This window comes from Pseudomonas sp. B7(2017), from assembly GCF_002112745.1.
Classification (GTDB): domain Bacteria; phylum Pseudomonadota; class Gammaproteobacteria; order Pseudomonadales; family Pseudomonadaceae; genus Aquipseudomonas; species Aquipseudomonas ekonensis.
This window is the reverse complement of sequence record NZ_NEIP01000008.1, coordinates 113,811-171,155: the sequence shown is the minus strand read 5'-3', so window position 1 is coordinate 171,155 and position 57,345 is coordinate 113,811. Positions and strand designations below refer to the sequence as shown.

At 63.6% G+C, this 57,345-nt stretch carries 53 protein-coding genes (2 of these 53 running past the window's edge); 32 read left to right on the top strand and 21 right to left on the bottom strand.

Annotated features, from left to right (window positions below; translation table 11 throughout):
• The 6 genes from cysG to CAG29_RS16905 all read right to left on the bottom strand — a co-directional run.
• Positions 1 to 223, bottom strand: partial view of a siroheme synthase CysG gene (cysG, locus tag CAG29_RS16930; protein WP_085579844.1) — the beginning only. It extends 1,172 nt beyond the left edge of the window; the window shows 223 of its 1,395 coding nt (coding positions 1-223); its start codon is at positions 221 to 223; the stop codon falls past the left edge of the window.
• A 1-nt stretch (position 224) separates the two neighbouring features.
• A complete protein-coding gene (gene serS, locus CAG29_RS16925; RefSeq protein WP_085579842.1) occupies positions 225 to 1,505 on the bottom strand; it encodes a serine--tRNA ligase in 1,281 nt (426 codons plus the stop codon).
• Positions 1,506 to 1,520: 15 nt separating this feature from the next.
• A complete protein-coding gene (crcB, locus tag CAG29_RS16920; RefSeq protein ID WP_085637648.1) occupies positions 1,521 to 1,895 on the bottom strand; it encodes a fluoride efflux transporter CrcB in 375 nt (124 codons plus the stop codon).
• The gene (locus tag CAG29_RS16915; RefSeq protein ID WP_085694837.1) at positions 1,892 to 3,217 is read right to left on the bottom strand and encodes a replication-associated recombination protein A; all 1,326 of its coding nucleotides are present in this window, start codon (positions 3,215 to 3,217) and stop codon (positions 1,892 to 1,894) included. The genes crcB and CAG29_RS16915 overlap by 4 nt, the downstream gene beginning before the upstream one ends.
• A gap of 61 nt (positions 3,218 to 3,278) precedes the next feature.
• Complete coding sequence (gene lolA, locus CAG29_RS16910; RefSeq protein ID WP_085630532.1) at positions 3,279 to 3,899, bottom strand: outer membrane lipoprotein chaperone LolA; 621 nt, start codon at positions 3,897 to 3,899, stop codon at positions 3,279 to 3,281.
• 79 nt (positions 3,900 to 3,978) lie between these two features.
• Positions 3,979 to 6,390: a DNA translocase FtsK gene (locus CAG29_RS16905; protein ID WP_085579833.1), complete on the bottom strand. Its 2,412-nt coding sequence runs from the start codon at positions 6,388 to 6,390 to the stop codon at positions 3,979 to 3,981.
• A gap of 496 nt (positions 6,391 to 6,886) precedes the next feature.
• Here CAG29_RS16905 and aat point away from each other — a divergent pair, with 496 nt between their 5' ends.
• From aat to infA, 3 genes are all read left to right on the top strand, one after another.
• Entirely contained in the window at positions 6,887 to 7,567 is a 681-nt protein-coding gene (aat, locus tag CAG29_RS16900; RefSeq protein ID WP_085579831.1) for a leucyl/phenylalanyl-tRNA--protein transferase, read from the top strand.
• A gap of 57 nt (positions 7,568 to 7,624) precedes the next feature.
• Complete coding sequence (locus CAG29_RS16895) at positions 7,625 to 8,332, top strand: arginyltransferase (RefSeq protein WP_085579829.1); 708 nt, start codon at positions 7,625 to 7,627, stop codon at positions 8,330 to 8,332.
• Between the two features lie 113 nt (positions 8,333 to 8,445).
• The gene (gene infA, locus CAG29_RS16890) at positions 8,446 to 8,664 is read left to right on the top strand and encodes a translation initiation factor IF-1 (RefSeq protein WP_002553999.1); all 219 of its coding nucleotides are present in this window, start codon (positions 8,446 to 8,448) and stop codon (positions 8,662 to 8,664) included.
• A gap of 261 nt (positions 8,665 to 8,925) precedes the next feature.
• Here infA and clpA read toward each other — a convergent pair whose 3' ends face one another.
• Positions 8,926 to 11,196, bottom strand: coding sequence for an ATP-dependent Clp protease ATP-binding subunit ClpA (clpA, locus tag CAG29_RS16885; protein WP_085579827.1), 2,271 nt, complete (start codon positions 11,194 to 11,196; stop codon positions 8,926 to 8,928).
• Positions 11,197 to 11,226: 30 nt separating this feature from the next.
• Entirely contained in the window at positions 11,227 to 11,589 is a 363-nt protein-coding gene (gene clpS / locus CAG29_RS16880; protein WP_015094394.1) for an ATP-dependent Clp protease adapter ClpS, read from the bottom strand.
• Between the two features lie 224 nt (positions 11,590 to 11,813).
• On the opposite strand from clpS, the gene CAG29_RS16875 reads away from it, so the two are divergent.
• Entirely contained in the window at positions 11,814 to 12,095 is a 282-nt protein-coding gene (locus tag CAG29_RS16875; RefSeq protein ID WP_085579826.1) for a cold shock domain-containing protein, read from the top strand.
• Positions 12,096 to 12,175: 80 nt separating this feature from the next.
• Here the strand turns inward: CAG29_RS16875 and icd are convergent, their stop codons facing one another.
• Positions 12,176 to 13,432 carry an NADP-dependent isocitrate dehydrogenase gene (gene icd, locus CAG29_RS16870; RefSeq protein ID WP_085579824.1) on the bottom strand — a complete coding sequence of 419 codons (1,257 nt, stop codon included), beginning with the start codon at positions 13,430 to 13,432 and terminating at the stop codon, positions 12,176 to 12,178.
• Positions 13,433 to 13,915: 483 nt separating this feature from the next.
• Between icd and CAG29_RS16860 the strand changes: the two genes are divergently transcribed.
• The 24 genes from CAG29_RS16860 to CAG29_RS16745 all read left to right on the top strand — a co-directional run bounded on the left by CAG29_RS16860 (position 13,916) and on the right by CAG29_RS16745 (position 42,149).
• Entirely contained in the window at positions 13,916 to 16,141 is a 2,226-nt protein-coding gene (locus CAG29_RS16860; RefSeq protein WP_085579822.1) for an NADP-dependent isocitrate dehydrogenase, read from the top strand.
• A 199-nt stretch (positions 16,142 to 16,340) separates the two neighbouring features.
• Complete coding sequence (locus CAG29_RS16855) at positions 16,341 to 16,787, top strand: NUDIX hydrolase (RefSeq protein ID WP_085630536.1); 447 nt, start codon at positions 16,341 to 16,343, stop codon at positions 16,785 to 16,787.
• Between the two features lie 59 nt (positions 16,788 to 16,846).
• Positions 16,847 to 17,971, top strand: a complete 1,125-nt coding sequence (mnmA, locus tag CAG29_RS16850; protein ID WP_085630538.1) for a tRNA 2-thiouridine(34) synthase MnmA — start codon at positions 16,847 to 16,849, stop codon at positions 17,969 to 17,971.
• Complete coding sequence (hflD, locus tag CAG29_RS16845) at positions 17,968 to 18,591, top strand: high frequency lysogenization protein HflD (protein WP_085579815.1); 624 nt, start codon at positions 17,968 to 17,970, stop codon at positions 18,589 to 18,591. The genes mnmA and hflD overlap by 4 nt, the downstream gene beginning before the upstream one ends.
• A 127-nt stretch (positions 18,592 to 18,718) precedes the next feature.
• Positions 18,719 to 20,089: an adenylosuccinate lyase gene (gene purB, locus CAG29_RS16840; protein WP_085579813.1), complete on the top strand. Its 1,371-nt coding sequence runs from the start codon at positions 18,719 to 18,721 to the stop codon at positions 20,087 to 20,089.
• 86 nt (positions 20,090 to 20,175) lie between these two features.
• The gene (locus CAG29_RS16835) at positions 20,176 to 21,348 is read left to right on the top strand and encodes a cupin domain-containing protein (RefSeq protein ID WP_085579811.1); all 1,173 of its coding nucleotides are present in this window, start codon (positions 20,176 to 20,178) and stop codon (positions 21,346 to 21,348) included.
• Positions 21,341 to 21,766, top strand: coding sequence for a GNAT family N-acetyltransferase (locus CAG29_RS16830; RefSeq protein WP_085579809.1), 426 nt, complete (start codon positions 21,341 to 21,343; stop codon positions 21,764 to 21,766). The genes CAG29_RS16835 and CAG29_RS16830 overlap by 8 nt, the downstream gene beginning before the upstream one ends.
• 183 nt (positions 21,767 to 21,949) lie before the next feature.
• Positions 21,950 to 22,711, top strand: a complete 762-nt coding sequence (locus CAG29_RS16825) for a secretin N-terminal domain-containing protein (protein WP_085694836.1) — start codon at positions 21,950 to 21,952, stop codon at positions 22,709 to 22,711.
• A gap of 475 nt (positions 22,712 to 23,186) precedes the next feature.
• Positions 23,187 to 24,512, top strand: a complete 1,326-nt coding sequence (gene aceA, locus CAG29_RS16820) for an isocitrate lyase (RefSeq protein ID WP_085579805.1) — start codon at positions 23,187 to 23,189, stop codon at positions 24,510 to 24,512.
• Positions 24,513 to 25,124: 612 nt separating this feature from the next.
• Positions 25,125 to 25,538, top strand: a complete 414-nt coding sequence (locus tag CAG29_RS16815; RefSeq protein ID WP_003223812.1) for an NADH-quinone oxidoreductase subunit A — start codon at positions 25,125 to 25,127, stop codon at positions 25,536 to 25,538.
• 10 nt (positions 25,539 to 25,548) lie between these two features.
• Positions 25,549 to 26,223 carry an NADH-quinone oxidoreductase subunit B family protein gene (locus CAG29_RS16810; RefSeq protein WP_085579803.1) on the top strand — a complete coding sequence of 225 codons (675 nt, stop codon included), beginning with the start codon at positions 25,549 to 25,551 and terminating at the stop codon, positions 26,221 to 26,223.
• Positions 26,224 to 26,296: 73 nt separating this feature from the next.
• Positions 26,297 to 28,081: an NADH-quinone oxidoreductase subunit C/D gene (nuoC, locus tag CAG29_RS16805; protein WP_085579801.1), complete on the top strand. Its 1,785-nt coding sequence runs from the start codon at positions 26,297 to 26,299 to the stop codon at positions 28,079 to 28,081.
• A 2-nt stretch (positions 28,082 to 28,083) separates the two neighbouring features.
• Positions 28,084 to 28,581 (top strand): NADH-quinone oxidoreductase subunit NuoE, encoded by a 498-nt coding sequence (gene nuoE, locus CAG29_RS16800; protein WP_085579799.1) that lies wholly within the window; start codon positions 28,084 to 28,086, stop codon positions 28,579 to 28,581.
• A complete protein-coding gene (nuoF, locus tag CAG29_RS16795; RefSeq protein ID WP_085579797.1) occupies positions 28,578 to 29,933 on the top strand; it encodes an NADH-quinone oxidoreductase subunit NuoF in 1,356 nt (451 codons plus the stop codon). Before nuoE ends, nuoF begins: the two co-directional genes overlap by 4 nt.
• A gap of 138 nt (positions 29,934 to 30,071) precedes the next feature.
• A complete protein-coding gene (nuoG, locus tag CAG29_RS16790; protein WP_085694835.1) occupies positions 30,072 to 32,786 on the top strand; it encodes an NADH-quinone oxidoreductase subunit NuoG in 2,715 nt (904 codons plus the stop codon).
• Complete coding sequence (gene nuoH, locus CAG29_RS16785) at positions 32,783 to 33,790, top strand: NADH-quinone oxidoreductase subunit NuoH (RefSeq protein WP_085694834.1); 1,008 nt, start codon at positions 32,783 to 32,785, stop codon at positions 33,788 to 33,790. The genes nuoG and nuoH overlap by 4 nt, the downstream gene beginning before the upstream one ends.
• Positions 33,791 to 33,801: 11 nt before the next feature.
• On the top strand, positions 33,802 to 34,350 hold the full coding sequence (gene nuoI / locus CAG29_RS16780) for an NADH-quinone oxidoreductase subunit NuoI (protein ID WP_085579791.1): 549 nt from the start codon (positions 33,802 to 33,804) through the stop codon (positions 34,348 to 34,350).
• Between the two features lie 9 nt (positions 34,351 to 34,359).
• Positions 34,360 to 34,860 (top strand): NADH-quinone oxidoreductase subunit J, encoded by a 501-nt coding sequence (gene nuoJ, locus CAG29_RS16775; RefSeq protein ID WP_085579789.1) that lies wholly within the window; start codon positions 34,360 to 34,362, stop codon positions 34,858 to 34,860.
• Between the two features lie 3 nt (positions 34,861 to 34,863).
• Entirely contained in the window at positions 34,864 to 35,172 is a 309-nt protein-coding gene (gene nuoK / locus CAG29_RS16770) for an NADH-quinone oxidoreductase subunit NuoK (RefSeq protein WP_003180046.1), read from the top strand.
• Positions 35,169 to 37,022, top strand: a complete 1,854-nt coding sequence (nuoL, locus tag CAG29_RS16765) for an NADH-quinone oxidoreductase subunit L (protein WP_085579787.1) — start codon at positions 35,169 to 35,171, stop codon at positions 37,020 to 37,022. Before nuoK ends, nuoL begins: the two co-directional genes overlap by 4 nt.
• Positions 37,023 to 37,061: 39 nt before the next feature.
• Positions 37,062 to 38,594, top strand: a complete 1,533-nt coding sequence (nuoM, locus tag CAG29_RS16760; protein WP_085579785.1) for an NADH-quinone oxidoreductase subunit M — start codon at positions 37,062 to 37,064, stop codon at positions 38,592 to 38,594.
• A gap of 7 nt (positions 38,595 to 38,601) precedes the next feature.
• Entirely contained in the window at positions 38,602 to 40,065 is a 1,464-nt protein-coding gene (gene nuoN, locus CAG29_RS16755; protein WP_085579783.1) for an NADH-quinone oxidoreductase subunit NuoN, read from the top strand.
• Between the two features lie 269 nt (positions 40,066 to 40,334).
• Positions 40,335 to 40,649 (top strand): DNA-binding transcriptional regulator, encoded by a 315-nt coding sequence (locus tag CAG29_RS16750; protein WP_085694833.1) that lies wholly within the window; start codon positions 40,335 to 40,337, stop codon positions 40,647 to 40,649.
• Between the two features lie 174 nt (positions 40,650 to 40,823).
• Entirely contained in the window at positions 40,824 to 42,149 is a 1,326-nt protein-coding gene (locus tag CAG29_RS16745; protein ID WP_085694832.1) for an OprD family porin, read from the top strand.
• 125 nt (positions 42,150 to 42,274) lie between these two features.
• Here the strand turns inward: CAG29_RS16745 and CAG29_RS16740 are convergent, their stop codons facing one another.
• From CAG29_RS16740 to CAG29_RS16710, 7 genes are all read right to left on the bottom strand, one after another.
• Positions 42,275 to 42,760 carry an RES family NAD+ phosphorylase gene (locus tag CAG29_RS16740; protein ID WP_085579777.1) on the bottom strand — a complete coding sequence of 162 codons (486 nt, stop codon included), beginning with the start codon at positions 42,758 to 42,760 and terminating at the stop codon, positions 42,275 to 42,277.
• On the bottom strand, positions 42,757 to 43,230 hold the full coding sequence (locus tag CAG29_RS16735) for an antitoxin Xre/MbcA/ParS toxin-binding domain-containing protein (protein ID WP_139831330.1): 474 nt from the start codon (positions 43,228 to 43,230) through the stop codon (positions 42,757 to 42,759). The genes CAG29_RS16740 and CAG29_RS16735 overlap by 4 nt, the downstream gene beginning before the upstream one ends.
• Before the next feature lie 213 nt (positions 43,231 to 43,443).
• Positions 43,444 to 43,776: a DUF2790 domain-containing protein gene (locus CAG29_RS16730; RefSeq protein WP_085579773.1), complete on the bottom strand. Its 333-nt coding sequence runs from the start codon at positions 43,774 to 43,776 to the stop codon at positions 43,444 to 43,446.
• Positions 43,777 to 43,856: 80 nt separating this feature from the next.
• A complete protein-coding gene (locus CAG29_RS16725) occupies positions 43,857 to 44,057 on the bottom strand; it encodes a co-regulatory protein PtrA N-terminal domain-containing protein (protein ID WP_085579771.1) in 201 nt (66 codons plus the stop codon).
• A 223-nt stretch (positions 44,058 to 44,280) separates the two neighbouring features.
• Complete coding sequence (locus CAG29_RS16720) at positions 44,281 to 47,430, bottom strand: CusA/CzcA family heavy metal efflux RND transporter (RefSeq protein WP_085694831.1); 3,150 nt, start codon at positions 47,428 to 47,430, stop codon at positions 44,281 to 44,283.
• 24 nt (positions 47,431 to 47,454) lie between these two features.
• A complete protein-coding gene (locus tag CAG29_RS16715) occupies positions 47,455 to 48,654 on the bottom strand; it encodes an efflux RND transporter periplasmic adaptor subunit (protein WP_085694830.1) in 1,200 nt (399 codons plus the stop codon).
• A gap of 58 nt (positions 48,655 to 48,712) precedes the next feature.
• The gene (locus tag CAG29_RS16710; protein ID WP_085579765.1) at positions 48,713 to 49,993 is read right to left on the bottom strand and encodes a TolC family protein; all 1,281 of its coding nucleotides are present in this window, start codon (positions 49,991 to 49,993) and stop codon (positions 48,713 to 48,715) included.
• 467 nt (positions 49,994 to 50,460) lie between these two features.
• On the opposite strand from CAG29_RS16710, the gene CAG29_RS16705 reads away from it, so the two are divergent.
• The 4 genes from CAG29_RS16705 to CAG29_RS16690 all read left to right on the top strand — a co-directional run bounded on the left by CAG29_RS16705 (position 50,461) and on the right by CAG29_RS16690 (position 53,515).
• On the top strand, positions 50,461 to 51,135 hold the full coding sequence (locus CAG29_RS16705; RefSeq protein ID WP_085580099.1) for a heavy metal response regulator transcription factor: 675 nt from the start codon (positions 50,461 to 50,463) through the stop codon (positions 51,133 to 51,135).
• Complete coding sequence (locus tag CAG29_RS16700; RefSeq protein ID WP_085579763.1) at positions 51,132 to 52,532, top strand: heavy metal sensor histidine kinase; 1,401 nt, start codon at positions 51,132 to 51,134, stop codon at positions 52,530 to 52,532. The genes CAG29_RS16705 and CAG29_RS16700 overlap by 4 nt, the downstream gene beginning before the upstream one ends.
• 177 nt (positions 52,533 to 52,709) lie before the next feature.
• The gene (locus CAG29_RS28795; protein ID WP_256575478.1) at positions 52,710 to 53,141 is read left to right on the top strand and encodes a type II toxin-antitoxin system Phd/YefM family antitoxin; all 432 of its coding nucleotides are present in this window, start codon (positions 52,710 to 52,712) and stop codon (positions 53,139 to 53,141) included.
• A complete protein-coding gene (locus CAG29_RS16690) occupies positions 53,138 to 53,515 on the top strand; it encodes a type II toxin-antitoxin system VapC family toxin (RefSeq protein ID WP_085630556.1) in 378 nt (125 codons plus the stop codon). Before CAG29_RS28795 ends, CAG29_RS16690 begins: the two co-directional genes overlap by 4 nt.
• A 59-nt stretch (positions 53,516 to 53,574) precedes the next feature.
• On the opposite strand, the gene CAG29_RS16685 is transcribed toward CAG29_RS16690, so the two are convergent.
• The 5 genes in view from CAG29_RS16685 to CAG29_RS16665 are tightly spaced (at most 47 nt apart) and all read right to left on the bottom strand, a layout consistent with a single transcriptional unit that may run on beyond the window.
• Positions 53,575 to 55,317 carry an ABC transporter substrate-binding protein gene (locus CAG29_RS16685; protein ID WP_085694829.1) on the bottom strand — a complete coding sequence of 581 codons (1,743 nt, stop codon included), beginning with the start codon at positions 55,315 to 55,317 and terminating at the stop codon, positions 53,575 to 53,577.
• A 47-nt stretch (positions 55,318 to 55,364) separates the two neighbouring features.
• Positions 55,365 to 55,637: a DUF2160 domain-containing protein gene (locus tag CAG29_RS16680; protein WP_085580095.1), complete on the bottom strand. Its 273-nt coding sequence runs from the start codon at positions 55,635 to 55,637 to the stop codon at positions 55,365 to 55,367.
• 10 nt (positions 55,638 to 55,647) lie between these two features.
• Positions 55,648 to 56,448, bottom strand: a complete 801-nt coding sequence (locus CAG29_RS16675; protein WP_085579757.1) for a carbohydrate ABC transporter permease — start codon at positions 56,446 to 56,448, stop codon at positions 55,648 to 55,650.
• Positions 56,449 to 56,457: 9 nt separating this feature from the next.
• The gene (locus CAG29_RS16670) at positions 56,458 to 57,324 is read right to left on the bottom strand and encodes a carbohydrate ABC transporter permease (protein WP_085656379.1); all 867 of its coding nucleotides are present in this window, start codon (positions 57,322 to 57,324) and stop codon (positions 56,458 to 56,460) included.
• Positions 57,321 to 57,345, bottom strand: the 3' portion of a protein-coding gene (locus CAG29_RS16665) for an ABC transporter ATP-binding protein (protein ID WP_085579753.1). 1,091 nt of this gene lie beyond the right edge of the window; 25 of the gene's 1,116 nt are visible here — the last part of the coding sequence; the start codon falls outside the window, past its right edge; it ends in the stop codon at positions 57,321 to 57,323. The genes CAG29_RS16670 and CAG29_RS16665 overlap by 4 nt, the downstream gene beginning before the upstream one ends.

Genomic DNA, 57,345 nt, shown 5'->3' with positions numbered 1-57,345 from the left:
GCCCGCAGCCGTCCAGATCCGTGTCGAGATAACCGCGCAACAGGCACTCACCGCCGCTGGCGGTCACCAGATCACGCAGTTGGGCTTCGATTTCAGGTGCGACCACCCGCAGCAGCGCACCGGCGTCGGCCAGCAGGCGGGACTTGCGCAAGGCAATCTCCCCCCCGCCGACGACCAACACACGACTGCCGCGCAGGTTGTGAAACAGCGGCAGATAGTCCATGTCAGCCGATGACCTCAAGGCCACCCATGTACGGCTTCAGCACGTCCGGCACGCGGATCGAACCGTCGGCCTGCTGGTAGTTCTCCAGCACCGCCACCAGGGTGCGGCCGACCGCCAGGCCGGAACCGTTGAGGGTGTGCACCAGCTCAGGCTTGCCGGTTTCCGGGTTGCGGAAGCGCGCCTGCATGCGGCGGGCCTGGAAGTCGCCGCAGTTGGAGCACGACGAGATCTCGCGGTACTTGTCCTGGCTCGGGATCCACACTTCCAGGTCGTAGGTCTTGACCGCGCTGAAGCCCATGTCACCGGTGCACAGCGCCAGGGTGCGGTACGGCAGCTGCAGCAGCTGCAGCACCTTCTCGGCGTTGGCGGTCAGGCTCTCCAGGGCTTCCATGGATTTGGACGGCTCGACGATCTGCACCATCTCGACCTTGTCGAACTGATGCTGGCGGATCATGCCGCGGGTGTCGCGGCCCGACGCGCCGGCTTCGCTGCGGAAGCACGGGGTGTGGGCGACGAACTTGATCGGCAGCTGCTTGGCGTCGACGATTTCGCCGGCCACGATGTTGGTCAGCGACACTTCGGCGGTCGGGATCAGGTACAGGTCGGCCTCACCGTCGCGGCCGATCTTGAACAGGTCTTCCTCGAACTTCGGCAACTGGCCGGTGCCTTGCAGCGCCGGCGCCTGCACCAGGTACGGGGTGTAGGCCTCTTCGTAGCCGTGCTCGGTGACGTGCAGGTTGATCATGAACTGCGCCAGGGCGCGGTGCAGACGGGCGATCGGGCCGCGCAGCAGGGCAAAACGCGCGCCGGACAGCTTGGCGGCGGTCTCGAAATCCAGCCAGCCGAACTTCTCGCCCAGAGCGACGTGGTCCTGCACCGGGAAGTCGAAGGCGGTCGGCGTGCCCCAGCGGCGCACTTCCACGTTGCCGTCTTCGTCTTCGCCGACCGGCACCGATTCGTGCGGCAGGTTGGGGATGCCCAACAGGATCGCGTCCAGCTCGGTCTGAATCTTGTCCAGCGCAGCCTTGCCTTCGTTCAGTTGGCTGCCCATGTTCTCGACATTGGCCATCAGCGGGGCGATGTCTTCGCCGCGTTGCTTGGCCTGACCGATGCTCTTGGAGATCGCGTTGCGTTCAGCCTGAAGCTTTTCGGTTTCGGTCTGGACTTCCTTGCGCTGCTCTTCCAGCGCTTCGATGCGCGCGACGTCCAGGGCAAAGCCACGGGAAGCCAGGCGGTCCGCTACGTCCTGAAGGTTGCTACGTAACAGTTTGGAATCGAGCATGTCGGTCTCTCGTTGTCAAAGTTTGGTCAGGGACAGGCCGGCCCAGGTGGCGAGCAGCCCGCCGAATACGCTGAGCGCCGCATAGCCCAAGGCCAGCGGCACCTGCCCGCTTTCCAGCAGGCGCACCGTATCCAGTGAAAAGGATGAAAAGGTCGTCAGCCCTCCGAGGAAGCCGACGATCAACCCGGCACGCACCTCGAAAGGCACCTCCGGGCGTATCAAAAACAGGCCGTACAGCACGCCGATCAAAAGACAGCCCACGATATTAACGGCCAGCGTCGCGGTATAGAAGTGCCGCGGCCAGTTGGCGTTGACCCAATTGCCGGCGGCGAAGCGCAGCAGCGTGCCGGCGACGCCACCGATGGAGACTGCAATGATCGCTGGAATCACGGTTTTCTCCGCTGGCGGGGGCTCAGCCGGTCGAGTTGGGCAAGGTGATTGAGCTTTTCGCCGATCTTCAGCTCCAGGCCACGGGGCACCGGCTGGTACAACGGAATCGGCTCGAGCGCTTCCGGGAAATAGTCTTCGCCGGCGGCATAGGCGTCCGGCTCGTCGTGGGCGTAGCGGTATTCGTCGCCGTAGCCCAACTGCTTCATCAGCTTGGTCGGGGCGTTGCGCAGGTGCAGCGGCACTTCCAGCGAACCGTGCTCGGCGGCGGCGCGCATCGCAGCCTTGAAGCCCATGTACACCGCGTTGCTTTTCGGCGCGCAGGCCAGGTAGGTGATGGCCTGGGCCACCGCCAGTTCGCCTTCGGGGCTGCCGAGGCGCTCCTGCACGTCCCACGCCGCCAGGCACAGGCTGAGGGCCCGGGGGTCGGCATTGCCGATGTCCTCGCTGGCCATGCGCACCACACGCCGGGCCAGGTACAGCGGATCGCAACCGCCGTCGATCATCCGCGCGAACCAGTACAGCGCACCGTCCGGGTTGGAGCCGCGCACCGACTTGTGCAGCGCGGATATCTGGTCGTAGAACGCTTCGCCGCCCTTGTCGAAACGCCGGCGGGTGTCGCCGAGCAGGCTCTGCAGCAGGTCGGTGCCGATCTCACTGTCGTCGTCGGCCAGGTCCGAGGCGTTCTCCAGCAGGTTGAGCAGGCGCCGGCCGTCGCCGTCGGCGGCCGACAGCAGCATCTGGAAGCCTTCGTCGCTGAGGGTGAGGTGGCGTTTGCCCAGGCCCCGCTCTTCGGTCAGCGCCCGGTGCACCAGCTTGCGCAGCGCAGCTTCGTCCAGGCTCTTGAGCACATACACACGGGCCCGCGACAGCAGCGCGTTGTTCAGTTCAAATGACGGGTTTTCGGTGGTGGCGCCGATGAAGATCAGCGTGCCGTCCTCGACGTACGGCAGGAACGCGTCCTGCTGGGACTTGTTGAAGCGGTGCACCTCGTCGACGAACAGGATCGTGCGCCGGCCGTACTGCGCGGCCTGCTGCTTGGCGATTTCCACCGCCTGACGGATCTCCTTGACCCCGGCCAGCACCGCCGACACCGTTTCGAAGTGCGCATCCGACACTTCCGCCAGCAGCCGCGCCAGGGTGGTCTTGCCCACGCCCGGCGGGCCCCAGAAGATCATCGAATGCAGCGCGCCCTGCTCCAGCGCCTCGCGCAGCGGCTTGCCGCGGGCGAGCACGTGCTCCTGGCCGACGTATTCGTCCAGGTTGGTGGCGCGCAACCGGGCCGCCAAAGGCTGGGCCAGGGGCTCTCTGCGAAACAGATCCATCACGTACCGTTGAAACCTCTAGGCGTTGATCCTGCGGGCTCTCGCCCACAGGGTTCAGGGGTTATTCCTGGATCACGTCGGCACCCTTGGGGATGTCGAACTTGAACTTGGACGCCGGAATCGCTTCGTTGGCCTTCACCCCGGTGAACAGGATGTTGGTGCGCTGGCCGACGCTGTCGATCAGTTGCATGTCATTGACCAGGCCGTTGCGGAACGACAGGCGCAGGCTGTCGAACAGGGTGTCCTTGGTCTTCGGCTTGAGGGTGAAGTCGATCACGCCGCCGGCTTCCTTGGCGGTGATGTCGAAGCTCTGGCTGATCTTCGACACATCGCCCGACAGCAACAGGGCCGGGGTCTGGGTCAGGCGCTCGTCCAGCTTCTTGATCGTCGCCTGCTCAAGGTCCGGGTCCCACAGGGTGACCTTCTTGCCGTCGGAGACCATGGTCTGCTCGGCCGGCGCGTCGGTGTGCCAGTAGAACAGGCCCGGGCGCTGCAGCGACATCTCGCCGGCGGTTTCCTGCAATTGGGTGCCGCTGCCGTCGAGGGTCAGCTGGGAAAAGCGTGCGGTGAGGGTCTTGGATGTTTCCAGCAGTTGGGTCAGGCGCGCCACGTCCTTTTCGTCGGCGTGGGCCGAAAGCGTGGTCAGGGCCAGTACCGGCAGCAGCATGCGGATCAGACGCATGGGAGTCCTCTTGAATACTCGTGGGAGAGCGGACGGCGCCTCATTGCGCCGTCCCGGCTGTTGAATCCGGGGGTTTGACTCAGTCGCGCACCGGCCCCGGGGCCAGCACCTCACGCGAACCGTTGGTGTTCATCGCCGTGACGACCCCGGCCATTTCCATGGCTTCGATCATCCGGGCGGCGCGGTTGTAGCCGATCTTCAGCTTGCGCTGCACCGCAGAGATGGAAGCCCGGCGGCTTTCGAGCACGAACTGCACGGCTTCGTCGTACAGCGCGTCGGCTTCCGGATCGTCGCCTTCGCCACCGCCGCTGCTGCCTTCGAAACCGCTGCCCGCCTCTTCGACACCGTTGAGGATGTCGTCGTTGTATTCCGGCGCGCCGCGCAGTTTCCACGCCTCCACCACCCGGTGCACTTCGTCGTCGGAGACGAACGCGCCGTGCACCCGGATCGGCAGGCTGGTGCCCGGCGGCATGTAAAGCATGTCACCGTGGCCGAGCAACTGTTCGGCGCCGCCCTGGTCGATGATGGTGCGCGAGTCGATCTTGCTCGACACCTGGAACGCCATCCGCGTCGGGATGTTGGCCTTGATCAGGCCGGTGATCACGTCCACCGACGGCCGCTGGGTCGCGAGGATCAAGTGGATGCCGGCGGCCCGCGCCTTCTGGGCGATGCGGGCGATCAGCTCTTCCACCTTCTTGCCGACGATCATCATCATGTCGGCGAACTCGTCCACGACCACGACGATGGTCGGCAGCTTCTGCAGCAGCGGCGCCTCGTCGTGGATGCTTTCGCGCTTGTACAAAGGATCGCTCAACGGCTCGCCGGCGTCCTGGGCTTCCTTGACCTTGGCGTTGAAGCCGGCCAGGTTGCGCACGCCCATCTTCGCCATCAGCTTGTAGCGCCGCTCCATCTCGGCGACGCTCCAGCGCAGGGCGTTGGCCGCGTCCTTCATGTCGGTGACCACCGGGCACAGCAGGTGCGGAATGCCTTCGTAGATCGACAGTTCGAGCATCTTCGGGTCGATCATGATCAGCTTGGCGTCTTCGGGGCCCGACTTGAACAGGATCGACAGGATCATCGCGTTCACGCCCACCGACTTACCGGAACCGGTCGTACCGGCCACCAGCAGGTGCGGCATCTTGGCGAGGTCGGTGATGACCGGCTTGCCGCCGATGTCGTGGCCGAGGGCCAGGGTGACCGGCGACTTGAAGTTGTCGTACTCAGGCGTCGACAGCACCTCGGAGAACCGCACGATCTGCCGGTCTTCGTTGGGGATCTCGATGCCGACGGTGGTCTTGCCCGGAATCACCTCGACCACCCGCACGCTGGTCACGGCCAGGGAACGCGCCAGGTCTTTGGCCAGGTTGGCGATGCGGCTGACCTTCACGCCGGCGGCCGGCTGGATTTCGTAGCGGGTGATGACCGGGCCCGGATGGATCGAGTCCACCGTGACCTCGACGCCGAATTCCTTGAGCTTGATCTCCAGCAGGTGACCGATCGCCGCCAGGGACTCGGGGGAATGGTTGAGCTGTTTCTTTTCCGCCACATCGAGGATCGAGATCGGCGGCAAGGTGCCTTCCACGGCGCTGTCGACGAACAGCGGCACCTGCTTTTCCTTCTGCACGCGCTTGCTCGGCTCCGGCGCCTTGACCGGGGCCGGCATGATGACCGGCGGCACCTGTTTCTCCCGCTCGGACATGTGCTTGCTCAGGGCCTGTTCGCGTTCGATCAGGCGTTCCTTGACCTTGGCCTGCTCGCGCTTGTCCGGCACCGCCGGGGCGACGACCTCGTCCACACGGTCATCGACTTCGCGCAGCTGGGCAACCAGTTGCCGGCGCTCGGTGCGCGCCGCCCACCAGCGGTTGAGCGCGCCCTGGAACAGTTCGAACAGGTCGAGGGTGATCTTGCCGGTGACGTCCATCACCTTGAACCACGACAGGTCGGTGAATACCGTCAGGCCGAACAGGAACAAGGCGATGAACAGCAAGGTGCTGCCCTGGATGTTCAGAGCGTTCCTGGCCAGGTCGCCGAGGCTTTCGCCCAGCGCCCCGCCGGCGCCGGCCGGCAGGCTGGAGGCCGCGGCATGAAAATGGATGTGGGCCAGCGCGGCGCCCGACAGCACCAGGAACACCAGGCCGATCAGGCGCCAGGAGAACAGCCAGCCGCTCCACTGCCAGGGCTCGTGGCGCTGACGGAAGATCTGGTAGGCCTTGATCGCCAGCAGCAGCGGGAAGATGTACGCGAAGTAACCCAGCACCATGAACAGGATGTCGGCGCTGTAGGAGCCGGCCGGACCGCCGAAGTTCTGCACGTCGTCGATCTTGCTGTTGTGGCTCCAGCCCGGATCGTCCTTGCCGTAGGTCAGCAAGGCCATCATCAGGAACAGGCACAAGGCACCGATGGCGATCAGCGCACCTTCCTTGAGCCGGTAGTGCAACTGCTGACGCCAGAGCGGAACGACTGCTTTTGGTGCTTCCGTGGATTTCTTCAAAACGCTTCTTTTCCTGCGCCTGAGGCGCGTCCATCTATTGAATTGACGATAAAGAACTGCCCGATCCCAGGCAGGCAAAAAATTGACGGGCACAACCGAAACCCGTTTTAACACTGCATCGGTGCCTTAATAAACTCGGCACACGGAGAATATTCTGCAACAGCCCGGCATTGTACGGGTTTGCACGCGTGTTGCCATGCCCGCGCCCGTGCAACAAGCATAGCCAAGCGCACGGATCCTGCGGCTCAATTTGAGCATGCATTACCTTTTGTGACAAAGGCTTATGAGGTGTATTTGATGAACGTCACGAAGCGCCCGGCGCCGATCGCCGCACAATGCCCGACGCCTGCCGCGCCACCCGTCTGCGCGACGCCCGATTACGACCGCGCCCGCCCGGCCAAGTTGCAGCCGCGCAGGATCGGGAGGACATTCCCGTCATTTAGCGGCACACTCTAGCGCAGCCACCGCCCTCCCCTCTTCCGCAAGCCCGAATGCCATGCTGACCTGGTTACAACGCAACACCCTGACATTTCCGCCCCTGGAAAAGGCCATGCGCGATCCCAACGGATTGCTGGCGGCCGGCGGCGACCTGTCCGCCGACCGGCTCATCCAGGCCTACCGCCACGGCTGCTTTCCGTGGTTCTCCGAAGGCCAGCCGATCCTCTGGTGGTCGCCTGATCCGCGCACGGTGCTGTTTCCCGACGAACTGCACGTCTCCCGCAGCCTGGCCAAGCTGATGCGCAAACAGCGCTACCGGGTGACGTTCGACCAAGATTTCGCGGCGGTGATCAGCGCCTGCGCCGCGCCGAGGGACTATGCCGACGGCACCTGGATCACTCAAGCGATGCAGGACGCTTACCTCGAACTGCACCGGCGCGGCTTTGCCCATTCGGTGGAAGTCTGGGACGGGGGCGAACTGGTCGGCGGCCTGTACGGCCTGGCCATGGGCCAACTGTTTTTCGGCGAATCGATGTTCAGCCGCGCCGACAATGCCTCCAAGTACGGTTTCGCCACGCTGGTGCAGCACCTGAAGGACGCGGGGTTCGTCCTGATCGACTGCCAGATGCCCACCGACCATCTGCACAGCCTCGGCGCCCGGGCGATCTCGCGCCGCACCTTCGCCGACTACCTGGCGCGGCACCTGGATCGGCCGAACCAGGCCACCTGGGTTTGCTGAGCGACTTTTGCGCACCTGGCTTACACTTAATTCACAAGCTTACCCCGAGGGTTGATCATGACCGAGTTGGCGCGTTTGAAGTTCTATGCCACTCAGCCTCATTCCTGCAGCTACCTGCCGCAGGAGCAGGCCACGACCCTGTTTCTCGACCCCAGTCAGCCCATGGATGTGCATGTCTACGCAGACCTGTCGGAAATGGGTTTTCGTCGCAGCGGCGACCATCTGTACCGTCCGCACTGCCAGAACTGCAATGCCTGCGTGCCGGCGCGCATCCCGGCGCTGCAGTTCAGCCCCAACCGCCAGCAGAAGCGCATTTTCAAGCGCAATGCCGACCTGCAGGTGCGACCGGTGAAGCCGGGCTTCAGCGAAGAGTATTTCGACCTGTACCAGCGCTACATCGAGCAACGGCACGCCGACGGCGACATGTACCCGCCCAGCCGTGACCAGTTCGCCACGTTCCTGGTGCGCGACCTGCCCTTCTCGCGCTTCTACGAGTTCCGGCTCGACGGACGGTTGCTGGCCGTGGCCGTCACCGACCTGCTGCCCAACGGGCTGTCGGCGGTCTACACCTTCTATGAGCCGGAGGAAGAACGCCGCAGCCTGGGGCGCTACGCCATCCTTTGGCAGATCGCCGAAACCCGGCGCCTCGGGCTGGACGCGGTCTATCTGGGCTACTGGATCAAAAACTGCAAAAAGATGAACTACAAGACCCAGTACCGCCCCATCGAACTGTTGATCAATCAGCGCTGGGTCATCCTCAACTGAACGCAAACCCTTAAACCCCTTGGCGTAAACACCACTTTTCGGGCACAATGCACGCCGCTTTTGCCTGGCGCAGTTGCACCGGGCCATTCACTGGACACCGAGGGCTTTACTGCATGTCGAAAGAAGACAGCTTCGAAATGGAAGGCACTGTCGTCGACACCCTGCCAAACACCATGTTTCGCGTGGAATTGGAAAATGGGCACGTCGTTACCGCGCATATCTCCGGCAAGATGCGCAAGAACTACATTCGTATTCTTACCGGTGACAAAGTGCGCGTCGAGCTGACGCCCTATGACTTGAGCAAAGGGCGCATCACTTACCGCGCTCGCTAAGCAAGTCAATACAAGACGCCCGGCCCTGCCGGGCGTTTTTGTTTGCGCGGGATTTGACCTGCGGCGCCCGGACTGACGCCATCGCCAGCAGGCTGGCTCCCACAGGTTAATGCACCACGCAGATCCAATGTGGGAGCGAACCTGCTCGCGATAGCGTCCGCGCGGTCGGCCATGATGTCGACCGGCACAGGGACGACCAAGAATGCCCGGACAGCAAAAAGGCGCCATAAGGCGCCTTTTTGCTGTGTCGTGGTTTTGGCCTCAGGCCATTTCCGCCGTGGTTTCGAACTCGAAGGTCAGCTCGCCGTCCTTGATGTCGATGTGCACCACACCGCCATGCTCGGCCAGTTCGCCAAACAGGATTTCCTCCGCCAGCGGACGCTTGATCTTGTCCTGGATCAGGCGCGCCATCGGACGGGCACCCATCGCCGAGTCGTAGCCGCCGGCCGCGAGCCAGCTGCGGGCCGCGTCGGTGACTTCCAGCAGCACCCGCTTGTCTTCCAGCTGCGCCTGGAGCTCGGTGAGGAACTTGTCCACCACGCTCTTGATGACTTCGTGGCTGAGGCGACCGAACTGGATGATGGTGTCCAGGCGGTTGCGGAACTCCGGCGTGAAGCTCTTCTTGATCACTTCCATCGCATCGGACGAGTGGTCCTGATGGGTGAAACCGATCGAAGCGCGCGCCGCGGTCTCGGCACCGGCGTTGGTGGTCATGATGATGATCACATTGCGGAAATCCGCCTTGCGCCCGTTGTTGTCGGTCAGCGTCCCGTGGTCCATCACCTGCAGCAGCAGGTTGAAGACTTCCGGATGCGCCTTCTCGATTTCGTCGAGCAGCAGCACGCAATGCGGTTGCTTGGTGATCGCCTCGGTCAGCAGGCCGCCCTGGTCGAAGCCGACATAACCCGGAGGCGCACCGATCAGACGCGAAACGGTGTGGCGTTCCATGTACTCGGACATGTCGAAGCGAACCAGCTCGATGCCCAGCGCCTTGGCCAACTGCCGAGCGGCTTCGGTCTTGCCGACGCCGGTGGGACCTGCGAACAGGAACGAACCCACCGGTTTGTCAGGCGACTTCAGCCCGGCACGGGACAGCTTGATCGCAGTCGACAGGGAGTCGATCGCCGCGTCCTGGCCGAACACCGTCAGTTTCAGGTCGCGTTCGAGGTTGCGCAGCAGTTCCTTGTCGGAGCTGGTGACGTGTTTCGGCGGAATCCGCGCGATCTTCGCCACGATGTCCTCGACCTGGGCCACGTCGATGCGCTTCACGCGCTTGTCCGCCGGCTGCAGGCGCTGGTAGGCGCCCGCCTCGTCGATGACGTCGATGGCCTTGTCCGGCATATGCCGGTCATTGATGTAGCGCGAGGCCAGTTCGGCGGCGGCGCGCAGGGACTCGTCGCTGTACTCGATGTTGTGGTGCAGCTCGAAGCGCCCTTTCAGGCCGCGCAGGATGCCGATGGTGTCTTCCACCGACGGTTCGACGACATCGACCTTCTGGAAACGCCGCGCCAGGGCCCGGTCCTTCTCGAAGATGCCGCGAAATTCCTGGAACGTGGTCGAGCCGATGCAACGGATGTCACCGGACGACAGCAGCGGCTTGAGCAGGTTGGAGGCGTCCATGACGCCGCCGGACGCCGCGCCGGCACCGATGATGGTGTGGATCTCGTCGATGAACAGGATCGCCTGCGGACGTTTCTTCAGCTCGTTGAGCAGCGCCTTGAAGCGCTTCTCGAAATCGCCGCGGTACTTGGTGCCGGCCAGCAAGGCACCGAGGTCGAGGGAATAGACGACGCTGTTGATCAAGAGATCCGGCACCAGGCCGTCGACGATGCGCTTGGCCAGGCCTTCGGCGATCGCGGTCTTGCCCACGCCCGCCTCGCCCACCAGCAGCGGGTTGTTCTTGCGCCGGCGCGCGAGGATCTGCGCGACGCGCTCGACTTCCGTCTCGCGGCCGACCAGCGGGTCGATCCGGCCCTGACGCGCCAGTTCGTTGAGGTTGCTGGCATACGCGTCCAAAGGATTGCCTGAAGAAGAAGACTCACCGCCCTCGTCGTCCTGCATATCTTGCTCACCCTCAGAATGTTCGCCATGCCCAGGCACCTTGGAAATGCCATGGGCGATATAGTTGACGACATCGATGCGTGCGACGCTCTGCTGCTTCAGCAGGAAAACCGCCTGACTCTCTTGCTCACTGAAGATCGCGACCAGCACGTTGGCGCCGGTCACTTCGCGTTTGCCCGAGCTCTGAACATGAAAGACAGCACGTTGCAGCACACGCTGGAAGCCCAGGGTCGGCTGGGTTTCGCGGTCCTCGTCATGGACGGGGATCAGCGGCGTGGTGGAGTCGATGAACTCCTGCAGGTCGTGCTTGAGTTTGTCGAGGTTTGCGCCGCAGGCACGCAAAACGGTGGCGGCAGCCTCGTTATCCAATAAGGCCAGCAGCAGGTGTTCGACGGTCATGAACTCATGACGCTTCGAACGGGCCTCCTTGAAGGCAAGATTGAGGGTGACTTCGAGCTCGCGGTTTAACATAGCTTCACCTCATACCCAAGTGGTCGGCGATTAACCGTCCTTCTCGATTTCACAGAGTAGCGGATGCTGGCTTTCCCTGGCGTACTGGTTGACCTGCATGGCCTTTGTCTCGGCGATGTCGCGGGTAAACACTCCACATACTGCCCGCCCTTCTGTATGGACGGCCAGCATGACCTTGGTCGCCAGCTCGCGATTCAGGTTAAAAAACACCTCGAGCACTTCGACGACGAAATCCATCGGTGTGTAGTCATCATTGAACAAAACCACCTTGTACATCGGCGGCGCCTGCAATGCAGGCTTTGCTTCCTGAACAGCAATGCCCGCTGAATCGTCGTCGTGTAAATCAGGGCGATCCTGATTGAATGTTAGTCGAATCTGGCTGATTGCATGCATGGAAAGAAAGGTTCGTCAGTTGTGCAAATACAGTGGTGGGGGCGGCTGCACGCGTTTTCAACTCCGATTGCCCGGTCACCTTGACTATCGGGAAAACGGTGTTACAACCAATAGAACCCACGGTGGGTAAAAAAGATCCGCGGAGTCCTGTTCGCAAACGAATTCGACTGCGGATGAATCGGATGATACTCCAGCGTTGGAGTCTGTTGCAGAGGGATTTGAGCATGGCTGTCGGCAAGGTGAAATGGTTCAACAATGCCAAGGGATTCGGCTTCATCAACACCGACGCCCGCGAAGGCCGGGACGAGGACGGCAAGGAAATCGACTTTTTTGCCCACTACTCCGCCATCGAGATGGATGGCTACAAGACCCTCAAGGCCGGGCAGCTCGTCAACTTCGAGATCGTACAAGGGCCAAAAGGCCTGCATGCCGTCAAGATCACGACTACCGACGCCACCAAAGAACGCACAGCGGCCGCCGGCCAGGCGCAGACGGTCGCCCACTGATCCGAGCGCACCTGCCGCCCTAAACGAAACCGCCCGGTTCGAATCATCGAACCGGGCGGTTTGCATTGCGGCGGATTCGCTTACATGTGCGAGATCAGCGCCTCGCCGAAGCCCGAAGACGACACCAGCTTCGCGCCTTCCATCAGGCGTTCGAAGTCGTAGGTCACGGTCTTGGCCTTGATCGCGCCGTTGGTGCCCTTGATGATCAGGTCGGCTGCCTCGGTCCAGCCCAGGTGGCGCAGCATCATCTCGGCCGAGAGGATCACCGAGCCCGGGTTGACCTGATCCTTGCCGGCGTACTTGGGCGCCGTGCCGTGGGTGGCCTCGAACATGGCCACGGTGTCGGACAGGTTGGCGCCCGGCGCAATGCCGATGCCGCCCACTTCCGCCGCCAGGGCATCGGAGAGGTAGTCACCGTTGAGGTTCAGCGTGGCGATCACGTCGTACTCGGCCGGACGCAGCAGGATCTGCTGGAGCATGGCGTCGGCGATGGCGTCCTTGACGATGACTTCGCGGCCGGTCTTCGGGTTCTTGAACTTCATCCACGGGCCGCCGTCCAGCAGCTCGGCGCCGAACTCTTCCTTCGCCACCTCATAGCCCCAGTCCTTGAAGGCACCTTCGGTGAATTTCATGATGTTGCCCTTGTGCACGATGGTCAGCGACTTGCGGTCGTTGTCCACCACGTACTGCAGGGCCTTGCGCACCAGGCGCTTGGTGCCTTCCTTGGAGACGGGCTTGATGCCGATGCCGCAATCCTGGTCGAAGCGGATCTTGGTGACGCCCATTTCCTCTTTCAGGAACTTGATGACCTTGGTGGCCTCCGGGGAACCGGCCTTCCACTCGATGCCGGCGTAGATGTCCTCGGAGTTCTCGCGGAAGATGACCATGTCGACGTCGCCTGGCTTTTTCACCGGGCTCGGCACGCCGTCGAACCACACCACCGGCCGCAGGCAGACATACAAGTCGAGCTGCTGGCGCAGGGCGACGTTGAGGGAGCGGATACCGCCGCCGACCGGGGTGGTCAGCGGGCCCTTGATGGAGACGACGTAATCCTTCACGGCGTCCAGGGTTTCCTGAGGCAGCCAGGTGTCCTGGTCATAGACCTGGGTCGCTTTTTCGCCGGCGTAGACCTCCATCCAGGAAATCTTGCGCTTGCCTCCGTAGGCCTTGGCCACGGCAGCATCCACCACTTTGATCATCACCGGACTGACGTCGACGCCAATGCCGTCGCCTTCGATGAAGGGAATGATCGGGTTATCAGGGACATTGAGAGAATGGTCTGCATTGACGGTGATTTTGTCGCCGACGGCCGGAACCTGAATCTTCTTGTAACCCATGCTGAACTCCACTCATTGGATTGAACATCTGGCTTCGTCCGAGCGTAACCCACTTGAATCAACACGCAAACCCTCTGTTCCGGGCACGGGCCCATCCCGCTTCCTACAAGCCTGAAAGCAAAGGGAAAAGCGCCAATCTCAAGCATTGCCGGCAACTTGCCGCCCGCCGCTGCCCTGCGACCTTTAGACCAATGGACGAGAATCGTTGCATATGAACCATCGGCAGATTGCCAGCTACCTATGTATAATGCCGCCCGCTGACCACAGGGTCACGACGGCTGGCCTCTCTACGACGAGACTTTCCGCCTGATTTGGCCGGGCTGATACCGCAGCCTGACCGCATGACGCTCTACTGATGCACCCAACATCACCGCGAAGAAACCTCGACACTCGGTTCATGGATGACTTTGAACGAACGCGCTTACCCGGCGCCCCTCGAGTTTCTGCGCACGCTTTAGCAAAGAAGAGAGAGTTAATCCGAATATGCCCACCCGCTCGAAGATCATCTATACCTTCACCGACGAAGCTCCAGCCCTCGCCACCTACTCCCTGCTGCCGATCATCGAGGCCTACACCGCTTCGGCCGATATCGCCGTGGAAACCCGCGATATCTCTCTTGCAGCACGCATCCTGGCCAGCTTCCCCGAGCAACTGGGCGACAAAGCCGTAGCCGACCACCTTGCCGAACTGGGCGAACTGGCGGTCACGCCTGAAGCCAACATCATCAAGCTGCCGAACATCAGCGCTTCGGTACCGCAACTGCAGGCCGCCATCAAAGAGCTGCAGGCCCAGGGCTACAACCTGCCGGACTACTCGGAAACCCCGGCCACCGACGCCGAAAAAGACGCCAAGGCCCGTTACGACAAGGTCAAGGGCAGCGCCGTGAACCCGGTTCTGCGTGAAGGCAACTCCGACCGCCGCGCTCCGCTATCGGTCAAGAACTACGCGCGCAAGCACCCGCACAAGATGGGCGCCTGGGCCAAGGACTCCAAGTCCCACGTCGCCCACATGAGCGCCGGTGACTTCTACGGCAGCGAGAAGGCTGCCCTGATCGAAGCCGCCGACGCGGTGAAGATCGAACTGATCGCCAAGGACGGCACCGCCACCGTCCTGAAAGAAAAAACCAGCGTTCAGGCCGGCGAGATCCTCGATTGCGCCGTGATGAGCAAAAACGCTCTGCGCGCCTTCATCGCCGCCGAAATCGAAAGCGCCAAGGCCCAAGGCGTACTGCTGTCGGTTCACCTGAAAGCCACCATGATGAAGGTCTCCGACCCGATCATGTTCGGCCAGATCGTTGCCGAGTTCTACAAAGATGCCCTGGCCAAGCACGCCGACGTGCTGGCGCAGATCGGCTTCAACCTGAACAACGGCATCGGCGACCTGTACGCCCGCATCAAGACCCTGCCGGCCGAGCAGCAAGCCGCCATCGAAGCCGACATCCAGGCGGTCTACGCCGTTCGTCCAGCGTTGGCGATGGTCAACTCCGACAAGGGCATCACCAACCTGCACGTGCCGAGCGACGTGATCGTCGACGCCTCGATGCCGGCCATGATCCGTGACTCCGGCAAGATGTGGGGCACCGACGGCCAACTGCACGACACCAAGGCCGTGATCCCGGACCGCTGCTACGCGACCATCTACCAGGCCGTGATCGAAGACTGCAAAGCCAACGGCGCCTTCGATCCAACCACCATGGGCAGCGTGCCGAACGTCGGCCTGATGGCCAAGAAGGCCGAAGAGTACGGCTCCCACGACAAGACCTTCCAGATCAAGGCCGACGGCGTCGTCCGCGTGACCGACAGCAAGGGCACCCTGCTGATGGAACAGGCTGTCGAAGCCGGCGACATCTTCCGCATGTGCCAGACCAAGGACGCGCCGATCCAGGATTGGGTCAAGCTGGCCGTCAACCGTGCCCGCGCAAGCAGCACCCCGGCCATTTTCTGGCTGGACCCGATGCGCGCCCACGACGGCGTGGTGATCGAGAAGGTCCAGGCCTACCTGAAAGACCACGACACCGCCGGCCTGGACATCCAGATCATGGCCCCGGTCGAGGCGATGAAGGCCACCCTGCAGCGCACCCGCGAAGGCAAGGACACCATTTCGGTGACCGGCAACGTACTGCGTGACTACCTGACCGACCTGTTCCCGATCATGGAACTGGGCACCAGCGCCAAGATGCTGTCGATCGTGCCGCTGATGAACGGCGGTGGCCTGTTCGAGACCGGCGCCGGCGGTTCGGCTCCGAAGCACGTGCAGCAACTGGTCGAAGAGAACTTCCTGCGCTGGGACTCGCTGGGTGAATTCCTGGCCCTGGCCGCGTCCCTGGAACACCTGGGCGTGAACTACGGCAACCCGAAAGCGCTGGTGCTGGCCAAGACCCTGGACCAGGCCACCGGCCAGTTCCTGGACAACAACAAGTCGCCATCGCGCAAGGTCGGCAACATCGACAACCGCGGCAGCCACTTCTACCTGGCGCTGTACTGGGCCCAGGCCCTGGCCGCCCAGACCGAAGACGCCGCGCTGCAAGCGCAGTTCGCGCCGCTGGCCAAGACCCTGACCGAGAACGAAGCGACCATCGTCGCCGAACTCAACGCCGTTCAGGGCAAGCCAGTGGACATCGGCGGCTACTACCACGCCGACGCCGAGCTGATCAGCAAGGCCATGCGCCCGAGCGCCACGCTCAACGCGGCCATCGCGGCGCTGGTGTAAGGCAGTAAAGGCAACATCACAAACCCCGGCCAAGTGCCGGGGTTTGCGTTTCTGAAGACGACACAAACCCTTGTGGGAGCTGGCTTGCCAGCGATGACGGCCGATCAGCCAACAATCATGGTGACTGGCCCACCGCTATCGCTGGCAAGCCAGCTCCCACAGGGATAGTGTTTCAAGTTTTGGGAATTGAGGAAGGTTCATGGACTGGCAACCCCACATCACCGTCGCCACCATCGTCGAGGACAACGGCCGCTTCCTGATGGTCGAAGAGCACAAGGCCGGCCGCAACGTGCTCAACCAGCCCGCCGGCCATCTGGATCCGGACGAGACCCTGATCGAGGCCGCCGTGCGCGAAACCCTTGAGGAAACCGGCTGGGACGTCGAGCCCACCGGCGTCATCGGCATTTATCTGTACACCGCCCCCAGCAACGGCGTGACCTACCAGCGCGTGTGCTTCAGCGCCAAGGCCGTCAAGCACCACCCGGATTATCAACTGGACGACGGCATCGTCGGCGCCAAGTGGCTGACCCGCGACGAATTATTGGAGCAGCGCGATCACTGGCGCAGCGAACTGATCATCCGCTGCATCGACGATTACCTGGCCGGCAATCGCTTCGGCCTCGAACTGATCCGCCCTTCCCTTTAGCCTTGAGGCCGTGAGCCTGTTAGAATCGCGTCCTTTTTCAAGACACTCATTGAATCCCTATGCGTGATCCAGCCCCTTCTGACACATCCAAGAAGCGCGTCATTGTCGGCATGTCCGGCGGCGTGGACTCTTCCGTTTCCGCTCTCCTGCTGATCGAGCAGGGCTTTGAGGTGGAAGGCCTGTTCATGAAGAACTGGGAAGAAGACGACGGAACCGAGTACTGCACCGCCATGGACGACCTGGCGGACGCCCAGGCCGTGTGCGACAAGATCGGCATCAAGCTGCACACCGCCAACTTCGCCGCCGAGTACTGGGACAACGTGTTCGAGCACTTCCTGGCCGAATACAAGGCCGGCCGCACGCCGAACCCGGACATCCTGTGCAACCGCGAAATCAAGTTCAAGGCGTTCCTGGACTACGCCATGAGCCTGGGCGCCGACCTGATCGCCACCGGTCACTACGTGCGCCGCCGCGACATCGACGGCCGCACCGAACTGCTCAAGGGCCTGGATCCGAACAAGGACCAAAGCTACTTCCTGCACGCCGTCGGCGGCGAACAGATCGCCAAGACCCTGTTCCCGGTCGGCGAACTGGAAAAGCCCGAAGTTCGCGCCATCGCAGAGAAGTACGAACTGGCCACCGCCAAGAAGAAGGACTCCACCGGGATCTGCTTCATCGGCGAGCGCCGCTTCAGCGACTTCCTCAAGCAGTACCTGCCGGCGCAGCCCGGCGAGATCAAGACCACCGAAGGCGAGGTCATCGGCCGTCACCACGGTCTGATGTACCACACCATCGGCCAGCGCCAGGGCCTGGGCATCGGCGGCCTGAAGGACGCCGGCGACGAGCCGTGGTACGTGCTGCGCAAGGACCTGGAGCACAACGAACTGATCGTCGGCCAGGGCAACAACCATCCGTGGCTGTTCTCCGGCGCCCTGCTCGCTTCCGAGATCTACTGGGTCAACCCTATCGACCTGAGCCAGCCGCGCCGCCTGACCGCCAAGGTGCGCTACCGCCAGAACGACCAGGCCTGCACCCTCGAGCAGACCGCCACCGGCTACCGCGCCGTGTTCGACGAGCCGCAGCGCGCCGTCACGCCGGGCCAGTCGGTGGTGTTCTACGACGGCGAGGTCTGCCTCGGCGGCGGCGTGATCGAAGTCGCCGAGCCGTGGAGCGGCCAGGCATGAGCCCGATCCAGGAACAACTGACGGCGTTGGGCGGCGTGTTTCTCGCCGCCGTGCTGGTCGACCGGATCGCCAAGACCGGCCAGACCAACGAGGCCGGCCTGACCTGCATGCTCGGCAGCCTGCTGGTGCGCGACCCCAAGGACACGCTGGACGTCTACGGCGGCGACGACATCAACCTGCGCGACGGCTACCGCGCGCTGGTCGGCGCCCTCGAACGCGACCCGAGCACCCTGCAGCGCGAGCCGTTGCGCTACGCCCTGTCGATGCTGGGCCTGGAGCGGCAACTGGCCAAGCGCGACGACATGCTCGACACCATCGGCAAGCGCCTGCCGCAGATCCAGTCCCAGGTCGAGCATTTCGGCCCGGCCCACGAAAACGTGATCGCCGCGTGCGGCGCGCTGTACCAGGACACCCTGAGCACCCTGCGCCAGCGGATCCAGGTGCACGGCGACATGCGCAACCTGCAGCAGCCGAGCAACGCCTCGAAGATCCGCGCCCTGCTGCTGGCCGGCATCCGCTCGGCGCGCCTTTGGCGCCAGCTCGGCGGCCACCGCTGGCAACTGGTGATCAGCCGCCGCAAGCTGCTCAAAGAGCTGTACACGCTGATGCGCAGCGAGTGAACCGACCCGCGACAATTGCTTTGTAGTCTGTAACGCGTAATACGCCGGTCAGTTGGTGACGGATCGGCGGACTTTTTCATGTATGATACGCGCCCCATTTCGTTGCCCGACTGTCCGAGAACACCCCATGCAGCTCTCTTCGCTCACTGCGGTTTCCCCTGTAGACGGCCGCTACGCCGGCAAAACCCAGGCCCTGCGCCCTATTTTCAGCGAGTACGGCCTGATCCGTGCCCGCGTCCTGGTCGAAGTGCGCTGGCTCCAGCGCCTGGCCGCCCACGCCGGCATCCCGGAAGTGCCGGCCTTCTCCGCCGAGGCCAACGCCGTTCTGAACGAACTGGCCGAAAACTTCTCGCTGGAGCACGCCGAGCGCGTCAAAGAGATCGAACGCACCACCAACCACGACGTCAAGGCGATCGAATACCTGCTCAAGGAGCAGGCGGCCAAGCTGCCGGAGCTGGCCAAGGTCAGCGAATTCATCCACTTCGCCTGCACCAGCGAAGACATCAACAACCTGTCCCACGCCCTGATGCTGCGCGAAGGCCGTGACGACGTGATGCTGCCGCTGATGCGCCAGACCGCCAACGCCATCCGCGAACTGGCCCAGCGTTTCGCCGACGTGCCGATGCTGTCGCGCACCCACGGCCAGCCGGCCTCGCCGACCACCCTGGGCAAAGAGCTGGCGAACGTGGTCTACCGCCTGGAGCGCCAGATCGCTCAGGTGGCCGCCGTTCCGCTGCTGGGCAAGATCAACGGCGCCGTGGGCAACTACAACGCCCACCTGTCGGCCTACCCACAGATCGACTGGGAAGCCAATGCCCGTGCCTTCATCGAAGAAGAGCTGGGCCTGGCCTTCAACCCGTACACCACGCAGATCGAGCCGCACGACTACATCGCCGAGCTGTTCGACGCCATTGCGCGCTTCAACACCATCCTGATCGACTTCGACCGTGACATCTGGGGCTACATCTCCCTGGGTTACTTCAAGCAGCGCACCATCGCCGGCGAAATCGGCTCGTCGACCATGCCGCACAAGGTCAACCCGATCGACTTCGAAAACTCCGAAGGCAACCTGGGCATCGCCAACGCGCTGTTCCAGCACCTGGCGAGCAAACTGCCGATCTCCCGCTGGCAGCGTGACTTGACCGACTCCACCGTGCTGCGCAACCTCGGCGTGGGCTTCGCCCACAGCGTGATCGCGTACGAAGCGAGCCTCAAAGGCATCAGCAAGCTGGAACTGAACGCGCAGAAGATCGCCGAAGACCTGGACGCCTGCTGGGAAGTGCTGGCCGAACCGGTCCAGACCGTGATGCGCCGCTACAACATCGAGAACCCGTACGAAAAACTGAAGGAACTGACCCGCGGCAAGGGCATCAGCCCTGAAGCGCTGCAGACCTTCATCGACGGTCTCGACATGCCGGCCGAAGCAAAGGCCGAGCTCAAGCGCCTGACGCCGGCCAGCTACATCGGCAACGCCGTGGCGCAAGCCAAGCGCATCTGATCGACCGCTTGAACCGTTTGAGACGCCCGGCCGCGCCGGGCGTTTTTATTCCCGTCTGAAAAGTGCTTTTTTTCAATAGGTTACATATGAATCCAGATACTCCTCTTCAACTTCTGGGCGGCCTCACGGCGCGCGAGTTCATGCGCGACTACTGGCAGAAAAAACCGCTGCTGATCCGTCAGGCGATGCCTGACTTCGAAAGCCCGATCGACCCTGACGAGCTGGCCGGCCTGGCCCTCGAAGAAGAAGTCGAATCGCGCCTGGTCATCGAACACGGCGAGCGTCCGTGGGAGCTGCGTCGCGGCCCGTTCGCCGAGGACGAGTTCACCAAGCTGCCTGAGCGCGAGTGGACCTTGCTGGTGCAGGCGGTCGACCAGTTCGTGCCGGAAGTCAGCGAACTGCTGGAGAACTTCCGCTTCCTGCCGAGCTGGCGCGTCGACGACGTGATGATCAGCTTCGCGGCCCCCGGCGGCAGCGTCGGCCCGCACTTCGACAACTACGACGTGTTCCTGCTGCAGGGCCACGGCAAGCGCAACTGGAAGATCGGCCAGATGTGCGACTCCGAGAGCCCGCTGCTGCAGCATGCGGATCTGCGCATCCTCGCCGAATTCGAACAGACCGACGAGTGGGTGCTGGAACCGGGCGACATGCTCTACCTGCCGCCGCGCCTGGCCCACTGCGGCGTCGCCGTGGACGACTGCATGACCTACTCGGTCGGCTTCCGCGCGCCGAGCGCCGCCGAAGTGCTGACCCACTTCACCGACTTCCTGAGCCAGTTCCTGCCGGACGAAGAGCGCTACACCGACGCCGACGCCAAGCCGGTCAGCGATCCGCACCAGATCCAGCACGACGCGCTCGACCGCCTCAAGTCCCTGCTGGCCGAGCACATGGGCGATGAACGCCTGCTGCTGACCTGGTTCGGCCAGTACATGACCGAGCCGCGCTACCCGGAACTGGTGGTGGGCCTTGAAGAAGTCGCGGAAGACGACTTCCTCGGCGCCCTGGAAGACGGCGCGGTGCTGATCCGCAACCCGAGCGCCCGCCTGGCCTGGTCCGAAGTCGACGACGACCTGCTGCTGTTCGCCAGCGGCCAGAGCCGTTACCTGCCGGGCAAGCTGCGCGAGCTGCTGAAGATGATCTGCGCCGCCGACGCGCTGCACATCGACAACCTCGGCGAGTGGATGGACGACGAGGACGGCCGCGGCCTGCTGTACGAACTGGTCAAGCAAGGCAGCCTGGGGTTCGCCGACGATGAATAAGATTCGCGTGCATGTCGCAGACTGGCAAAAGGACAACGCCGAGATCCGGCGCATCCGCGAAACCGTGTTCATTGCTGAGCAATCGGTGCCGCCGGAGCTGGAATGGGACGCCGATGACGCCACCGCCGTGCATTTCCTGGCGTTCGAAGGCGACTTCCCCATCGGCACCGCCCGCCTTTTGCCCGACGGGCACATTGGCCGGGTGTCGGTGCTCAAGGACTGGCGCGGCCTGAAGGTCGGCGATGCGCTGATGCAGGCGGTGATCGCCGAAGCCGAAGCGCGTGGGCTCAAGCAGCAGATGCTCAGCGCCCAGGTGCAGGCGACGCCGTTCTACGAGCGTCTGGGGTTCAACCTGGTCAGCGAGGAGTTCCTCGAGGCCGGGATTCCCCATGTCGACATGGTCCGCCATTCGGCCTGAGCCCATCACCACCAGGCCAGCTTCCTGCGGGAGCCAGCCTGCTGGCGACAAGGCCGGCAAGAACACCCAAAACGCCCCGCCATCTGCCGATGCCGGGGCGTTTTGCCGCCCGGGATTCAACTTGCCCCACCCCGGGCCGACAAAGTGGCAATATCAAGCCTTTCGAAAGCGGAGATAACGGACATGTCCCTACGCAACCTGCTCGCCACCCTGCTGCTCGGCTGCAGCCTGTCGGCGATGGCAGCCACAGAAATCGTGCCCCTCAAGTACCGCACCAGCGCCGACATGCTGCCCATGGCGCAGGACTTGATGGGCAAGGACGGCCAGGTCAGCGCCTACGGCAACCAACTGATCGTCAAGGCCGAACCCGGCAAGATCCAGGAACTCAAGGATCTGCTGACGCAACTCGACACCGCCCCCAAGCGCCTGCTGATCACCGTCGACACCAACGAGAACAACGGCCGCGGCGACGAAGGCTACTCGGTCAACGGCGCCCAACCGAACCAGACCCGCATCATCAGCCGCAGCACCGCCAGCCGCGACGGCGGCGTCCAGCAAGTGCAGGCCAGCGAAGGCATGCCGGCGCTGATCCAGGTCGGCCAGAGCGTGCCGATCACCAGCAGCCAGAGCGACTCCTGGGGCGGCTACAGCAGCCAGACCCAATACCGTAACGTCACCCAGGGTTTCTACGTCACCGCCAGCGTCACCGGCGACATCGTTCATCTGGCCATCAGTACCAACCGTGACCGTATGAGCCAGGAACGTCCCGATGTAGTGAACGTGCAAAGCACCGACACAACCGTCACCGGACGCCTCGGGGAGTGGATCACCCTGGCGGGCGTGAATCGCCAGACCCAGGCCGACAAACAGGGCCTGACCCGCAGCTACTCGACTCAGGGCCGGGATGACATGACCTTGCGGGTGAAAGTCGACAGCCTGGACTGAAGCCCCGAAAACTGACCGCACAGTCGTATTAGACGAAAGATGTAGTGCTTGAAAAAAAGCACTACAAAACGTTTGACGGGCCAAAAAAGCGAAGGCATGATGGCCTCGCTCCCGCTAATCAGAGGCCCTGGCAAGGGCCTTCGAAGCGATGTTCGCACCTACCCCGCGAACCGTTTCGTGTCTGTACCGCCCACAAGGTGTGTTTGACGAGGTTGCGACTGGAACGAAGTTGTCCCGAGGGACGGAAGCGTTTTTAGGTAACCCGGCATCACGCTGCAGCCCGCAGAAAAGGCCCACGACGCCCCGACTGCGCCCGCCAGTTCGCCTTTACCTGCTCACTTTCCCCTCGAGCCCGTCGTTCATCCCGTCGCCATCCCGCCGAACCCGACTTGACCACCCGGATCTCTGGTCAGCGAGCGCAGGAATTTTCCACCGCAGAACAACTTTTCATAAAGACGCGACGAGGTTTATCTCCATGGCACTGACACGCGAACAGCAAATTGCAGCCCTTGAAAAAGACTGGGCTGAAAACCCGCGCTGGAAAGGCGTGACTCGCACTTACTCCGCCGCTGACGTCGTCCGCCTGCGTGGCTCGGTCCAACCTGAGCACACCTTCGCGAAAATGGGCGCCGAGAAGCTGTGGAACCTGGTGACCCAGGGTGCCAAGCCGGCCTTCCGTCCTGAGAAAGATTTCGTCAACTGCATGGGCGCCCTGACCGGCGGCCAGGCTGTGCAACAAGTCAAGGCCGGCATCCAGGCGATCTACCTGTCCGGCTGGCAAGTGGCTGCGGACAACAACTCCGCCGAATCGATGTACCCTGACCAGTCGCTGTACCCGGTGGACTCGGTGCCGACCGTGGTCAAGCGCATCAACAACGCCTTCCGCCGCGCCGACCAGATCCAGTGGAAAGCCGGCAAGAACCCGGGCGACGACGGCTACATCGACTACTTCGCACCGATCGTGGCTGACGCCGAAGCCGGTTTCGGCGGCGTTCTGAACGCCTACGAGCTGATGAAGAGCATGATCGAGGCAGGCGCCGCCGGCGTTCACTTCGAAGACCAACTGGCTTCCGTGAAGAAATGCGGCCACATGGGCGGCAAGGTACTGGTTCCGACCCAGGAAGCCGTGCAGAAGCTCGTCGCTGCCCGTCTGGCCGCCGACGTCGCCGGCACCCCGACCATCATCCTGGCCCGCACCGACGCCAACGCCGCCGACCTGCTGACTTCGGACTGCGACCCGTACGACCAGCCGTTCGTGACCGGCGAGCGCACCCAGGAAGGCTTCTACAAGGTTCGCGCCGGCCTGGATCAAGCCATCGCCCGCGGCCTGGCCTACGCGCCGTACGCCGACCTGATCTGGTGCGAAACCGCTAAACCGGACCTGGAAGAGGCCCGTCGCTTCGCCGAAGCGATCAAGAAGGAATACCCGGACCAGCTGCTGTCGTACAACTGCTCGCCTTCCTTCAACTGGAAGAAAAACCTGGACGACGCGACCATCGCCAAGTTCCAGCGCGAACTGTCCGCGATGGGCTACAAGCACCAGTTCATCACCCTGGCCGGCATCCACAACATGTGGCACAGCATGTTCAACCTGGCGCACGACTACGCCCGCAACGACATGACCGCCTACGTGAAGCTGCAGGAGCAGGAATTCGCCGACGCCGCCAAGGGTTACACCTTCGTGGCTCACCAGCAGGAAGTGGGCACCGGCTACTTCGACGACATGACCACCGTGATCCAGGGCGGCACCTCGTCCGTGACCGCGCTGACCGGTTCGACCGAAGAAGAGCAGTTCCACTGATCGACTTCGCCTGAGCGAACGGCCCTGGCGGATCGTACAGAAAGCTAACCGCCCAGCCGCACCACTGACGCCCCGACTCGTTCGGGGCGTTTTTTTGCCCGTTATTCAACGAACGCCATCGGTTCCGGGGTCAACCGAGATCGCCGCGGGAGCCAGCCTGCTGGCGATGGCGCATGCCAAGGCGCCACCCCTCCCGCAAAGTCTTCGCGCAAACCTTGATCCAGCGCAGTGCCGGCAGCAGGAAAACCGGCTAAAACGGGCGCCGCCGCTACTTGCAGTAACGCAGATATAAGACAACTTCCCAACTGCCGCACCGCTAAAAAGTAACAAACCCACTCCAAACGATATTAATTATCATTTAGCCGCAACTATGTTCGTTACATTCCTCACAAAACATCATTGACGCAATCCCGGCTAATGCCCGAAACCCGCGGGCTGCGGGGCATTCGAGGCGCGCTATGTCCTTATTCCAATAAATAATTTCGCTATAGGAATTTTACTTGCAGGGTGTTTAGCCATAAAATCAGCGCGATTGATTGCTGCGACATATCGTCACTGCCTTATTTCTTTATCAAGCTCAGAGACCTTTGCTCTCTGTTAAGGATTACCAGCATGCCCGAAGCGACCGGACTCATGGCCCACAACTGGGGCTTTGCCATTTTCCTTCTGGGTGTCGTCGGCCTGTGCGCCTTCATGCTCGGCGTATCCAGCCTCCTCGGGTCAAAAGCCTGGGGTCGCAGCAAGAACGAACCGTTCGAGTCCGGCATGCTGCCCACCGGTGGCGCCCGCTTGCGGCTCTCAGCCAAATTCTATCTGGTCGCGATGCTGTTCGTGATCTTCGATATCGAAGCCCTCTTTCTCTTTGCATGGTCTGTGTCCGTCCGCGAAAGCGGCTGGACCGGATTCGTCGAAGCTCTCGTTTTCATAGCAATTCTGTTGGCAGGTCTTGTCTACCTATTTCGAGTGGGCGCCCTTGACTGGGCTCCGGAAGCTCGTCGTAAGCGGCAGGCGAAGCTGAAACAATGAGGCTTTGGCAATGCAATACAATCTCACCCGAATCGACCCCGATGCGCCTAACGAGCAGTACCCGATCGGCAAACGGGAAACCGTCGCCGATCCGTTAGAGGATCAGGTCCACAAAAACATTTTCATGGGCAAGCTGGAAGACGTGCTGAGCGGCGCGGTCAACTGGGGACGTAAGAACTCCCTGTGGCCGTACAACTTCGGCCTGTCGTGCTGCTACGTGGAAATGACCACCGCCTTCACGGCGCCCCACGACATCGCCCGCTTCGGCGCCGAAGTCATCCGGGCATCACCGCGTCAGGCGGACTTCATGGTTATCGCCGGTACCTGCTTCATCAAGATGGCGCCGATCATCCAGCGTCTCTACGAGCAAATGCTCGAGCCGAAGTGGGTTATCTCCATGGGTTCGTGCGCAAACTCCGGTGGCATGTACGACATCTACTCCGTGGTCCAAGGGGTGGACAAGTTCCTGCCGGTGGACGTTTACGTGCCTGGCTGCCCGCCCCGTCCAGAAGCGTTCCTGCAAGGCCTGATGCTGCTGCAGGAATCGATTGGCCAGGAGCGTCGCCCACTTTCCTGGGTCGTTGGCGATCAAGGCGTCTATCGCGCCGACATGCCTTCGCAAAAGGAACAGCGCCGCGAACAGCGCATTCAGGTAACCAACCTGCGCAGCCCTGACGAAGTCTGATCCAGATCTGTTCTGCCATAGAAACGAGAAGCTGGCTTCATTCTTTACGTTGACCGAAAGCGAAAAAATAACCATGACTACAGGCAGTGCTCTGTACATCCCGCCTTACAAGGCAGACGACCAGGATGTGGTCGTCGAACTGAACAACCGCTTTGGCGCCGAGGCCTTCACCGCCCAGCCGACCCGCACCGGCATGCCGGTGCTGTGGGTGGCCCGCGCCAAGCTCGTCGAAGTCCTGACCTTCCTGCGCAACCTGCCCAAGCCGTACGTCATGCTCTATGACCTGCACGGCGTGGACGAGCGTCTGCGCACCAAGCGTCAAGGGCTGCCGGACGGCGCCGAATTCACCGTGTTCTACCATCTCATGTCGCTGGAGCGTAATAGTGACGTGATGATCAAAGTCGCCTTGTCCGAGAGCGACCTCAGCCTGCCAAGCGTCACCGGCATCTGGCCGAACGCCAACTGGTACGAGCGCGAAGTCTGGGACATGTACGGCATCGACTTCAAAGGCCACCCTCACCTGTCGCGCATCATGATGCCGCCGACCTGGGAAGGTCACCCGCTGCGCAAGGACTTCCCTGCCCGCGCCACCGAATTCGATCCGTTCAGCCTGAACCTGGCCAAGCAGCAGCTTGAGGAAGAGGCCGCGCGCTTCCGTCCTGAGGACTGGGGCATGAAGCGTTCCGGCCCGAACGAGGACTACATGTTCCTCAACCTCGGCCCGAACCACCCGTCGGCCCACGGTGCGTTCCGCATCATCCTGCAGCTGGACGGCGAAGAGATCGTCGACTGCGTGCCGGACATCGGCTACCACCACCGTGGCGCCGAGAAGATGGGCGAGCGCCAGTCCTGGCACAGCTACATCCCGTACACCGACCGCATCGACTACCTCGGCGGCGTGATGAACAACCTGCCGTACGTGCTCTCGGTCGAGAAGCTGGCCGGCATCAAGGTGCCGGAGAAGGTCGACGTCATCCGCATCATGATGGCCGAGTTCTTCCGGATCACCAGCCACCTGCTGTTCCTGGGCACCTACATCCAGGACGTCGGCGCGATGACCCCGGTGTTCTTTACCTTCACCGACCGCCAGCGCGCCTACACCGTGATCGAGGCCATCACCGGCTTCCGTCTGCACCCGGCCTGGTACCGCATCGGCGGCGTCGCCCACGACCTGCCGCGCGGCTGGGACAAACTGGTGCGCGACTTCGTCGAGTGGCTGCCCAAGCGCCTCGACGAATACACCAAGGCCGCCCTGCAGAACAGCATCCTCAAGGGCCGTACCATCGGCGTCGCCCAGTACAACACCAAAGAGGCCCTGGAATGGGGCGTCACCGGTGCCGGCCTGCGCTCCACCGGTTGCGACTTCGACCTGCGTAAAGCGCGCCCGTACTCCGGCTACGAGAACTTCGAGTTCGACGTACCGCTGGCCGCCAACGGCGACGCCTACGACCGCTGCATGGTGCGCGTGGAAGAGATGCGCCAGAGCGTGCGCATCATCGACCAGTGCCTGCGCAACATGCCGGAAGGCCCGTACAAGGCGGACCACCCGCTGACCACGCCGCCGCCCAAAGAGCGCACGCTGCAGCACATCGAAACCCTGATCACGCACTTCCTGCAGGTTTCGTGGGGCCCGGTCATGCCGGCCAACGAATCCTTCCAGATGATCGAAGCGACCAAGGGCATCAACAGTTATTACCTGACGAGCGACGGCGGCACCATGAGCTACCGTACCCGGATCCGCACTCCGAGCTTCGCCCACCTGCAGCAGATCCCTTCGGTGATCAAAGGCAGCATGGTCGCGGACCTGATCGCGTACCTGGGTAGTATCGACTTCGTTATGGCCGACGTGGACCGCTAAGCATGAACAGCACGCTTATCCAGACTGACCGCTTCACCTTGAGTGAAGCCGAGCGCTCGGCCATCGAGCACGAGATGCACCACTACGAAGACCCGCGCGCGGCGTCGATCGAAGCCCTGAAGATCGTGCAGAAGGCACGCGGCTGGGTGCCGGACGGCGCCGTGTACGCCATCGGCGAAGTCCTCGGCATCCCCGCCAGCGACGTCGAAGGCGTGGCCACGTTCTACAGCCAGATCTTCCGCCAGCCGGTGGGCCGCCACATCATCCGCGTCTGCGACAGCATGGTCTGCTACATCGGCGGCCACGAGTCCGTCGTCAGCCAGATCCAGAGCGAACTGGGCATCGGCCTCGGCCAGACCACCGCCGACGGCCGCTTCACCCTGCTGCCGGTCTGCTGCCTGGGCAACTGCGACAAGGCGCCGGCGCTGATGATCGACGACGACACCTTTGGCGACGTACAGCCTGCCGGCGTCGCCAAACTGCTCGAGGGCTACGTATGACCCTGACTTCTTTCGGTCCTGCCAACCGCATCCAGCGTTCGGCCGAGACCCACCCGCTGACCTGGCGCCTGCGCGACGACGGCGAGCCCGTCTGGCTCGACGAGTACCAGGCCAAGAACGGCTATGCCGCCGCCCGCAAGGCCTTCGCCGACATGAGCCAGGACGACATCGTCCAGACCGTGAAGGACTCCGGCCTCAAGGGCCGCGGCGGCGCAGGCTTCCCCACCGGCGTGAAGTGGGGCCTGATGCCGAAGGACGAATCCATCGACATCCGCTACCTGCTGTGCAACGCGGACGAAATGGAGCCCAACACCTGGAAGGACCGCATGCTGATGGAGCAACTGCCCCATCTGCTGATCGAAGGCATGCTCATCAGCGCCCGCGCGCTGAAGACCTACCGTGGCTACATCTTCCTGCGCGGCGAGTACACCACCGCCGCCAAGCACCTGAACCGAGCCGTGGAAGAAGCCAAGGCCGCCGGCCTGCTGGGCAAGAACATCCTGGGCAGCGGCTTCGATTTCGAGCTGTTCGTCCACACCGGCGCCGGGCGTTACATCTGCGGTGAAGAGACCGCGCTGATCAACTCCCTGGAAGGCCGCCGCGCCAACCCGCGCTCCAAGCCGCCCTTCCCTGCCGCCGTCGGCGTGTGGGGCAAGCCGACCTGCGTGAACAACGTCGAGACCCTGTGCAACGTGCCGGCGATCATCGCCGACGGCGTGGACTGGTACAAATCGTTGGCCCGCGACGGCAGCGAAGACATGGGCACCAAGCTCATGGGCTTCTCCGGCAAGGTCAAGAACCCAGGCCTGTGGGAACTGCCGTTCGGCGTGACCGCCCGCGAGCTGTTCGAGGACTACGCCGGCGGCATGCGCGACGGCTACAAGCTCAAGGCCTGGCAGCCGGGCGGCGCCGGCACCGGCTTCCTGCTGCCGGAGCACCTCGATGCGCAGATGTACGCCGGCGGCATCGCCAAGGTGGGCACCCGTATGGGCACCGGCCTGGCCATGGCCGTGGACGACAGCATCAACATGGTGTCCCTGCTGCGCAACATGGAGCAGTTCTTCGCCCGCGAGTCCTGCGGTTTCTGCACCCCTTGCCGCGACGGCCTGCCATGGAGCGTGAAGCTGCTGATGGCCCTCGAGAAGGGTCAGGGCCAGCCAGGCGACATCGAGACCCTGCTGGGTCTGGTGGGTTTCCTCGGCCCGGGCAAGACCTTCTGTGCTCACGCACCGGGTGCCGTGGAGCCGCTGGGCAGCGCGATCAAATATTTCCGCCCGGAGTTCGAGGCCGGCATCGCGCCTGCAAGCGCCGCCGTCCCGCCTCTGGCGAAGCCGATCACCGTCGGCGCGTAAACGCTTAAAGAGAGGCGAAGGGTCCGTGCCCTTCGCCTTGCGTCCGATGACGCCTTTCGGGGCTGGTTGGATTCGGACGGACAACAAGATTCCATTAGCCACGCCCGCTGACACCGGGCCAACGAAGACCTTTGAACCATGGCCACTATCCACGTAGACGGCAAAGCGCTCGAAGTCGACGGGGCAGACAACCTGTTACAGGCATGTCTGTCGCTGGGCCTCGACATCCCTTATTTCTGCTGGCACCCCGCGCTCGGTAGCGTCGGGGCCTGCCGCCAGTGCGCGGTCAAGCAGTACACCGACGAGAACGACACCCGCGGTCGCATCGTCATGTCCTGCATGACCCCTGCCACCGACAACACCTGGATCTCCATCGACGATGAAGAATCCAAGGCGTTCCGCGCCAGCGTCGTCGAATGGCTGATGACCAACCACCCGCACGACTGCCCTGTGTGCGAGGAAGGCGGTCACTGCCACCTGCAAGACATGACTGTGATGACCGGCCACAACGAGCGCCGTTATCGCTTCACCAAACGCACCCACCAGAACCAGGACTTGGGCCCGTTCATCTCCCACGAGATGAACCGCTGCATCGCCTGCTACCGCTGCGTGCGCTTCTACAAGGACTACGCCGGCGGCACCGACCTTGGCGTATACGGCGCCCACGACAACGTGTACTTCGGCCGCGTCGAAGACGGCACCCTGGAAAGCGAGTTCTCCGGCAACCTCACCGAGGTCTGCCCGACCGGTGTGTTCACCGACAAGACCCACTCCGAGCGCTACAACCGCAAATGGGACATGCAGTTCGCCCCGAGCATCTGCCATGGCTGCTCCAGCGGCTGCAACATCTCCCCGGGCGAGCGCTACGGCGAACTGCGTCGCATCGAGAACCGCTACAACGGTTCGGTGAACCAGTACTTCCTGTGCGACCGCGGCCGTTTCGGCTACGGCTACGTCAACCGCGCCGACCGCCCGCGCCAGCCGCTGCTGGCCGACGGCACCAAGCTCAGCCTGGACGACGCGCTGGACAAGGCCGCCGACCTGCTGCGCGGCCGCAACATCGTCGGCATCGGCTCGCCGCGCGCCAGCCTGGAAAGCAACTACGCGCTGCGTGAGCTGGTCGGCGCCGAGCACTTCTACAGCGGCATCGAAGCCTCCGAGCTGGAGCGCATCCGCCTGGTGCTGCAAGTGCTCAAGGACAGCCCGCTGCCGGTTCCGACGATGCGCGACATCGAAGACCACGACGCCGTGTTCGTCCTCGGCGAAGACCTGACCCAGACCGCCGCCCGCATGGCCCTGGCCCTGCGCCAGTCGGTCAAGGGCAAGGCCGAAGACATGGCCGAAGCCATGCGCGTCCAGCCTTGGCTCGACGCCGCAGTGAAGAACATCGGTCAGCACGCGCTGAACCCGCTGTTCATCGCCAGCCTGGCCGAGACCAAGCTTGATGACGTCGCCGAAGAGTGCGTGCACGCCGCTCCCGACGACCTGGCCCGCATCGGCTTCGCCGTCGCCCACGCCCTGGACGCCAGCGCCCCGGCCGTCGAAGGCCTGGACGCCGAAGCGCTGCAACTGGCCAAGCGCATCGCCGACGCGCTGCTCGCAGCCAAGCGTCCGCTGATCATCGCCGGCACTTCGCTGGGCTCCAAGGCCCTGATCGAAGCGGCCGCGAACATCGCCAAGGCCCTGAAGCTGCGCGAGAAGAACGGTTCCATCAGCCTGGTCGTGCCTGAGGCCAACAGCCTCGGCCTGGCCATGCTCGGCGGCGAATCGGTCGATGCCGCGCTGCAAGCCGTGATCGACGGCCGTGCGGACGCCATCGTCGTGCTGGAAAACGACCTGTACACCCGCACCGCCCAGGCCAAGGTCGATGCCGCGCTGAACGCCGCGAAAGTGGTGATCGTCGCCGACCATCAGAAGACCGCCACCAGCGACCGCGCCCACCTGGTGCTGCCGGCGGCGAGCTTCGCCGAAGGCGACGGCACCCTGGTCAGCCAGGAAGGCCGCGCCCAGCGCTTCTTCCAGGTCTTCGACCCGCAATACATGGACGCAGGCATCCTGGTGCACGAAGGCTGGCGCTGGCTGCACGCCCTGCGCGCCACCCTGCTGAACCGGTCGATCGACTGGACCCAGCTCGACCAGGTCACCGCTGCCGTCGCTTCCAGCACCGCGCAACTGGCCGGCATCGTCGACGCCGCACCGTCCGCCGCGTTCCGCATCAAGGGCCTGAAGCTGGCCCGTGAACCGCTGCGCTACTCCGGCCGCACCGCGATGCGCGCCAACATCAGCGTTCACGAACCGCGCACCCCGCAAGACAAGGACACCGCGTTCGCCTTCTCCATGGAAGGCTACTCGGGCTCCGCCGAACCGCGCTCGCAAGTGCCGTTCGCCTGGTCGCCGGGCTGGAACTCGCCGCAGGCCTGGAACAAGTTCCAGGACGAGGTCGGCGGCCATCTGCGCGCCGGCGATCCGGGCACCCGCCTGATCGAAAGCACCGGCGATGCGCTGAACTGGTTCGCCAGCGTTCCGCGCGCGTTCAACCCGGCCCAGGGCACCTGGCAAGCCGTGCCGTTCCATCACCTGTTCGGCAGCGAAGAGAACTCTTCCAAGGCCGCCCCGGTGCAGGAGCGCATTCCGGCCGCCTACGTCGCGCTGGCCAAGTCCGAGGCCGACCGCCTGGGCGTCAACGACGGCGCGATGCTGAGCCTGAACGTCGCCGGCGTCAGCCTGCGCCTGCCGCTGCGCATCAATGAAGAGCTGGGCGCAGGCCTGGTGGCGCTGCCTGCGGGCATCGCCGGCATTCCTCCGGCGTTCGCCGGCGTTTCCGTCGACGGTCTGCAGGAGGCAGCGCAATGACCTGGTTCACCCCTGAAGTGATCGATGTGATCCTGACGGTCATCAAAGCGATCGTCGTCCTGCTGGCCGTGGTGGTCTGCGGGGCGCTGCTCAGCTTCGTCGAGCGTCGCCTGCTGGGCTGGTGGCAGGACCGTTACGGTCCGAACCGTGTCGGCCCGTTCGGCATGTTCCAGATCGCCGCCGACATGCTGAAGATGTTCTTCAAGGAAGACTGGACGCCGCCGTTCGCCGACAAGGTGATCTTCACCCTGGCGCCGGTGGTGGCCATGAGCGCCCTGCTGATCGCCTTCGCGATCATCCCGATCACCCCGACCTGGGGCGTGGCGGACCTGAACATCGGCCTGCTGTTCTTCTTCGCCATGGCCGGTCTGTCGGTGTACGCAGTGCTGTTCGCCGGCTGGTCGAGCAACAACAAGTTCGCCCTCCTGGGCAGCTTGCGCGCCTCGGCCCAGACCGTGTCCTACGAAGTGTTCATGGGCCTGGCCCTGATGGGCATCGTGGTGCAGGTCGGCTCGTTCAACATGCGCGACATCGTCGAGTACCAGGCGCAGAACCTGTGGTTCATCATTCCGCAGTTCTTCGGCTTCTGCACCTTCTTCATCGCTGGCGTGGCCGTGACTCACCGTCACCCGTTCGACCAGCCGGAAGCGGAACAGGAACTGGCCGACGGCTACCACATCGAATACGCCGGCATGAAATGGGGCATGTTCTTCGTCGGTGAGTACATCGGCATCATCCTGATCTCGGCGCTGCTGGTCACGCTGTTCTTCGGCGGCTGGCACGGCCCGTTCGGCATCCTGCCGCAACTGTCCTTCGTCTGGTTCGCACTCAAGACCGCGTTCTTCATCATGCTGTTCATTCTGCTGCGCGCCTCGATCCCGCGCCCGCGCTATGACCAGGTGATGGACTTCAGCTGGAAATTCTGCCTGCCACTGACCCTGATCAATTTGCTGGTGACCGCTGCGATCGTGTTGTGGAACACGCCTGCAGTCGCGGTTCAGTGAGGACTTGACCCATGTTCAAATATATTGGCGACATCATTAAGGGTACCGGTACCCAGTTGCGCAGCCTGGTCATGATCTTCGGTCATGGCTTCCGCAAGCGCGACACCCTGCAATACCCGGAAGAGCCGGTCTACCTGCCGCCGCGCTACCGTGGCCGCATCGTGCTGACCCGCGACCCCGACGGCCAGGAGCGCTGCGTGGCATGCAACCTGTGCGCCGTGGCCTGCCCGGTCGGTTGCATCTCGCTGCAGAAAGCCGAAACGGAAGACGGTCGCTGGTACCCGGACTTCTTCCGCATCAACTTCTCGCGCTGCATCTTCTGCGGCCTCTGCGAGGAAGCCTGCCCGACCACCGCGATCCAGCTGACCCCAGATTTCGAGATGGCCGAGTTCAAACGTCAGGACCTGGTGTACGAGAAAGAAGACCTTCTGATCTCCGGCCCCGGCAAAAACCCTGATTACAACTTCTATCGTGTTGCAGGTATGGCCGTTGCGGGCAAGCCGAAAGGCGCCGCACAGAACGAAGCCGAGCCGATCAACGTGAAGAGCTTGCTGCCTTAAGGAAGAACGATGGAATTCGCTTTCTATTTCGCATCGGGTATCGCGGTTGTCTCCACGCTTCGCGTGGTCACCAACACCAACCCTGTGCACGCCCTGCTCTACCTGATCATTTCGCTGATCGCCGTGGCCATGACGTTCTTCGCCCTCGGCGCGCCGTTCGCCGGTGTGCTGGAAGTGATCGCCTACGCCGGCGCCATCATGGTGCTGTTCGTGTTCGTGGTGATGATGCTGAACCTGGGCCCGGCCTCGGTTCAGCAGGAACGCGCCTGGCTGCGGCCCGGCATCTGGGCGGGGCCGGTGATCCTCGCCGCGCTGCTGCTGGCCGAACTGCTGTATGTCCTGTTCGCTCACCAGAGCGGCCAGGCCATCGGCCAAACCACCGTGGACGCGAAAGCCGTGGGCATCAGCCTGTTCGGCCCGTACCTGCTGGTGGTCGAACTCGCCTCGATGCTGCTGCTCGCCGCAGCCGTCACGGCGTTCCACGTGGGCCGCAACGAGGCGAAGGAGTAACGTATGCCTGCTATCCCTCTCGAACACGGTCTGGCGGTCGCCGGCATCCTGTTCTGCCTCGGCCTCGTCGGCCTGATGGTCCGCCGCAACATTCTGTTCGTATTGATGAGCCTGGAAGTGATGATGAACGCCTCTGCCCTGGCGTTCATCGTGGCGGGCGCCCGTTGGGCGCAGCCGGATGGACAGATCATGTTCATCCTGGTGATCAGCCTTGCCGCCGCCGAGGCCAGCATCGGCCTGGCGATCCTGCTGCAGCTGTATCGCCGCTTCCACACGCTCGATATCGACGCTGCCAGTGAGATGCGCGGATGAACCTACTCTTTCTGACTTTCGTATTTCCCCTGATCGGGTTCCTGCTGCTGTCGTTCTCCCGCGGGCGCCTTTCGGAAAACCTGTCGGCGCTGATCGGCGTCGGCTCCATCGGCCTGTCCGCCATCGTCGCGGCCTACGTGATCTGGCAGTTCAACGTCGCACCGCCGGAAGGCGGTGTGTACACCCAGGTGCTGTGGCGCTGGATGTCGGTGGAAAGCTTCCAGCCGAACTTCACCCTGTACCTGGACGGCCTGTCCGTGACCATGCTGGGCGTGGTGGTCGGCGTGGGTTTCCTGATCCACCTGTTCGCCTCCTGGTACATGCGCGGTGAAGCGGGCTACTCGCGCTTCTTCTCCTACACCAACCTGTTCATCGCCAGCATGCTGTTCCTGGTGCTGGGCGACAACCTGCTGTTCATCTACTTCGGTTGGGAAGGCGTGGGCCTGTGCTCGTACCTGTTGATCGGTTTCTACTACAGCAACCGCAACAACGGCAACGCAGCCCTGAAAGCGTTCATCGTCACCCGCATCGGCGACGTGTTCATGGCCATCGGCCTGTTCATCCTGTTCCAGCAACTGGGCACGCTGAACGTCCAGGAACTGCTGGTGAAGGCGCCTGAGCACTTCAAGGCCGGCGACTTCTGGATCGTCCTGGCGACCCTGATGCTGCTGGGCGGCGCGGTCGGCAAGTCGGCCCAGCTGCCGCTGCAGACCTGGCTCGCGGACGCGATGGCCGGCCCGACCCCGGTCTCGGCACTGATCCACGCCGCGACCATGGTGACCGCAGGCGTCTACCTGATCGCCCGTACCCACGGCCTGTTCGCCCTGGCGCCGGACATCCTGCACCTGGTCGGCATCGTCGGCGGCGTTACCCTGGTGCTGGCCGGTTTCGCGGCCCTGGTGCAGACCGACATCAAACGCATCCTCGCCTACTCGACCATGAGCCAGATCGGCTACATGTTCCTGGCCCTGGGCGTGGGCGCGTGGGAAGGCGCGATCTTCCACCTGATGACCCACGCCTTCTTCAAGGCCCTGCTGTTCCTCGCCTCCGGTGCGGTGATCGTCGCCTGCCACCACGAGCAGAACATCTTCAAGATGGGCGGCCTGTGGAAGAAACTGCCGCTGGCCTACGCCAGCTTCATCGTCGGCGGCGCGGCCCTGGCCGCCCTGCCGCTGGTGACCGCAGGCTTCTACTCCAAGGACGAGATCCTCTGGGAAGCGTTCGCCAGCGGCCACGAGGGCCTGCTGTATGCCGGCCTGGTCGGTGCGTTCATGACCTCGCTGTACACCTTCCGCCTGATCTTCATCGCGTTCCACGGTGAAGCCAAGACCGAAGCCCATGCCGGCCACGGCATCTCCCACTGGCTGCCGCTGTCGGTGCTGATCGTGCTGTCGACCTTCGTCGGCGCCATGATCGTTCCGCCGCTGCACGGTGTGCTGCCGGAAAGCGTCGGCCACGCCGGCGGCGAAGCCAAGCACAGCCTGGAGATCGCCTCGGGCGCCATCGCCCTGGCCGGTATCCTGCTGGCGGCCCTGCTGTTCCTGGGCAAGCGCCGCTTCGTGACCGCCGTCGCCAACAGCGGCATCGGCCGTCTGCTGTCGGCCTGGTGGTTCGCCGCCTGGGGCTTCGACTGGATCTACGACAAACTGTTCGTCAAGCCGTACCTTGCGATCAGCCATGCACTGCGCAAAGACCCGCTCGACCAGACCATCGGTCTGATCCCGCGCATGGCCAAGGGCGGCCACACCGCCCTGAGCCGTACCGAGACCGGTCAACTGCGTTGGTACGCCGCCTCGATGGCAGCCGGTGCCGTGTTGGTCATCGGTGCTGTCGTGCTGGTAGCGGTCTGATATGAACCTTGCGAATTTGCGAAAGGAAACGAGCCCGTCATGATTCTGCCTTGGCTAATCCTGATCCCCTTCATCGGCGGCCTGCTGTGCTGGCTGGGTGAGCGCTTCGGCGCCACCCTCCCCCGCTGGATTGCGCTGATCACCATGTCCCTGCTGCTCGCCCTCGGCCTCTGGCTGTGGGCCCACGGCGACTATTCGTTTGCACCCAAACCCGGTGCCGACCCGACCTGGGCGCTTGAGTTCAAGCATGTCTGGATCCAGCGCTTCGGCATCAACGTGCACCTGGCCCTCGACGGCCTGTCGCTGCTGATGATCCTGCTGACCGGTCTGCTGGGCGTCCTCTCGGTGCTCTGCTCGTGGAAAGAGATCCAGCGTCACGTCGGTTTCTTCCACCTGAACCTGATGTGGATCCTGGGCGGTGTCGTCGGCGTGTTCCTGGCCCTCGACCTGTTCATGTTCTTCTTCTTCTGGGAAATGATGCTGGTGCCGATGTACTTCCTCATCGCGCTCTGGGGTCACAGCTCCTCGGACGGCAAGAAGACCCGGATCTACGCCGCGACCAAGTTCTTCATCTTCACTCAGGCTTCCGGCCTGATCATGCTGGTGGCGATCCTCGGTCTGGTGCTGGTGAACTACAACAGCACCGGCGTGATCAGCTTCAACTACGCGGACCTGCTGAAGACCAAGATGTCGGCCACCACCGAGTACGTGCTGATGCTCGGCTTCTTCATCGCCTTCGCGGTGAAGCTGCCGGTCGTGCCGTTCCACTCGTGGCTGCCTGACGCCCACGCCCAGGCGCCGACCGCCGGTTCCGTCGACCTCGCCGGCATCCTGCTGAAGACCGCTGCCTACGGCCTGCTGCGCTTCGCCCTGCCGCTGTTCCCGAACGCTTCGGCCGAGTTCGCGCCGATCGCCATGACCCTCGGTCTGATCGGGATCTTCTACGGTGCGTTCCTGGCGTTCGCGCAAACCGACATCAAGCGTCTGATCGCCTTCTCGTCCGTTTCCCACATGGGCTTTGTCCTGATCGGCATCTACTCGGGCAGCCAACTGGCCCTGCAGGGCGCCGTGATCCAGATGCTGGCCCACGGCCTGTCGGCGGCGGCGCTGTTTATCCTCAGCGGTCAGCTGTACGAGCGCCTGCACACCCGTGACATGCGCGAGATGGGCGGCCTGTGGTCGCGCATCGCGTACCTGCCGGCGATCAGCCTGTTCTTCGCGGCGGCCTCGCTGGGCCTGCCGGGCACCGGCAACTTCGTCGGCGAGTTCCTGATCCTGATCGGCACCTTCGCCAGCGCACCGTGGATCACCGCGATCGCCACGTCCGGCCTGGTGTTCGGTTCGGTCTACTCGCTGATCATGATCCACCGCGCCTACTTCGGCCCGTCCAAGTCGGACTCGATCCTGCACGGCATGGACGGTCGCGAACTGATCATGGTGCTGGGCCTTGCGGTGCTGCTGATCTACCTCGGCGTGTACCCGCAGCCGTTCCTCGACACCTCTGCCGCCACCATGCATGGCGTGCAGCAGTGGCTCGGCTCCGCCTTCACTCAACTCGCTTCGGCCCGGTAAGAGCGCTATGGAATTCACGATCCAACACTTTATTGCGCTAGCGCCACTGTTGATCACCAGCCTCACCATCATCGTGGTGATGCTGGCCATCGCCTGGCGCCGCAACCACTCGCAGACCTTCCTGATTTCGGTGGCGGGCCTGAACCTGGCGTTGCTGTCGATCCTGCCGGCACTGAAAGTCGCGCCCCTGGCCGTGACCCCGCTGCTGCAGATCGACACGTTCGCCTGCCTGTACATGGCGCTGATCCTGGTCGCCACCCTCGCCTGCGTCACCCTCGCCCACGCCTACCTGGGCGACGGCGGTTCGGGTTACCCGGGCAACCGTGAAGAACTGTACCTGCTGATCCTGATGGCCGCCGCCGGCGGCCTGGTCCTGGTCAGCGCGCAGCACCTGGCCGGCCTGTTCATCGGCCTGGAACTGCTGTCGGTGCCGGTCTACGGTCTGGTGGCCTACGCCTTCTTCAACAAGCGTTCGCTGGAAGCCGGCATCAAGTACATGGTGCTGTCGGCGGCCGGTTCCGCGTTCCTGCTGTTCGGCATGGCCCTGCTCTACGCCGACGCCGGCTCCCTGAGCTTCAACGGCATCGGCCAGGCGCTGGCCGCCACCGGCCTGCCGAGCTCGATGGCCCAGCTGGGCCTGGGCATGATGCTGATCGGCCTGGCGTTCAAGCTGTCGCTGGTGCCGTTCCACCTGTGGACCCCGGACGTGTACGAAGGTGCTCCGGCGCCGGTGGCCGCGTTCCTGGCCACCGCGTCGAAAGTGGCCGTGTTCGCCGTGATGGTGCGTCTGTTCCAGATCTCCCCTGCCGCCAGCAGCGGCGTGCTGAGCAACGTGCTGACCGTCATCGCCATCGCCTCGATCCTGTTCGGCAACCTGCTGGCCCTGACCCAGAGCAACCTCAAGCGTCTGCTCGGTTACTCGTCCATCGCGCACTTCGGCTACCTGCTGATCGCACTGGTGGCGAGCAAGGGCCTGGCGGTGGAAGCCATCGGCGTGTACCTGGTCACCTACGTGATCACCAGCCTCGGCGCGTTCGGCGTGATCACCCTGATGTCCTCGCCGTACAACGGCCGTGACGCCGATGCCCTGTACGAATACCGCGGCCTGTTCTGGCGCCGTCCGTACCTGACCGCCGTGCTGACCGTGATGATGCTGTCCCTGGCCGGCATCCCGCTGACCGCCGGCTTCATCGGCAAGTTCTACATCATCGCCACCGGTGTCGAGTCGCACCAATGGTGGCTGGTCGGTTCGCTGGTGCTGGGCAGCGCCATCGGCGTGTTCTACTACCTGCGCGTGATGGTCACCCTGTACCTGATCGAGCCGAACCTGCGCCGCCACGACGCCCAGCTGCACTGGGAGCAGAAGGCAGGCGGCGTGATGCTGCTGGCCATCGCCGTCCTGGCGTTCTTCCTCGGCCTGTACCCTCAGCCGCTGCTGAACCTGGTTCAGCAATCGGGTCTGGCGGGCTGATCCCCCGGCGACCTTCGGCGGTAAACAGAAACGGCACCTTCGGGTGCCGTTTTTGCGTTTAGGGGATCGGTTGCGAGCGCCCTACCCCTTCCACCTTCAACCATTCCCGAAGTCTCTCGCGTGAGTGGTCGATTCTTCCTACAGGCGTTTTTACGATCCGTGACTACCGTTGAAAAGGGGGCGAAAAGGATGGCCTAGAGGCCTTGACCCATTCGGTTTTCGGGACAAAACTATACGCAGGTAACGTACAGAAGATGAATGCTCCCACTATGAAACGTGACATTTTTTCCGAGCTGATGGATGGCGTCGAAGCCCTGGCCGACGAGCGCCAAGGCAAGATCACACTGCGAACCCACAAGGTTCAGTTGCCCAAACTGATGCCTGTCACCGCCGATGAATTGATCGCTATCCGCCAACAGCTCAATCTCTCGCGCTCGGTGTTCGCGATGTACCTGCGCACCAACACCCGAACGCTCGAAAACTGGGAACAGGGACGGGCAACCCCCAATGCCCAGGCCACCACCCTGATCCGCTTGGTCGAGCGTTTTCCGCAGACGATCAAACAACTTGCAGCCCTGACCTGACCGTTCAGGACCGTCCCCTCACCCACATGACGAAAATGTAATTCCCCCATCACCTTGGCGTTATCCGCAGCTTGCAACGATGTCACCCGGCGACCCCAACGGCGGCCCTTTCCGCCGAACAACAAGACCCACGCCGAAGCACGTTCCCGTTCTGCCGAACTCCAGGAGTGATTGATGGTTAACAATTCAAGAATGTCGATGGCCGCATTGGCCGTGGTTGTCGGCTCCGGACCGACCGCCGCGCTTGCGCAGGAAAAGGCCGAGGGTTTCATCGAGGGCAGCAGCCTGACGGTGCTCAACCGCAACTACTACTTCAACCGCGATCACCGCGACGGCCAATCCAGCCCCACCGGCAACGGCTACTCCGAAGCCTGGGCCCACGCCGTCATCAGCAAGTTCGAATCCGGTTTCACCCAGGGCACCGTCGGGGTCGGGGTGGATGCGTTCGCGATGATCGGCCTGAAGCTCGACACCGGCGACGGCCGCAACGGCGGCCGCAGCTCGTTCGATGTGTTGCCGGTGGATCGTGACGGTCAAGCCCGGGACGAATACACCAAGGTCGGCGCCGCCGCCAAGGTGCGGGCCTTCGATACGGTGGTGAAGATCGGCGACGTGTTCCCGGCCAACCCGGTGGTGGCGGCGGGTGATTCGCGATTGCTGCCGGAAAGCTTTCGCGGCGTGACGGCGACCAACACCAGCATCGAAGGCCTGTCGATCCAGGGCGGCCGGTTGCATGCGATGAGCCAACCGGTGTCCAGCGACTTGCGCGACAACTTCGCGACCTTCTATGCCGGCCCCGTCAATTCGCCCTGGATCGCTTACGGCGGCGGCGATTATGCGCTGAACAAGAACCTGAGCTTTAGCCTGTACTCCAGTCGCCTGAAAGATGCCTGGAACCAGTACTACGCCGGCACCGCCTGGACGTATCCGCTGTCGGACGACCTGTCGCTGTTCGGCGGCCTGAACCATTACAAGGCGGTCGATGAGGGCAAACAGTTGCTCGGCAAGTTCGACAACGACATCTGGAGCGGCCGGGTCGGCGTGAAGCTCGGCGCGCACTCCGTGGCCCTGTCCCACCAGCGCAACAACGGCGACGACGACTTCGACTACCTGCGTCAGTCAGACTCGATCTTCCTCGACAACTCCATCCAGTACAGCGACTTCAACTCGCCCAAGGAACGTTCGTGGATGGTGCGCTATGACCTCGACATGAGCGCCTACGGCGTGCCCGGCCTGTCGTTCATGACCCGCTACGCCCGCGGCACGGACGCCGACTACTCCAACGCCAATGCCGTGTACATGCGCCGTGACGCCGAGGGCAATCCGCTGACCGACCAGAAGCGCTGGGAACGGGACATCGAAGTGAAATACGTGGTGCAGAGCGGTTCGCTCAAGGACATGTCGCTGCGCCTGCGTCAAGCCACGACCCGAGCCACGGCGTTCGAGTCGGATCTGGATGAGGTGCGGGTGATCGTCGAGTACCCGCTGGCGATTCTCTGACCGAGCGGATCAACCCCATTCACCTTTAGAAGCTCCTTGCTCCTTTGGTAAGAGGTGAATCTTTGGCGTCCTTCGGGGCGCCTTTTTTTTGCCCGGCAATGACGTCGCCCGACGGGACAGGCCTGCTAGACCAACCGCGTGTCCAGGCCGAACCGCTCCTGCGAGACCAAGGTGAATTGATCCGCCGCCAGGTCGCAGCTCACCAGCAGGTTCCACGAATGCCGTGTCACGGCCGACGGGATCAGCACAAAGGGATGTTGCGCCAGCAGCCTCTCGGCGAACTGTTGCTGATTGGGGGAAGGTTGGGCCGGGATGAGCCAGTTGGGGTTGGGGACGTCTTCGGGCTGGACGACCTTGATCGTCGAGGGATCCCGCACTTCGAAACAGGTGAGCACGTGCGGGACGGTGTCCAGCGCATCGAAGCCCAGGTGGGCCGCCACCTCCAGGATGGCGGTGGCCGGGTCGGCCGATGCGTAGATCACCCGGCGACCGGGCGGGTTCCAGCGACCGCCGGAGCGTTGCGCACCGATGCCGCTATCCCAGGTCGTCTTGTAGACCTCACGGTCGAGGCGCCAGGCGTACCACTTGCCGTCCCAGGGCAAGGGATTCACTGATAGACCCCGTGCTCGATCCGGGTCAGGTAGTCCTCCACCACCTGGAAGCCCAGCGGATTGTCGATCAGTTCCAGCGGCACATTGCCGTCCAGGTACTTGCAGGGCTTCTTCAGCCAGTCCTCGGCCAGCAACTGATTGCCGAACACCTCGGTGGCATGCTCCAGCACTTGCGCGTACTGGAAAGCGACGGCGCTCTGCTGCGGGTTCAGGCGAACCGAACCGGTCTCCTTCGCCAGGCGCTGGACGGTGCGGATGGACTTCCCCGTGATGCGCTGGACAAGGTCGTGCTCCATGTACAGCGCCGACAGGGCCAGCATGTCCTTGACCGCGCTCAGGCTGAAACCCTCTTTGGTGTACTGGAGGATCGACAGGCGCGTGTCGCCCTTGCGGCCATGAAGCAGCACCTCGGTCGGCCTTCTGATGGTCTTGCGCACCCTCGGGACCGAGGCGGTTGTTACCGTGGACATATCGACGCCCTCCATACGACATTTGACGCAATCATAACGCCAAATGTCGCCACTCAGGCAAGTGAATGCTGCTTCCAAGATTGACCCGTCCTTTTGGTATCCAATGAAATCCATCCGCCCTGAGGGTAAGTGACGAGTCTTCTGAAGCCAACCTTAAAAAGCTGTCAGAGAATTCAGGGCTTTTCATGAAAACCGGGTCTTTGCTGTAGGCGCTCACCCTCCCCGTTTGCGGCAATCGCCCGCCACGGTGTAGGTGACCGTGTTGAGCCGTCCTTGCGAATCCTCATAGGTCATCGCCGTCGGCACCACCGCGCAGGCTGTCTGCGGGCGCACGACACTCACCACCTTGACCACATCCAGCTTCATCCCGTACTCATACGCCTGCACCACCGGCGCCGCCTTGCCTTGGCTGGCGGCGTACTGCTCCATGGCCTTGGCATTGGCGCCGAGGGCCTTTTCGAACGTACGGTCACCGCCGCCCTCGGCCAACGCATTCAGGGACATCGCCAGGGCACCGGCGAACACAATCGATCGGATGGCTTTCATATCCGTTTCCTTTCCGTAGCTGACTCATGAAAAAGCCCGGCATCGACGCGCGATGACGGGCTTGCGCAAGCGCGGCACGCTTACAGGTCTTGGGTGGCGTCGTCTTTCTTCTCGTTGACGACCACCGGCTCGCGGGCCTTCTCCTTGGCGACGAACAGCTCCACCGAACGGTCGTTGGCCGTCATCATCCGCTCGAACGTCCGGTCGCCGCCGCCTTCGGCCATGGCCAGGGAAGACACCGCCAACGCCGCCAGAAAGGCACCGATCTGTACAGGTTTCATGCTTGATTCCTCATTGGGTAACTGACGGATCCAAGGTAACAACCCGTACCTTTCGTGACGGTGGCGCGCACATTACATATCCGTCATGTGCCTGCCGCCGCAGGCACCACGCACCAAAACCACCTGTGGGAGCGAGCCTGCTCGCGATGGCGGCGTGTCAGTCGACTACGATGCCGGCTGACAAAACGCTATCGCGAGCAGGCTCGCTCCTACAGGGAGACCGCTATCGGCCTGGGGCCACGTCCTCGTCCCGGCGGTGGGCCAGGCGGTAGAGCAGCGGCAGGATCAGCAGCGTGAGCACGGTCGAGGACAGGATCCCGCCGATCACCACCGTGGCCAGCGGGCGCTGCACCTCCGCGCCGGTGCCGGTGGCCAGGGCCATGGGAATGAAGCCCAGGGACGCCACCAGCGCCGTCATCAGCACCGGCCGCAACCGCGTCAGCGCGCCTTCGTCGATCGCCTCGGCCAGTGAACGTCCCTGCTCCCGCAGGTTGCGGATGAACGCGATCATCACCAGCCCGTTGAGCACCGCCACCCCGGACAACGCGATGAAACCCACGCCCGCCGAGATCGACAGCGGAATGTCCCGCAGCCACAGGGCCATGACGCCGCCGGTCAACGCAAACGGAATGCCGGTGAACACCAGCAGGCCGTCCTTGAGGTTGTTGAACATCATGAACAGCAGCCCGAACACCAGCAGCAGCGCCACCGGCACGACGATCTGCAGACGCTTGGCCGCCGACTGCAACTGCTCGAACTGACCGCCCCAGCTCGTCCAGTAACCGGCCGGAACCTGCACGTCGCGCCCGATCGCCTCGGCGGCCTCACTGACGAACGAGCCGATGTCGCGCCCGCGCACGTTGGCGCTGACGATCACCAGGCGCTTGCCGTTCTCGCGGCTCACCTGATTGGGCCCCAGCACCAGGTCGAGGCTGGCGACCTCCTTGAGCGCGATGAACCCGACCCGGTCGGCGGCGCCGTTGAGCGCCGGCACCGGGATCAGCAGCGCCGACAGGCCGTCGATGTCCTTGCGCATGGCGTCGGACAGGCGCACGACCATGTCGAACCGCCGGTCGCCCTCATACAGCGTGCCGGCCTGCCGCCCGCCGACCGCCACCGCGATGGTGTCCTGCACATCGCCCACGTTGAGCCCGTAGCGGGCGGCCTTGTCGCGGTCGATGTTGATGGTCAGCACCGGCAGCCCGGTGGTCTGCTCGACCTTGACCTCGGATGCGCCGCCGACCTTTTGCATCGACGCCGCAATCTTCGCCGCCGTGGCGTTGAGCACGTCCATGTCGTCGCCGAACACCTTGACCGCCACGTCGCTGCGCACGCCGGAGATCAGCTCGTTGAAGCGCAGCTGGATCGGCTGCGACAGCTCATAGTTGCTGCCCGGCAAGGTCGCCGCCGCCTGTTGCAGCTCGGCCATCAGGGTCTCGCGGGACTTGCCCGGATCCGGCCACCGGTCCTTGGGCTTGAGCATCACGTAACTGTCGGAGATGTTGGGCGGCATCGGGTCGGAGGCGATTTCGGCGGTGCCGGTGCGGGCGAACACCCGCTCGACTTCTGGCACCTTGCCCAGGATCAGGGTTTCCAGGCGCTGCTGCATGTCCACCGACTGGGTCAGGCTGGTGCCCGGCACGCGCAAGGCCTGCAGGGCGAAATCGCCTTCGCTGAGGCTGGGCACGAATTCGCTGCCCATGCGGGCGGCCACCGCGCCGCTGAGCACCACCGTGCCCAACGCCAGGCCCAGCGCCGCCTTGCGGTGGCCCATCACCCAGGCCAGCGCCGGTGCGTACGCCCGGCGCGCGCCCCGCATGACCGCGCCCTCTTCTTCCTTGACCTTGCCGGTGACGAACAGCGCAATGGCCGCCGGCACGAACGTCACCGACAGCAGCATCGCGCCGAGCAACGCGATGACCACGGTGAACGCCATCGGGTGGAACATTTTCCCTTCGACGCCGCTCAGGGCGAAGATTGGCAGGTACACGACCATGATGATCAGTTGGCCGAAGATCAGCGGACGCCGCGCCTCCTTCGCCGCCGCGAACACCTCATGGAAGCGTTCGGAGCGGGTCAAAAGCCGCCCGTGATGCTGCTGCGCATGGGCCAGCCGGCGCAGGGTGTTTTCCACGATCACCACGGCGCCGTCGACGATGATGCCGAAGTCCAGCGCCCCCAGGCTCATGAGGTTGGCGCTGACCTTGTTGGTGAACATGCCGGTGAAGGTGAACAGCATCGACAGCGGAATCACCATGGCGGTGATCAGCGCAGCGCGGATGTTGCCCAGGAACAGGAACAGGATCGCGATCACCAGCACCGCGCCTTCCACCAGGTTCTTCTTCACCGTGGCGATGGCCTTGTCCACCAGGTGCGTGCGGTCGTACACCGGCACCGCGACCACCCCCTTGGGCAGCGAGCGGTTGATCTGCTCAAGCTTGCCGGCCACCGCCTGGGAGACCGTGCGGCTGTTCTCGCCGATCAGCATGAACACGGTGCCGAGCACCACTTCGCGGCCGTTCTCGGTGGCGGCGCCGCTGCGCAGTTCCCGGCCGATGTCGACGGTGGCCACGTTCCTCACCCGGATCGGCGTGCCGTCGACGTTGGCCATCACGATGTTGGCGATGTCTTCGGTGCCCGCCACCTGCCCCGGCGCGCGGATCAGCAACTGTTCGCCGCTGCGCTCGATGTAGCCGGCGCCGACGTTGGCGTTGTTGCGTTCCAGCGCCGTCACCAGATCGGTCAGCGTCAACTTGTAGGCCGCCAGCCGTTTCGGGTCAGGGGCGATCTGGTACTCCTTGGCGAACCCGCCGATGGTGTTGATCTCGGCCACACCGGGGACGTTGCGCAGCTGCGGCTTGATGATCCAGTCCTGGATCACCCGCAGGTCGGTCGGCGTGTACGCCGTGCCGTCGTCCTTGAGCGCACCTTCGCGGGCCTCCACCGTCCACAGGAAGATCTCGCCCAGGCCCGTGGAGATCGGCCCCATCACCGCCTCCACGCCTTCGGGCAACTGCTCCTTGGCCGCTTGCAGGCGTTCGTTGACCAGTTGCCGGGCGAAGAACAGGTCGGTGCCGTCCTTGAAGATCACCGTGACCTGGGACAGGCCCGAGCGCGACAGCGAACGGGTCTGCTCCAGCGCCGGCAAGCCGGCCATCGCCGTCTCGATGGGGAACGTGATGCGCTGCTCGGTCTCCAGCGGCGAGAACCCGGCGGCGCCGGTGTTGATCTGCACCTGGACGTTGGTGATGTCCGGCACCGCGTCGATCGGCAGCTTCTGATAGCTGGCGATGCCGAGGCCGGCCATGAGCAATACGGCGAGCAGCACGATGAAGCGCTGCTCGATGGCGAACTGAATCAGGCGTTCAAACATGAGGACCTTCTTGTCGAAGACGGATCAGTGAGCGTGCTCGGCCGAGGCCTTGCCCAATTCCGATTTGAGAATGAAGCTGCCGGCGGCGGCGACCTGGGTGCCGGCCTCCAGCCCTTCGGTGATTTCCACCAGTCCGGCGGCGCGGCTGCCCGGCACCACCGCTTGCGCCTTGAAGCCGTCGCCGGTGCGCACGAACACCGTGGGCCGGTCCTCCACGGTCTGGATCGCGGCCTCCGGCACGGCCACCTTGACCTGCCGGCTGTCGGTGGCCACCAACGCCGTCACGAACAGCCCCGGACGCCAGGCGCCCTGCGGGTTGGCCAGGGTCACGCGGACCGTCGCGGTGCGCGTCTGCTCACCGAGCAGATTGCCGACGTAAGCCACGGTGCCGGCCACTTCGGCATTGAGTTCCGGCGCGCTGACGGTCACTGGCTTGCCCACCTGCACCCGGTTCAGATCCTTGGGCGAAACGCCGAAGGTCACCCACACCCGCGACAGGTCCGACAGGGTGAAGGCGTTGGTGGTCTCGTCGACCACCTCGCCCGGCGTCAGGTGCTTCTCCACCACCACGCCGTCGAACGGCGCGCGCAGCTCATAGCGGTTGCCTCCGCCGGCGGCCACGCTGCCGCTGAGCACGCTGATCTTCTGCCGGGCGTTGGCCAGGGCGATCTCAGCCTCTTCCAGCGCCTGGCGGGCCTGAAGGAAATCCTGCTCGGCGGAAATCCTGTCCTGCCACAGCTGCTTCTCCCGTTCATAGGTCGTGCGCGCCAAGGCCAGGCGACGTTGCGCCGCCGCCTGCTCGCTGCGCTGATCGGAGATCTGCTGGCTGGCGATCACCGCCAGCAACTGGCCCTTCTTCACCGGCTGGCCGAGCACCACCGACACCGATTCCACGACGCCGGGCACCCGAGGCACGACGTGCGCGGTGCGGTCTTCGTCGAAGCGCACTTCGCCGGGGAACGGTAAACCGAAGCTCAGCCCCGCCGCCCTGGCCTGGGCCAGTTGAATGCCCGAGGCGGCGATCTGTTCGGCGCTCAGGGTCAGTTGCCCTTCTTCGCCTTCATCGTGCCCGCCTTCGGCCGCTGCGCTTTCGGCCGCATGCTCCGCGTGCTCGGCCGCCTCGTCGGCATGGGCGCCATCGGAAAGGTTGCCCACCCACAACGCGCCGATTCCGATGCCCAGGCTCAAGGTCGCCACCGCGACCGCCATCAGTTTTTTATCCATGGAAACTCCTCTGCGCCGCGCCGCCGATGCCGCGCTGCGGTGATCGAAACAATGAAATTCAGCGACCGGCGGCGAACGCGTCGAGATCGCCGAAAATGCGCTCGACGCGCACCCGGGCGTCGGTCGCCTCGGCGACGGCCTGGACGTATTGGGTGCGGGCGCCGATCAAGGTGCGCTGGGCGTCGAGCACGTCGAGAAAGGCGAACTTGCCCATTTCGAAGCCGCGGGTGGCGCTGTCCACGGCCCGTTGCGCGGCCGGCAGGATGTTCTGGTCGAACGCCTGCGCTTCGCCGTTGGCGGTCCGCCATTGCTCCAGCGCGGTCTGGATTTCGGTGCGCAGGCGCAGCTCTGTGGCGTTGCGCAGATCCCGGGCCTGATCGGCGCGGCGCGCGGCGGCCAACACGTTGCCCTGGTTGCGGTTGAACAGCGGAATGGGCATCGACAGCCCGACGACGTTGACCCGCTCGCGTTCCGTTTCGCTGTACTGGCTGCCGACGCTGACGGTCAGGTCCGGAATCCGCTGGGCTTTCTCCAGCCCCAACGAGGCTTCGCGCTGGTCGATCTGCAACGCCGCCAGGCGCAGTTCGGCGGTCTCGTTCAGGCGCCCGAGCAACCGGGACGACGGCGGCACCGCCGGCAGACTCGCGGCAGCCGGCGGCACCTCGGCCGCGTCCGGCAACGGCGCGCCCATGACCTGCGCCAGTTGCTGCCAGGCGTTGGCCCGGTCGCGCTCGGCCCGGCTCAGCTCAAGGCGCACCTCCGACAATTGCACCTCGGCCCGCGTGCCTTCGACCGGCGACGACTTGCCCGCCCCGATCCGTCCCTGCGCCACCCGCAAGCCATGCTCGGCCAACGCCAGCGACTGACGGGACAGTTGCAGACGTTGCTGGGCCGTCTGCACGGCGGTGTAGGCCTGGATCACGTCGGCGCGCAGGCCGAGGCGCTTGCGCTCAAGCTCAATGCCCGCCGCGTCCTGGGCCCGGCTTGCCACGTCGATCCGGGCCCCGCGCTTGCCGCCCAGCTCGATGGGCTGGCTGAGGGTCACCGTGGTGGTGCGCGACTCGCGGCGGGTGTCTTCGGCCTCCCAGGAAACCTCCGGGTTGGGGATCAGCCCCGCCTGCTGCCGTTCGCCCGCGGCGATGCCGATTTCCCAGCCGGCCGCCGCCAACTCGGGGTTGCCGGCGAAGGCCGTCTGCAGGGCCTGGTCGAGGGTCAGCGCCGGGCCCGGCGAAACGACCGCCATGGCGCAGCCGCCCCACAGCAGGAGGCCGGCGGCATACAACACCCGCCGCGTGTTTTTCAGGCGCGGGCGCGCCGTCCGTTCATTTAAACCGGGCAATTGAATGTTTCCTTTTCGATTCGGGAATCTTCGATGCCGCCACGGTAGGGTTTTGAACTTATCGACAAGGTGACTGGAACATTACAAATACGTTATCCAGCGTTGGCCCGGTAACTTTTGCTCTAGCATGGAAGTGTGCACGGCCAATTAGAAATACAACGAAACACTTACTCTTCGAGTATCTGCCGAACAGCACTTGCCGCACTCCTGGATTCATGAAGTGCATGAAAAATCGCCCTTAGCGCTGCGACAGACCGTCGCAGAAGGCCGATTTAGGCGCATCCAATCAACGACTTCGTTTGACCCTGAAGTGACTACAGACTTTATCCTGCACGCCTTCCTTCGGCCAAATGCCCGCAGGAAACACATTGGACCGCCGCAACTAAACAACTGAACCGGCCGATAAGAACAACAACTTCCACAGCCTGATCCATTAATTGACCCTTCAATGAAAGTGGTGATTGACCATGCGAATCCTTATTGTCGAGGACGAGCTTAAAACTGCCGAATACTTGCACCAGGGGCTGACGGAAAGCGGTTATGTCGTCGACCGTGCGGCCAACGGCGCCGACGGGCTGCACCTGGCGCAACAGCAGGCCTATGACCTGATGATCCTCGACGTCAACCTGCCGGAACTGGACGGCTGGAGCGTGCTTGAGCAACTGCGCCGCACCCGCTCCACCCGGGTGATGATGCTCACCGCCCGCGGCCGCCTGGCCGACAAGATCCGCGGCCTGGACCTGGGCGCCGACGACTATCTGGTCAAGCCGTTCGAGTTTCCCGAACTGCTGGCGCGAGTGCGCACGCTTATGCGCCGCAGCGAGAACATTCCGGTGCCGCAGGTGCTCAAGGTGGCCGACCTGGAGCTCGACCCGGGCCGTCACCGGGCCTTTCGCGACGGGCAGCGCATCGACCTCACCACCAAGGAATTCGCCCTGCTGCACCTGCTGATGCGCCAGTCCGGCGAGGTGCTGACCCGCACCCAGATCATCTCGCTGGTCTGGGACATGAACTTCGACTGCGACACCAATGTGGTGGAGGTCTCGATCCGTCGCCTGCGGGCCAAGATCGACGACCCGTTCGCCAGCAAGCTGATCCACACCCTGCGCGGCGTCGGCTATGTGCTGGAGGCGCGGGAATGAAGCCGGTCAGCCTGTCGATGCGCCTGGGGATCACGGTCAGCGCGCTGGGCGCGCTGCTGGTGGTGTTCTTGGCGGTGTTGGCCTACTTCGCCCTGACCCATGAACTGAACGCACTGTCCCGGGACAGCCTGGCCAGCAAGATGGAACAGGTCGAGCACAGCCTGTCGCTGTACACCGACCCCGGCGAAATCCGCTCCAAACCCCACATCCTGCTGGATCAGGTCATGGGCCATGACAACCTCACCCTGACCCTCTACGACCTCGACAACCCGCGCACGCCGCTGCTCAAGTCCGGCGCCGGCATGGCCGATCCGCGCCTGGAGCTCAAGGCCGCGCGGACGGCGACCGACGAACTGGCCTACACCGCCAGCACCGACTCCGCCGGGGCCAAGTTCCTCACGGCGACCAAGCTCGTGCGCCTCAAGGACGGCACCCGCGTGCCGCTGCTGCTGTCGGTGGACAACGCCCACGACCAGGCCTTGCTCAGCGCTTACCTGCGCTCGACGCTGATGGCGCTGCCGCTGCTGCTGATCTTCATCGGGCTCAGCGCCTGGGGCGCCGTGCAGCGGGGGCTGGCGCCGATGCGCGAGTTCCGCAAGGTGGCGGCGATGGTCTCGACCCAGGACCTGGACCATCGCCTGTCGGTGGTGAACATGCCTCAGGAACTGAGCGAGCTGGCCCAGGGCATCAACGTCATGCTCCATCGCTTGGACGCGGGGGTGCAGCAGCTGTCGCAGTTTTCCGACGACCTGGCCCATGAACTGCGCACGCCGATCAACAACCTGATGGGCAAGGCCCAGGTGACGCTGTCCCGGGAACGCAGCGTGGAGGAGTACCAGGACGTGCTGGTGTCCTGCATCGAGGAACTGGAACGGGTGGCGCGGATCGTGTCCGACATGCTGTTCCTGGCGCAGGTCAGCCATCCTTCGGCGCTGGCGCCGTTCGAACCGGTCGAGCTGGCGGACGAAGCGCGCAAAGTGGCCGAGATGTTCGCCCTGACGGCCCAGGACAAGCGGATCCAGCTGAGCGTGATCGGCAGCGCCCGCGTGCTGGGCGACCGCCTGATGATCCAGCGGGCGATCTCCAACCTGCTCTCCAACGCCCTGCGCCACTGCCCGGACGGCAAGACGGTCACCCTGCTGATCGAACGGGGCGCCGCCCAGTCCTCGCTGCTGGTGAGCAACCCCGGCGCCGGCATCGAGGCGCAGCACCTGCCGCACCTGTTCGACCGCTTCTACCGGGTCGACAGCAGCCGCTCGCGCACCCAGGGCAGCACCGGCCTGGGCCTGGCCATCGTGCGCTCGATCATGAGCCTGCACCGGGGCGTGGCCGAGGTGAAGAGCCTGCCGGGCGCGATGACGGTGTTCAGGTTGGGGTTTCCCAATTCGGATACGTGAGTCGCTCCGGCTCGATGGGGTGCACCGCAGCTCTTGTAGGATTCGTTACCGCTGCGCCCCATCCCCCCACAAACGCCGAAAGCTCGCGCCGTAACGTCCGTTTCGTCCTACAGCCAGCCTCAGTGAAACTCTTTAGGGTAGTGCCTGACGGATGGACTATCGGAGCGAGGCCGGATGATGAAACGGGACACCTTTTGCGAATGGATTGAAGGCCTTGATACGTTGGCCGTTCGACAACAGGTTTGGGGCGCGGCAACGGCATACGGAGCGGGATCAGTCCGCCGGGCACTTGTCTGCGCTGAACAATCGCACCCTTTTGCGGCCCCACAACATTCTGGCTATATTTGTCCAGAACTCAGGGGAAACATGATGATCATCGTTCCGTTGGCCGAAGCCAAAAACAACCTGTCCAAACTCGTCGATGAAGCCGCAGCCGGAAAAATCATCACGATTGCCAAACATGGTCGTGCACTCGCACGCCTCGTTCCCGCCGGAAAACCCGATGCCCGGCGCATCGGAGCCATGAAGGGAAAACTGACGCTACCCGATGACTTCGACGCCCCATTGTCAGACGAGATGCTGGATGCCTTCGAAGGCACTCAAGCATGAGGTTGTTGCTCGATACCCATATCCTGCTCTGGACACTCGATGACAACCCGAGACTGTCGATCAAGGCCAGAAAGCTCATCGACAACGCTGCCGACATCTATGTCAGTGCAGCATCGTTTTGGGAGATGGCGATCAAAGTGGGGCTCGGCAAGCTGAGTGTCGATCTGGAGGAAATCCGCCAATACTGCCTCGAAAGCGGTTTCATCGAACTGCCCGTATCCACCGAACACGCCATCGCCGTGAAGGATCTTCAGCCTCATCACCGCGACCCCTTCGACCGTCTGATCATCGCCGCCGCACTGACAGAGCCCATGAAATTGCTGACCGCCGACCCTGTGGTGGCTCAATACACCGATCTGGCTGTTCTGGTTTAATCCGATGCAGAAACAAGAACGGCACCTTCCGGTGCCGTTCATTCGTTACGTCCCCGCCCTCACTTGCGCGCCGCCTCCCACGACTTGAGCAGTTCGTTGTAGCTCACGGTCTCGCCCTTGGGCTTTTCGTTGGCCAGTTTCGGCTTCGGTGCGCCGGGTTGGTCGAACCAGTATTGCGCATCGCGCTCGGGGTTCATTTTCGGCGCGCAGGTGGCCTGGGCCTTGGAGCGTTCCAGGCGGGTCATGATCGCGTCCTGATCCTTGGCCAGGCCGTCGAGGGCTTGCTGCGGGGTCTTGTCGCCGCTGGCGGCCTCGGCGATGTGGCTCCACCAAAGCTGCGCCAGGCGCGGGTAGTCAGGCACGTTGGTGCCGGTCGGCGTCCACTGGATGCGGGCCGGGCTGCGGTAGAACTCCACCAGGCCGCCGAGCTTGGGCGCCAGGTCGGTCATGGCCTGGGAGTTGATGTCCGACTCGCGGATCGGCGTCAGGCCGACGATGGTTTTCTTCAGCGACACGGTTTTCGAGGTCACGAACTGCGCGTACAGCCAGGCCGCGAGCTTCTGCTTCTCGGGCGTGGATTTCATGAACGTCCAAGAACCCACGTCCTGATAGCCCAGCTTCATCCCCTCTTCCCAGTACGGCCCGCGCGGCGACGGCGCCATCCGCCATTTCGGCGTGCCGTCGGCGTTGACCACCGGCAGGCCCGGCTTGGTCATGTCGGCGGTGAACGCGGTGTACCAGAAGATCTGCTGGGCGATGTTGCCCTGGGACGGCACCGGCCCCGATTCGGAGAAGGTCATGCCTGCGGCTTCCGGCGGCGCGTACTTCTTCAGCCAGTCGACGTATTTGGTGGTGGCGAACACCGCCGCCGGGCCGTTGGTGTCGCCGCCGCGGGTCACGCTGGAGCCCACCGGATGGCAATCCTCGACGCGGATCCCCCACTCGTCCACCGGCAAGCCGTTGGGCAGGCCCTTGTCGCCGCCGCCGGCCATGGAGAACCAGGCGTCGGTGAAGCGCCAGCCCAGGGACGGATCCTTCTTGCCGTAGTCCATGTGCCCGTAGATGCGCTTGCCGTCGATTTCCTTGACGTCTTCGCTAAAGAACTTGGCGATGTCCTCGTAGGCCGACCAGTTCATCGGCACGCCCAGCTCATAGCCGTACTTTTCCTTGAACTTGGCCTTCAGGTCCGCGCGCTCGAACCAGTCGGCGCGGAACCAGTACAGGTTGGCGAACTGCTGGTCGGGCAATTGGTACAGCTTGCCGTCCGGCGCGGTGGTGAACGAGGTGCCGATGAAGTCCTTGAGATCCAGGGTCGGCGAGGTGAAGTCCTTGCCTTCGTTGGCCATCAGGTCGCTGATCGCTTCGGTCTTGCCGTAGCGAAAATGCGTGCCGATCAGGTCGGAGTCGTTGACCCAACCGTCATAGATGCTCTTGTCCGACTGCATCACGGTCTGCAGCTTCTCCACCACGTCGCCTTCCTGGAGCAGGTCGTGAGTGACCTTGATCCCGGTGATTTCGGTGAAGGCCTTGGCCAGCACCTTGGACTCATACTCGTGGGTGGTCAGGGTTTCCGAGACGACCTTGATGTCCATCCCGCGAAACGGCTCGGCGGCCTTGATGAACCACTTCAGTTCCGCCAGTTGCTGATCGGCCGTCAGGGTGGACGGCTTGAACTCGCTGCCGATCCACTTCTTCGCCGCCTCCTCGTAGGCATCGGCCCAGGCCGAAGCGCTCAGACCGCTCAAGGCCAGCAGGGCCGCCAATGAAATGCTATGTCGCAGCTTATTGTTTTTGTCGAACATAGAGACCTCCTGTTTAAGTTCCGGAGCCGCATCGCCGAGCGATTCGGTCACCCCCAACGCATCACAGCCAACAGCCACACCACAGACAACGCAAACGCTATCCAGATGCTCCAACCGGTGACGCCGATCACCAGCAAATGCAGGTAGGCGCTGCCCAGAAGACCGATGAACAAGCGGTCGCCACGGGTGGTGGCGATCGGCAGGAAACCTTTGCGCACAACGCTTGGCGAACGCAGCTCCCAGGTGGTCATGGCCACCAGGATCAGGGCGATGACGCCAAAGAACGCCGCCGTCGGGATCGTCCAGCTCATCCATTCCATCATCGCCTCCTCATACCCGGCCCAGGGCAAAGCCCTTGGCCACGTGGTTGCGGACAAACCAGATCACCAGCATGCCCGGCAAAATGGTCAACACCCCCGCCGCCGCCAGCACGCCCCAGTCGATGCCCGACGCGGACACCGTGCGGGTCATCACCGCCGCGATGGGCTTGGCGTTCACCGACGTCAGCGTGCGCGCCAGCAGCAGTTCGACCCAGGAAAACATGAAGCAGAAGAACGCCGTGACGCCGATGCCGGAGCCGATCAGCGGGATGAAGATCTTCACGAAGAACTTGGGGAAACTGTAGCCGTCGATGTAGGCGGTCTCGTCGATTTCCTTGGGCACCCCAGACATGAAGCCCTCCAGGATCCACACCGCCAGCGGCACGTTGAACAGGCAGTGGGCCAGCGCCACCGCGATGTGGGTGTCGAACAGGCCGATCGACGAATACAGCTGGAAGAACGGCAGCAGGAACACCGCCGGCGGCGCCATGCGGTTGGTCAGCAGCCAGAAGAACAGGTGCTTGTCGCCCAGGAACCGGTAGCGCGAGAACGCATAGGCCGCCGGCAGCGCCACGCTCAGGGAAATCACCGTGTTCAGGCTCACGTAGTACAGCGAGTTGAGGTAGCCGGTGTACCAGCTCGGGTCGGTGAAGATCACCTTGTAGTTGTGCCAGGTGAAGTCCTGGGGAAACACCGTCAGCCCGCCGAGGATCTCGGTGTTGCTCTTGAACGACATGTTCAGCAGCCAGTAGATCGGCACCAGCAGGAACAGGATGTACACCAGCAGCGGAATCAGCTTTCTCTTGCTCATGGCCGGGCCTCAGCGGTTGGCGTCGTTGTGGGTCATGGCCGTGTAGAACAGCCAGGACACCAGCAGGATGATCAGGAAGTACACCAGCGAGAACGCCGCCGCCGGCCCCAGATCGAATTGGCCGACGGCCATCTGGGTCAGCGTCTGGCTCAGGAACGTGGTGGCGTTGCCCGGCCCGCCGCCGGTGAGCACGAACGGCTCGGTGTAGATCATGAAACTGTCCATGAAGCGCAGCATCACCGCGATCAGCAGCACGCTTTTCAGCTTGGGCAACTGAATGTGGCGGAACACCGCCCAGGCCGAGGCCCGGTCGATCCGCGCCGCCTGGTAGTACACGTCGGGGATCGCCCGCAGGCCGGAGAAGCACAGCAGCGCCACCAGCGACGTCCAGTGCCACACGTCCATCACCAGCACCGTGACCCAGGCGTCCATGGTGTTGGCCGCGTAGTTGTAGCTGATGCCCACGGCATTGAGGCCCGCCCCGAGCAGGCCGATGTCGGCGCGGCCGAAGATCTGCCAGATGGTGCCCACCACGTTCCACGGGATCAGCAGCGGGATCGCCAGCACGATCAGCACCACCGACGACCAGCGGCCCTTGGTCGGCATGGTCAGGGCGATGGCGATGCCCAGCGGGATCTCGATCGCCAGCACGCAGGCCGAATAGATGAACTGGCGCAGCAGCGAGTCGTGCAGGCGCGGGTCGAGCAGCACCTGCCGGTACCAGTCGGCGCCGACGAAGTAGCGGCTGGACTGGTCGAAGATGTCCTGCACCGAATAGTTGACCACCGTCATCATCGGGATCACGGCGCTGAACGCCACCAGCAGGAACACCGGCAGCACCAGCCACCAGGCCTTGTTGTTCTGCACCTTGTTCATGGCAGCACCTCGCTGTCGTCG

Coding starts and splice junctions, on each gene's coding strand:
- serS (WP_085579842.1), bottom strand. CDS start 1,505: ATGCTCGATTCCAAACTGTTACGTAGCAACCTTCAGGACGTAGCGGAC.
- CAG29_RS16915 (WP_085694837.1), bottom strand. CDS start 3,217: ATGGATCTGTTTCGCAGAGAGCCCCTGGCCCAGCCTTTGGCGGCCCGG.
- lolA (WP_085630532.1), bottom strand. CDS start 3,899: ATGCGTCTGATCCGCATGCTGCTGCCGGTACTGGCCCTGACCACGCTT.
- aat (WP_085579831.1), top strand. CDS start 6,887: ATGCTGACCTGGTTACAACGCAACACCCTGACATTTCCGCCCCTGGAA.
- CAG29_RS16895 (WP_085579829.1), top strand. CDS start 7,625: ATGACCGAGTTGGCGCGTTTGAAGTTCTATGCCACTCAGCCTCATTCC.
- infA (WP_002553999.1), top strand. CDS start 8,446: ATGTCGAAAGAAGACAGCTTCGAAATGGAAGGCACTGTCGTCGACACC.
- clpA (WP_085579827.1), bottom strand. CDS start 11,196: ATGTTAAACCGCGAGCTCGAAGTCACCCTCAATCTTGCCTTCAAGGAG.
- clpS (WP_015094394.1), bottom strand. CDS start 11,589: ATGCATGCAATCAGCCAGATTCGACTAACATTCAATCAGGATCGCCCT.
- CAG29_RS16875 (WP_085579826.1), top strand. CDS start 11,814: ATGGCTGTCGGCAAGGTGAAATGGTTCAACAATGCCAAGGGATTCGGC.
- icd (WP_085579824.1), bottom strand. CDS start 13,432: ATGGGTTACAAGAAGATTCAGGTTCCGGCCGTCGGCGACAAAATCACC.
- CAG29_RS16860 (WP_085579822.1), top strand. CDS start 13,916: ATGCCCACCCGCTCGAAGATCATCTATACCTTCACCGACGAAGCTCCA.
- CAG29_RS16855 (WP_085630536.1), top strand. CDS start 16,341: ATGGACTGGCAACCCCACATCACCGTCGCCACCATCGTCGAGGACAAC.
- mnmA (WP_085630538.1), top strand. CDS start 16,847: ATGCGTGATCCAGCCCCTTCTGACACATCCAAGAAGCGCGTCATTGTC.
- hflD (WP_085579815.1), top strand. CDS start 17,968: ATGAGCCCGATCCAGGAACAACTGACGGCGTTGGGCGGCGTGTTTCTC.
- purB (WP_085579813.1), top strand. CDS start 18,719: ATGCAGCTCTCTTCGCTCACTGCGGTTTCCCCTGTAGACGGCCGCTAC.
- CAG29_RS16835 (WP_085579811.1), top strand. CDS start 20,176: ATGAATCCAGATACTCCTCTTCAACTTCTGGGCGGCCTCACGGCGCGC.
- CAG29_RS16830 (WP_085579809.1), top strand. CDS start 21,341: ATGAATAAGATTCGCGTGCATGTCGCAGACTGGCAAAAGGACAACGCC.
- CAG29_RS16825 (WP_085694836.1), top strand. CDS start 21,950: ATGTCCCTACGCAACCTGCTCGCCACCCTGCTGCTCGGCTGCAGCCTG.
- aceA (WP_085579805.1), top strand. CDS start 23,187: ATGGCACTGACACGCGAACAGCAAATTGCAGCCCTTGAAAAAGACTGG.
- CAG29_RS16815 (WP_003223812.1), top strand. CDS start 25,125: ATGCCCGAAGCGACCGGACTCATGGCCCACAACTGGGGCTTTGCCATT.
- CAG29_RS16810 (WP_085579803.1), top strand. CDS start 25,549: ATGCAATACAATCTCACCCGAATCGACCCCGATGCGCCTAACGAGCAG.
- nuoC (WP_085579801.1), top strand. CDS start 26,297: ATGACTACAGGCAGTGCTCTGTACATCCCGCCTTACAAGGCAGACGAC.
- nuoE (WP_085579799.1), top strand. CDS start 28,084: ATGAACAGCACGCTTATCCAGACTGACCGCTTCACCTTGAGTGAAGCC.
- nuoF (WP_085579797.1), top strand. CDS start 28,578: ATGACCCTGACTTCTTTCGGTCCTGCCAACCGCATCCAGCGTTCGGCC.
- nuoG (WP_085694835.1), top strand. CDS start 30,072: ATGGCCACTATCCACGTAGACGGCAAAGCGCTCGAAGTCGACGGGGCA.
- nuoH (WP_085694834.1), top strand. CDS start 32,783: ATGACCTGGTTCACCCCTGAAGTGATCGATGTGATCCTGACGGTCATC.
- nuoI (WP_085579791.1), top strand. CDS start 33,802: ATGTTCAAATATATTGGCGACATCATTAAGGGTACCGGTACCCAGTTG.
- nuoJ (WP_085579789.1), top strand. CDS start 34,360: ATGGAATTCGCTTTCTATTTCGCATCGGGTATCGCGGTTGTCTCCACG.
- nuoK (WP_003180046.1), top strand. CDS start 34,864: ATGCCTGCTATCCCTCTCGAACACGGTCTGGCGGTCGCCGGCATCCTG.
- nuoL (WP_085579787.1), top strand. CDS start 35,169: ATGAACCTACTCTTTCTGACTTTCGTATTTCCCCTGATCGGGTTCCTG.
- nuoM (WP_085579785.1), top strand. CDS start 37,062: ATGATTCTGCCTTGGCTAATCCTGATCCCCTTCATCGGCGGCCTGCTG.
- nuoN (WP_085579783.1), top strand. CDS start 38,602: ATGGAATTCACGATCCAACACTTTATTGCGCTAGCGCCACTGTTGATC.
- CAG29_RS16750 (WP_085694833.1), top strand. CDS start 40,335: ATGAAACGTGACATTTTTTCCGAGCTGATGGATGGCGTCGAAGCCCTG.
- CAG29_RS16745 (WP_085694832.1), top strand. CDS start 40,824: ATGGTTAACAATTCAAGAATGTCGATGGCCGCATTGGCCGTGGTTGTC.
- CAG29_RS16735 (WP_139831330.1), bottom strand. CDS start 43,230: ATGTCCACGGTAACAACCGCCTCGGTCCCGAGGGTGCGCAAGACCATC.
- CAG29_RS16730 (WP_085579773.1), bottom strand. CDS start 43,776: ATGAAAGCCATCCGATCGATTGTGTTCGCCGGTGCCCTGGCGATGTCC.
- CAG29_RS16725 (WP_085579771.1), bottom strand. CDS start 44,057: ATGAAACCTGTACAGATCGGTGCCTTTCTGGCGGCGTTGGCGGTGTCT.
- CAG29_RS16720 (WP_085694831.1), bottom strand. CDS start 47,430: ATGTTTGAACGCCTGATTCAGTTCGCCATCGAGCAGCGCTTCATCGTG.
- CAG29_RS16715 (WP_085694830.1), bottom strand. CDS start 48,654: ATGGATAAAAAACTGATGGCGGTCGCGGTGGCGACCTTGAGCCTGGGC.
- CAG29_RS16705 (WP_085580099.1), top strand. CDS start 50,461: ATGCGAATCCTTATTGTCGAGGACGAGCTTAAAACTGCCGAATACTTG.
- CAG29_RS16700 (WP_085579763.1), top strand. CDS start 51,132: ATGAAGCCGGTCAGCCTGTCGATGCGCCTGGGGATCACGGTCAGCGCG.
- CAG29_RS28795 (WP_256575478.1), top strand. CDS start 52,710: ATGAAACGGGACACCTTTTGCGAATGGATTGAAGGCCTTGATACGTTG.
- CAG29_RS16690 (WP_085630556.1), top strand. CDS start 53,138: ATGAGGTTGTTGCTCGATACCCATATCCTGCTCTGGACACTCGATGAC.
- CAG29_RS16685 (WP_085694829.1), bottom strand. CDS start 55,317: ATGTTCGACAAAAACAATAAGCTGCGACATAGCATTTCATTGGCGGCC.
- CAG29_RS16680 (WP_085580095.1), bottom strand. CDS start 55,637: ATGGAATGGATGAGCTGGACGATCCCGACGGCGGCGTTCTTTGGCGTC.
- CAG29_RS16675 (WP_085579757.1), bottom strand. CDS start 56,448: ATGAGCAAGAGAAAGCTGATTCCGCTGCTGGTGTACATCCTGTTCCTG.
- CAG29_RS16670 (WP_085656379.1), bottom strand. CDS start 57,324: ATGAACAAGGTGCAGAACAACAAGGCCTGGTGGCTGGTGCTGCCGGTG.